Here is a 54,664-nt window from a genome sequence, read left to right as displayed (position 1 = left end):
TGACCTCATCTCCTGGGTACAAGGTGGCGCCGCGCTGGGTTTGCACCTGCCCATTGACCGTGACCTCGCCTTGCGCGATGAGCTCCTTTGCTTCACCGCCGGTACCGACGAGGGAGGCCAGCTTGATGAACTGGCCGAGCTTAATGGAATCGCCCTTGATTGAGACTTCTAACATGCGGCATAGCTTACCGAGAAGGCACCTTGCCGGGATACTCAACCTTAAAGAAGTCCAAAATGGAGTTGGTTGCCCAATCGTGCGGGACAAGCCCGCTGCGATCCGTTACGCCACCGTTCCAGGTGTGCGTGCCGCCCTTAATTTTGTAATTCACGGTGGGCACCGCGCAGGAACCCCACGTAAAGCGGGTGACTGCGTCTTCCCGGTGCTCGGCGGGGAAAGGATCGCAGGCATTGTCCTCGGCGACTTCCGCCATGGTCTCCTCCACACCGCGGTAGTGGCCACCGTGGGCGGTGCCGCCACCATAATTAATAACGACGTCGGCAGTGCCGTGCACCGCAAAATAAGGGGTGGGCTTTCCTTCACAGTTTTCATCCACGGCATCGTAGTTCGCCGCGGAAACCGTGGCGGCGCCGTCCAACTGCCGGTTGCAGGCTAGGGCGCGCACGAAACCGCCGCCATTGGAAAAGCCTGCGGCAAAGACGCGGCCATCGGTGTTGTAATTCTGTTTAACCCAGGCCAAGGTGTCATCGACCAAAGCGAAGTCTTCCCCCAAGGAAGTCTGCGCATAAGGAGCAGGCGCCCAAGCCTCCCCAATACCCGCCGGAAAGAGCGTGATGGCGTTGGCCTCATAGAGCTCAGTGTCCTGGAAGATGGTCGCGGGATCGCTGTTATATCCATGAAAGACCATGACCACCGGCGCGGGCTGCGCTGCGTCATAGTTATCGGGTACGTGCGCGATGAAGCTTCTGCCGCTGGGCAGCTCGATCGTGCGGTAGTGGCCGGTCTGCGTTGCGCCCTGGGAAGGAAGCTCGGCCTTTTCCGAGGCCGTTTCCATGTCCGCGGGATAATCATAAGGGCCGTGCCCCGGCTCATCGACGTGCGAGCACGCGCTCAAGCCTAGGCACAGCGCTATTAAAAGATACTTGCGCACCTATCTAGAGAGCGCGCAGCTTTACTGCTGTGCCGGTGGCGGTGACCATCAGCATGTCGTTGGCCTGGCCCATAGGCGAGTAATCAAAGCTGATGCCCACGACGGCGTCGGCGCCCAGCTCCTGGCCGCGGTTCCACAGCTCGTTAAGCGCTGCCTCGCGGGCCTTGACTGCCTCTTCCTCATAGCCAGCGGAGCGGCCGCCAGTGAAGCTGCGGAAGGAGGCGCCTAAGTCCTTGAGGAAGTTAATACCGGTCACCGTCTCACCCGCAATGACGCGAATGTACTCGGTGATTTCGTGACCATCGACGTTGTTGGTAGTGGTGAAAATCATGAGCCCTAGACTACCTGCGTTCTGGGGGAAGATCAGCGACGCTGAAGTACACGCCCGGTGTGCCGTCGGCGCGGGTGAACTCGACCTTCAAGTCGTCTTTCTTGCCAAAGCCCACGAGGTGGCGGGCCACAACGTGCTCGACGGACTTGATGCTTTCTGAGTCTGCCTCGACGTTGAGGAGGAGGATGTTGGGCTCAACAGCAAGGTCGAGGGTGCCGCGGGTGTTTTCGCGCTCGAAGACGCAGCGGCCGGTTTCGGTTTCTGGGTCCCAGTGGGCGTCAATCTTGGCAGAGAAATGTGATGCCAGCTGCTTGCCGTAGCGTGCCGGGCGATCGGTTGAAACGCGTGCGGTGGAATTGCTCATGCCGGTCACTGTACGTGATTTAGGTTTACCTAACCAGCGCGAGTATTCCCTCATAAATCATCACGCAGCCCAAGGCGCCGAAGATGAGGCCCGAGCCGATATCGAGATGGGCCGAATACTTCGTGAGGAAACGCGCCGCCGCGCGGACGATGAGCGCGAAGGTAGAAAACCACGCCACGGAGACCACAGTCAGGATGATGGCGATGAACACGGTCCATTCAAGCCCCATGTCAGGGCGAATGAACTGGGCAAAGACGGCGCCGAAGAAGACGAGCGCCTTCGGGTTGGAAAGGTTGGTGAGCAGGCCCAGCTTGTAGGCGCGGCCAGCGGTGATGTCCTCGACGTCGCCAGTGCTCACTGCCTGCTCGATGTGCTCCTCGTCGAAGCTTCCCGCGTTTTCTGCCGAGTCCTGTGAAGTACTGCGGGCAGAGCTAAGGGCAGAGCGCCGTTGCGCCAGGCCCGAGCGGATGGAGCCATAGGCCATCCAGAGAAGGAAGCCGCCGCCCACCAGCTGCAGCAAGCCAAGCAGACTGGGGCGAGCGGCGATAAGAGCAGATAGTCCTGCCAGGGAGGCGGTGAGCCAGACGACGATGCCGGTGCAGATGCCCAGCGCACACATGATTCCGGCACGCATGGACCGCGGGGCGACGCGGATGACCTGCACTACATCAGGGCCGGGAGCGACGATCATCGCCACCCACACTCCTAGCAGCGAAACTAATGCAGCTAAAGTCATCCGACCCTTCTCTTGGCTCTTCTAGTAAGCACCCTTTACGGCCTGCTTGTGATCGCGCACTGCCTCGCCTGGGGCGTACAGCGGCATATCCTCGCCAGCCTTGTACCAGGTTACGTCGTTAAGCGGTGCCAAAGGCTTCTTTCCGGCAATCAGATCGGCGGCCTTCTCGCCCACCATCATCGTTGGCGAGTAGATGTTGCCGTTGGTCACGGACGGGAAGACGCCAGCATCAGCGATGTAGAGGCCCTCAATGCCCCAGACCTGCATGGTTTCTGGGTCCACAACCGCCATAGGGTCATCCTTGGAGCCCATCTTGGTGGTGCACGACGGGTGCAGTGCGGTCTCACCGTCGTTACGTACCCATTCGAGGATCTCCTCGTCGGTCTGCACGTCAGGGCCCGGGCTGAACTCGCGGGCGCCCACCTCAGCCATGGCTTCGGTGTCCAGCAGAGAACGCGCAACGCGCACTGCCTCGACCCACTCGCGGCGATCCTGGTCGGTCTTCAGGTAGTTGAAGAGAATCTCCGGCTTTTCGTGGATATCGGCGCTCTTGATGCGGACATGGCCCTTGGTATCGGAGAACATCGGGCCAACGTGCCACTGGAAGCCGTGCTTGACGTCGGCCTTCTGGCCGTCGTAGCGCACTGCCATCGGCAGGAAGTGGAACATCAGGTTCGGGTATTCCTCGTTCTCGTTGGAACGAACGAATCCGCCACCCTCGAAGTGGGAGGTTGCGACCGGGCCCTTCTTGGTGAGAATCCACTGCAGGCCCATAAATGGCCAGCGCCACTTGTCCAGGTAAGGCTGGGAAGAAGCGGTGGACTTGGTGGTCTCGTACTGGATGTAGACCTCGAGGTGATCCTGCAGGTTCTCGCCGACGCCCGGCAGGTGCTTGACGACGTCGATTCCGTGCTTGCGCAGCAGTTCCTCATCACCGACACCGGAGACCTGCAGCAGCTGCGGGGTGTTGATGGCGCCAGCGGAAAGGACGATCTTGTCAGCGAATACGCGGTGAACGCCGCCCTTCCACTCGTATTCCACGCCGATGGCCTTCTGGCCTTCGAAGAGGACCTTGGTGGTAAACGCGCGAGTACGAACCTCGAGGTTCTCGCGGTCTAGGTTCGGATGTAGGTATGCACGCGCGGCGGACCAACGCTTGCCGTGCTTGATGTTGCGGTCGAAAGGAGCAAAGCCTTCCTGGCGGTAACCGTTAACGTCGTTGGTCAGGTGGTAGCCGGCCTGCTGCACGGACTTGAACAGGGCCTGGAAGAGCTCGCTGGTTGCAGGACCGCGGGAAAGGTAGAGCGGGCCGTCGTGGCCGCGGCGCGGATCGTTATCTTCTGCCGCGGCGGCGTTTTCCATGCGGTTGAAATAAGGCAGGCAGTGCGCGAAGTCCCAGTTTTCCATGCCCGGGTTCTTGGCCCACTTCTCGTAGTCCATGGGGTTGCCACGCTGGTAAATCATGCCGTTGACGGAAGAAGAGCCACCCAGCAGCTTGCCACGGGCGTGGTAGATGCGGCGGCCATTCATCTCTGGCTCCGGCTCGGATTCGTACATCCAGTCGTAGTTCTTTGCACCAATCGGGAAAGAGAATGCGGAAGGCATGTGGACGAAGAGATCCCACAGGGAATCGTTGCGTCCGGCCTCAAGGACCAGCACACGAGTGTTCTTGTCTTCGGTCAGGCGTTCGGCGATGACGGAGCCTGCGGAGCCACCGCCAACGACGACTACGTCGCTTACTTCATCGGTGACCTTTTTAGCGGAACGCTTCTTGGTCAGCTTGTCCATAAAACCCATAAATCCCCTTCTTTCTGTGAAATATTTCACACGTCAAGATTGTCCCACCGGAAGTGAAAACATTGTAATTTATACAAAAGTCTGTATTTATTCACATCGCCTCATGTGCGGGCACTACCTTCAGAGTACACATCCTTCTAGAAGTTTGCCCATCTTAATGTATATTTACCTTGTCCGTATGGATGTCTCTGGAGATGAAATCCGAAGTCTTTGCACATAGGTTGCCCGAATATGATTCATTTCACTCACCTTTCTCTCCCTGCGATCTTGTGAGCATTTTGGGGCACCCGTGCGAAAGATTCGGCCCAAACCAACCAACATTAGGAGAAGTAGATGGCTAACTTTGACCCTCACGATCCTGAGGAGTCTCACACTTCAAGTAAAGTCCCCCAAAAAGGGGGTAAAAACACCTCTCTCGCAACCCCCTCTGGAGAGCCCAAGAAGCGCAGCCCACGCTACCAAGTTCGTGCCCTCGTCGGCAGCTACAAGGCTGAAACCGGCGATGCCGTAGGCGCGGATCAGGTCCCTGCTCCCAAGACAAACTGGCCGGTATTTATCATCTCCGGCGTCCTCATTATTGCCATGGCGCTCTATGCCGGGCTCGGCCGCGATTCCGCGGCGGAAACCCTCGCCAGCGTCACCGGCTGGATCGGCCACAACCTCGGCTGGTTCTATGTCCTCACCGCGACCATCGCCGTGGTCTTCGTGCTCTATATTGCCTTTTCCAATGCCGGCAATATCCGCCTCGGCCCGGACCACTCGCGGCCGAAATTCAACACCTTCTCTTGGGCGTCCATGCTCTTTGCCGCCGGCATCGGTGTGGACCTCATGTTCTTCGCTGTCGCAGAACCCGTGACCATGTACGTCACCCCACCGGTCGGGGAAGGCGAAAACATGGAGGCCGCCAAGGAGGCCGTGGTGTGGGCGATGTTCCACTACGGCATCACCGGTTGGGCGCTTTATGCACTGATGGGCATGGCCTTCGGTTACTTTGCCTACCGCCTCAACATGCCACTGGCTATCCGCTCCGCGCTGTATCCGCTCATCGGCAAGCGCGTACACGGCCCAGTTGGTGATGCAGTCGATATCGCTGCCATGCTGGGCACCGTCTTCGGTGTGACCGCCTCCCTGGGCATCGGTGTGGTGCAGCTGTCCTACGGCTTCCACCTCATCTTCGGCATCGAGCAGGGTCTTGGCCTGCAGTCCGCTCTCATCATTATTGCGGTGGCCATTGCCACACTGTCGGCTGTATCCGGTGTGGATAAGGGCATTCGCTTCCTCTCCGAGCTGAACGTCTATTTGGCCATCGCGCTGATGATCTACGTCGTGGTCTTTGGCAAGACCGCCTACCTCTTCGATGCCATCGTGACCAATATCGGTGACTACGTCTCGAAGTTCCCATCCTGGACCATGGAGACCTTCGCCTTCGCCGAAGACCAAGCCAACGTAGACACTTGGATGCAGTCCTGGACCCTCTTCTTCTGGGCATGGTGGATTGCCTGGGCTACCTTCGTCGGCCTGTTCCTCGCCCGTATTTCCCGCGGCCGCACCCTGCGGCAGTTCATCTTCGGCGTGCTGACCTTCCCCTTCCTGTTCATCCTGATGTGGATGTCCTTCTTCGGCAACACCGCTTTGGACATGGTTCGTTCCGGCGAATACCCCGACTTTGCCGAAGCCGCGATCAATACACCGGAGCAAGGCTTCTACGACATGCTGGCCGAGTTCCCCGGCGCATCCATCGTCATCTTCTTGACCACGTTCATCGGTCTGCTGCTCTACATCACCTCAGCCGACTCTGGTGCGCTGGTGATGTCCAACTTCACCTCGAAGATTACGGATAGCCGCCAGGACGGCCCGAAGTGGATGCGCATCTTCTGGTCCGTCACCGTGGGCGCACTAACCTTGGCGCTTTTGCAGATCGATGGCATCACCACAGTCCAGTCCGCCACCGTGGTCATGGGCCTGCCTTTCGCCTTCGTGGTCTACCTCATTATGTTCTCCCTGTGGAAGTCCCTGCGCCTAGAAAACGTGCAGCGCGAAGCCCGCACCACCGCTATGCACGGAGTGATTTCCTCCCGTACCGAGCGCGAACCGGCCAATGCCGACCTCTGGAAGAACCGCCTCGACCGGGCCAATACCTTCCCCTCCAAGCAGGAGATGGATACCTACCTGCGCGAAACCGCTACCTACGCCCTCCAGCAGGTGGCAACGCACATGCGTACCCGCGGCTACGACGCCATCTTGCTCACCAGTGAGCTTCCCGACGTCGAACTGCCCCAGCTCGACCTAGAAGTAAAGCTGCACAATGAGCGCATGTTCCGCTACCAGCTTTTCCCGGTAGCGGCCGAGCGCCCCGATTTCAGCGCGGGCGAAGGCGACGAGTACTACCGCCTCGAGGTCTACGATATGACCGGTTCGCTGGGCTATGACGTCTACGGCTATTCCGAGAACCAAATCATCAATAACGTGCTGGACCTCTACGAGCGCCACCTGGCCTTCCTCTACATGCAGCAGACCCAGCCGGGTGACTCCGATGTCTCTGATGGCGCCGAGCCCGAGCGCACCTGGCGCGAAGATAGCTAAGCTGGCCACTACAACTACCTCTATGAGAGAAAGGTTGCTTTTCACTTGAGCACCCAGAACACTTTGTTCGACCCCACCCAGACCGAGCTGCTAAAGGGCGTGCATGCTGATGGCGCCCCGAAGTCCCTGTTCATCAACGGTAAGTGGGAAGCCGCCCAAAGCGGCGACACCCGCACCATCATTTGCCCGGCCGATGGTTCCACCGTCGGTTTAGTCTCCGAGGCATCCGACGAGGACACCAAGCGCGCCATCAAGGTTGCCCGTGAAAGCTTTGATAACGGCGAGTGGACTAATACCCCGGCCGCCGAGCGCGGCAAGCTGGTCATCCGCGTGGCCGATTTCATCCGCGAGCACAAGGAACTTTTCGCTTCCGCCGAGTCCGCTGATACCGGCAAGCGCTATGAGGAGTCCTTGGGCGATATGGATGACATCGCCAACGCCTTTGAGTACTTCGGCACCCTGGCCCAGCACCAGGCCGGCCGCGTAGTCGACCCGCAGGATCCCAACCTGCGATCGCGCATCGACGCCGAGCCCGTTGGCGTCTGCGGACTGATTACCCCGTGGAACTACCCGCTTCTGCAGGTCTCCTGGAAGGTCGGCCCGGCCCTGGCCGCCGGCAATACCTTCGTCCTCAAGCAGGCGGAACTCACCCCGCACACCGCGATGCTGCTCATGGCCGCCCTCAAGGAATGCGGATTGCCAGACGGTGTGGGCAACCTCATCACCGGCGCCGGTGCCAACTGCGGCAACCCACTGTCCCAGCATCCTGACGTCGATATGGTCTCCTTCACCGGCGGCCTGGTCACCGGCAAGATCATCGCAAAGAACGCTGCGGAGACCGTCAAACGCACCGCGCTCGAGCTCGGCGGCAAGAACCCGAACGTCATCTTCGCCGATGCCGATTTCGACGTCGCCGTGGACAACGCCCTCAATGGCGCCTTCTTCCACTCCGGCCAGGTCTGCTCCGCAGGCTCCCGCATCGTTGTCGAAGAGTCTCTGCACGATAAGTTCGTCGATGCCCTGGTAGAGCGCGCCAATAAGATCAAGATCGGCGGCCCGACCGATGACAAGGCCGAGACCGGCCCGCTCATCTCCGCCGAGCACCGCGAAAAGGTTGCCGCCTACGTGGACAAGGCCCGCGAGCAGGGCGCCAAGATCCTCACCGGCGGCCGCGCCGCCACCAGCGAGGACACCAATGGCCAGCACGGCACAGGCACCACCGACTTGGGCGCTGGTGTCTACTACCTGCCAACCATCATCGATGGCGCAACCCGCGAGATGGACTGTGTCCACGACGAGGCCTTCGGCCCTACCGTGACCATCGAGACCTTCACCACCGAGGAGGAGGCCATCGCCATCGCGAATGACACCGAGTACGGCCTGGCTGGCGCCGTCTATACTTCCGACGCCGGCCGCGCCGAGCGCGTTGCCCGCGCCCTGCGCCATGGCACCATCTGGATCAACGACTTCCACCCGTACCTGCCGCAGGCAGAGTGGGGCGGCTTCAAGCAGTCCGGCAATGGCCGCGAGCTTGGCCCCACCGGCTTGGCCGAGTACCAGGAGCACAAGCACGTCTACCAGAACCTGGCCCCTGCGGCTTGGGACCAGTTCGGCTTGCAGTAATTAACTCTGCGTACGTGGCTTGATGGTCATCGTGTCGATGTAAAGGTGCGCTGGAAGCGAAGCCACCCAGCGCACCGTCGAGCACGCAGACTTCCCGCGAGATAGTGACCTCGGAAGGATCGGTTTCTAGCTCGCGATGGAATCCTCAAGCTCAGCCAACATGTTGTCCACGAGGCCAATCTTGAAGTCAGCTGGCGCGAAGGCGCCCTCGTTCATGTCGGTGATGAGGTTGACCTCTACCTGAGTGCGCAGCTGCTTCATGGAGAAGTTAGCCACTGCTAGGCGCCATGCCTCAACTGCGCGAATGCCGCCGGAGAAGCTGTAACCCACGAAAGCGATGGACTTGTTTACCCACTCGGCGCCCAAGGAATCGAAGGCGTTCTTGAACGGACCCGGCACGGAGTGGTTGTACTCAGGGGTGACAAAGACGTAGCCATCGCAAGAATCGATGGCATCGGACCAAGCCTGAACGTTGGCGTCGTCATAGCTCTTGTTCGCCGCCATCGGGATGACGGAGGTGGTCATGATCGGAACGTTGAATGCCTTGAGATCAATTACTTCGTATTCAACGCCGGTGTTGCGGCCTTTAGCCAAGTCACCAACCCAGTTTGCGATTGCCTCGCCTGCACGATCGTCGCGAGTAGAGCCGAGAACGATGCCAATCTTTGCCATGGGAATAACCCTCTTTCGTTTTGTTGATTAGTCAACAAGAAAGACTAGCACGCGCGTCAACTTGGCGAATAGTGATATTGATTCGCCCTTCCCGCAGACCACATCCTTCTGGCAACGTTGCGTCATTAACCCGCACCACACCGTGATAGGCCAGCCGCTTCGGTCCGCCAAAGACAATCAGATCCCCTGAACCAAGCAGAACGTCATCCCAGGGCTTATTGCGGTTTTCCGTATTGCCCATCCGAAACAGCGCTTCATCACCAATGGATAGAGAAATTACCGGCGCCAAGGATTCCTCAAAATCGTCGACGTGCATGCCCATCCCCGAGCCCGGTGGATAGTAATTCACCAACGCCATCTCAGGAACAAAGCTCTCAGCCCATGGCGCTAACTCGGGCGCGACCTCGGCAGCCGCGCGCAGTGCCGGAGACGCCAGCTCCCGCAACGATTCCAGCATCGGCGGCACTCGAGTCCCCTCAATATTGTCCACGTAACGATAGGTCTCGTAATGCCAGAACCTGCCCAAATGCAGCTGATGCACGCTCATCTGCCCCGACTTCAAACGTGGGCGATACATCGCCATCGGCGTGCCCGCATAAGCCCGCGCCACCTCACGAACAGCAGAAACCAACGCTTCTTGGCTGCTCACGGACAACCATCCTGGCAGATGCGCCACGCCCGGCGCGACCTGGACGGCGGGGCGAGAGACGTCGAAAAGCATGGCCCAAGAGTACATGTCCGTCCGCAGCACACAAGACGTCCCTTTCACGCGACTAGACTAAATCCCCATGAACCTCGAGCAATTCGGCACCTGGGAAAAAATGTCCGGCGGGCACTGGCACCTGCCGGGGCAGACGGAACAAGTACGCGCGGAGCACGCCCGTACTTTCCGCTTGATCAAGCAGTTCAACGAGTTAGGTAGCACCGATCAAGACAAAGCACGGGAAATTCTGCGGGAGCTGCTTCCGGAGGAATCCCATGTGCCGGGCTGGTTCGGGCCGGCCAACGTGGAGTTCGGTTGCAACCTCATCATAGGTGAGCATGTCTTCATCAATTTTAATGCCACCATCTTGGCCCAGGCCAAGGTCACGCTGGGGGATCGCGTGATGATTGGGCCCAATTGCTCCCTTATCACCGTGGGCCATCCGGTCAATGACCACGAGATGCGCGAGGGAGGTTGGGAGATTGCCAAACCGATCACCGTGGGCCGCAACACCTGGTTCGGGGCCAACGTCACCGTCATGCCCGGTGTCACCATTGGCGAGGATTGCGTCATTGGTGCGGGCACGCTCGTCACCCGCGATATCCCGGATAAGTCGCTGGTACTGGGCACTCCCGGCCGCGTGGTGCGCAAGCTCAATGGAGACAACCTCGAGCGCGAAGATCTCGAAGGCCCAGTGGAAGGCTTCGGGCTGACGTAGATGTTCGATCTCGCACGCATCGGCGCGGGCCTGCCCGTTGCCGAAACCATCGATAGCCTGCCCAAGACCGGAAACATAGTGGTGCAGGCCCCGCCTGGCACCGGCAAGACCACGCTAGTTCCGCCGGCCTTGGCAAACATGGATGGCAAAGTCATCGTCACTGCCCCACGCCGCGTCGCAGTCCGCGCGGCAGCCAACCGCCTCCAAGCGCTGTCCGGCCAGCAGATCGGCTACGCGGTGCGCGGTGATTCCCGCAAAGGTCAGGACGTAGAGTTCGTCACCCCGGGCGTGCTGCTGCGCCGCCTCCTTAAAGATCCCGAGCTCACCGGCGTTGCCGCAGTAGCCATCGACGAGGTTCACGAACGCCAGCTCGACACGGACTTGGTCCTTGGCATGTGTCTCGAATTGGCGCAGCTGCGCGACGATTTCCGCGTCGTCGCCATGTCCGCGACCGTTGATGCGCAGCGTTTCTCGCAGCTTATGGACGCCCCGGTTCATGTCACCGAGGCGGTCACTCATCCCCTCGATATTCACTATCGCCCAGCGCCTGGACGTGCTTCCGGCGACCGCGATTTTTATGCTCACGTAGCCCGCCAAGCCATGGGGCATACAGGTTCCACACTGGTCTTTGTCCCCGGCGTGCGCGAGGTGGAGCTGGTCTGCAAGATGCTGCCGGAGGCCTATCCGCTCCACGGTAGGCAGAGCACGGCTGAGCAGGATGCTGCGTTGTACACGGATGCCGATCGCATCGTTGTCGCGACATCCATCGCGGAATCCTCCCTGACGGTGCCCGGCGTGCGCACCGTGGTCGACGCTGGTCTCTCGCGCACCCCGCGCCGCGACGCCCAGCGCGGAATGTCCGGTCTGGTTACCGTATCCACCTCCAAGTCGAGCGCGGATCAGCGCGCCGGACGTGCAGGCCGTGAGGCCCCGGGTACCGTCATCCGCTGCTATTCCCAAGAGGATTACCAGCACTTTGCCCCGCACATCACCCCGGAGATCTTGAGCGCCGACCTCACTCAAGCCACGCTATTCCTGGATTGCTGGGGCGCCGGTCCGGATTTCCCGTTGCTGGATCAGCCACCTGCACGCGCGCTTGCCGACGCCCACCGTACCCTCACCGCGATTGGCGCCACCCCGGAGCTCGCGACCATGCCTACCGACCCACGCCTCGGGGCTGCACTTTTGAAATACGGCTCCCAAGCTGCCCCAGCCGTGGCGGCGCTGAGCGATTCCCCGCGCGGGGATATCACCCGCATCGCTCCGGCCAAACGCGAGGTCCAGCGCCTCGCGCGCCTCGTGCCGGATAAGGGCAGCGTCGATCCCAGCCGCGTTGTGGCCGCCGCATTCCCCGATCAGGTGGCAAAGAGAATGGGCGATGACTACCTTCTGGCCAGCGGTACCCGCGCCCGATTATTAGAGGACAATGGTGCCGCATGGCTGGCCGTAGCGGAAGTGTCTCTTTCTAACGCTGGAAACGCCATCATCCGCGCCTTTACCCGCATCGACGAAGAGGCAGCGCTTGCAGCCATCGGCACCACTGAAGAAGTAACTGCGACCTTAAAGGATGGGAAAATCCGCGGGCGCAAAGTAACCCGCGCCGGCGCGATCGAGCTAAGTTCTACCCCCATCAAGGTCACCGGTGCCGCCGCCGAAGAAGCCCTTGCTGCCGGCATCCGCGAGCAGGGCCTAGGTCTTTTCTCTTTCAGCGAGAAAGCCCAGATCCTGCGCAATCGCCTTCGTCACCTCTACCGCAACTACGGCGCGCCTTGGCCAGACGTGGAGCAGGCGGATCCTGCCGAGTGGCTCGGCCCCGAGCTGCACCAGATTGCAGAAGGCACGCCTGCCTCCGCTATCGACGTCTACCCTGCTCTACAGCGACTTCTGCCCTGGCCGGAGGCAAGCAAACTCGACGAACTCGCACCTGAGCGCCTACCCGTTCCTTCCGGCAGGGATGCAAAGATCGACTGGAGTGGCGAGCGTCCCGTGGTCTCCATCAAGCTGCAAGAGTGCTTTGGCTTGGCCGAATCCCCCGTATATTGCGGCCACCGCGTGCAATTCCACCTGCTCTCGCCTGCCGGCCGGCCGCTTGCCGTCACCGATGATCTGGCCAGCTTCTGGGCTGGGCCCTACCAGGGCGTGCGCGCCGATATGCGCGGGCGCTACCCCAAGCACCCGTGGCCCGAGGACCCGTGGACCGCACCTGCCACCGCCAAGACTAAGAAGCGGATGTAGTCCCCCACTGCTGGATGCCCAGGTAGATGCTCATTACCACCACGAGGGTAAGCAGGGCATAACGAATCAGCTTGGTGCCGCCGCCTAGTACGGTGCGGGCACCGAGCTGCGCGCCAATGACGTTAGCCACGGCCAAGACTAGGGCCAGCGCCCAAATGACGTGCCCTCCCAGGATGAACACGCAGAGCGCGCCGACGTTCGTGCAGGTATTGACCACCTTCGCCATCGCCGCTGACTTGAGGAAGTTCTGGGAGAAGATGCCCGTAAACACCATGATGAGGAACATGCCGGTGCCGGGGCCAAAGATGCCGTCATAGAAAGCGATGCAGGCCACCGCTGCCAACGCAGCCCACCTACGCCATCCGCCACGGATGCCTTCGCTTTCATTCGTGCCAAAGCTAGGGCGAAAGGCCACGAAGGCGCCGGCGCAGACCATCAACACGATAATCAGCGGGCGCATCACGTCCTTATCAATCATCGCCGCAGCGCCCGCGCCGATGCCGGAGCACACCAGCGCTACCAGGCTTAAGCGGACAAGCTCCCCCGCCGGTGGCCGAACCTTGCGCACCATCGTCACTGCAGCCGAGGCCGTGCCCGAGACTGCCGCAACTTTATTCGTGGCCAGCGCCGTCGCCGGCGCCAGTTGCGGTGCCACCGCCATGATGAGCGGAATTAGTACGAGTCCCCCGCCGCCAATGACGGCATCGATCCATCCCGCTACCGCAGCTCCTGACGTCAAAAATGCCCAACCGCTAAACCCCAGGTCCAACAACTCCATGCGTGTTATTAAACTCGACGCCATGTCTGTTCGTGCACAGTGGGCCATCATTGCGCCAGGGTCTGTGGCCCTCGGCACGCTTTTTACTTACCTGCACGTGCCCGCCGCCTGGATCCTGGCAGCCATCGTGGTCTCCGGCGCGATGGCGCTTATCACCGGGCAAGAACTCACCGTCAACAAGCACTTCTACGCCGTGGCCCGCGGCTTCATCGGCATCATGGCAGCCATCCCCCTCACGCTGGTACCGGCCTCGCTACTTCTTGGCTTTCTTCCCGCCGCCATCACGATGTCCCTCATCACCGTCGTCGTCGGCATGGCAGGCGGAATGTTGCTGCACCGCTCGCAGCCCAAAGAGATCTCCTGGGAGACCGGCATATTATCCATGCTGCCCGGCGGCGCCTCCCTTATGCCGGCGCTTGCCAGCGAGCTCGGCGCCGACTACCGCTACGTGGCGCTGACCCAATACCTGCGCCTGCTCGCGGTTTCGGTCTCTCTGCCTTTTATGGTCAGCTTCATGACCACTGAATCCGGTGGCACGGATGCATCCGTCCACGTCGATAGCGCCTGGTGGGTCATTGCGCTGACCGTAGCTATTGCGGTCCTCGGCGAGCGCCTAGGCAAGCTCGCGCACCTGCCCGCCTCAGCCGTCTTGGGCCCGCTCATCCTCACCGTCATCGTCGCGCAATTCCTGCCCGCCGGGCACACACTGGAGCCGCACTCCATCTTCAAGATCATGGCATTCATGTCCATCGGTTGGGTCTGCGGCGGCGGACTGTCCATCCCCGCGCTGCGTTCCTTTGCCAAGCAGCTCCCGGCCACAATCGCCTTCATCATTATCGTCATCGGCGTCTGCGCGCTTACCGCCTGGCCGCTGACGGCCTGGCTGGATATCTCCTATTTCGAGGCCTACCTCGCCACCTCGCCCGGCGCTCTCGAGACAGTTCTTGCGCTATCTTCCGAAGGCGGCGCGGGACCTGCAGTGGTCGCGGTGCAGATCGTCCGCCTCATCATCGTGCTCGTTATCGCAGGCTATTTGCCCCAAATTTTGCGCCTTATAACCAAAAAGTAAGTGACCATCAAGCGCTCCGCTGCTATCAAATGGCTAAGACTGAAAACTCAGGCTTTAGTTCAAGATGGTCTGCCGCAGAATCGACATAGGAACAGATCCTAGCGCCAAGGCCTCGGAGTGGAAGTCCCGTACGCTCATTCCCTGCTCCACGGCCTCCTGCCTGGTCTGCTGCCATAGGCGCTCGCCCAAGGCATAGGAAGGCGCCTGCCCCGGCCAGCCCAGGTAGCGGTTGACCTCAAAGTTGAGGTTCGCGTCATCCATCGCGGTGTTTTCGCGCATGAAGGTCTTCACGTGGGCCTTATCCCACTTGCCAGAGTTGCTGCAGTCCGGCAGCTTCTTGCCCAAGTGCAATCCGATGTCCACCACAACGCGGGCGGCGCGGAAACGCTGGGCGTCGAGAAGCCCCATGCGGAATCCCGGATCCTCCATATAACCCAGCTCCGCCATGAGCGCCTCAGCGTAAAGCGCCCAGCCTTCGCCGTGGCCCGAGTTCCAGGTCACCGCACGGCGCCACAGGTTGAGATCATCTTGGACCAGCGCAGAACCCAGCTGCAGATGATGGCCCGGCACGCCCTCGTGGTGAACCGTGGTCAGCTCTTGCCAGGTGTGGAAACGCTCCTGGCCAGCCGGAACTGACCACCACATGCGGCCGGGACGCGAGAAATCATCTGAAGGCGGGGTATAAAAGATGCCGCCTGTACCGGCAGGATCGATGCAGCATTCGATATCGCGGATCTGCTCCGGAATGTCGAACTCGGTGCCATCCAAATCCTTGATGACTTTCTCCGCCGTGCCCTGCATCCATTCCACGAGCGCATCGGTGCCCTCCAGCACGTAGCGCTCCTCTTGGTTGAGGTTGCGCATCGCGGCCTTCACGGTGCACTCAGAGCCATACAACTCGTGCGCGATCTTTTCTTGCTCAGCGCGGATTTCTTGGACACGCTCCAGGCCCCACTCGTAGGCCTCATCAAGATCGACGGTATCGCCGACGAAAAGCTTGGAAAACCGCTCATAGCGGTCGCGGCCCACCGCATCCTCGGTGGAAGCCTGCGGCTGTAGTTCATTGGAGAGCCAATCAGCGAACTGCCCAAAAGCGCTCTTTGCCGCCTCGACCTCAGTACCCTCGACGCCAAGGCCCTCCAGCATGGAACCGGCGTCGGCAAGCCGCTCACACTGGACGAAGACTTCGTTGATCTGGCGATGCGGCGGAATCAGGCCATGTGCCGCCGACTCCTGCAAGGAATCCTTGTATCCGCTTAGTGCGCCACCGACCTTGGACAGGCGCGAGCGAATGGCATCAAGCTGCTCAGGGGTATCCTGCGGCATCAGCAGCAAAGTATCGCGAATGGTCTGCACCGGGGAGGCGATGTTGTTGAGGCTGCGCATATCCTCGCCGTGGTGGTGCAAGTCCAGCTCTAGGCAAAGGCGATCGCGCAAGACGGCTGCGGTCACGTAATCCACATCGTCGAAGTCATCTTCATCATCGGACTCGTCAGTGGTGTCATCCAGAGCATCGACGTCAGCGACCATGTCACGGGTGCGGTCAGCAATAGCCGCGTAGTACTCCGGCGAGAAATCCTGCAGCTCGCCTTCGAATCCCGGGATGCCCCACGCCGTTGCTTCGGTAGGGCTTAGCTCCGCAAGATCGTGCACAAAGTTATCGCAGGCCGCGTCCAAGAGGGAAGGATGGCGGCTCTGGTTTGGCTCTGAACTCATGAGGGTGAAGTCTATCCTTTACCTGGAGCCTAGGGCCAACCTAGGCGCCAAACGTTGTCAGCTTGTTAGCTACTTGTTATCCCACTTCATCCCGGGATTAGTCCAACCCGCAAAGGCATCCAGAACCTGCGCTGGCGTTGGCTCAAGCACGATCGCATCCACAAAGCGGCGCTGCACGAAGCCCGCCTCTGACATGCCCGCGTACATGTCCACGAAAGGACGCCAGAATCCGGCGACGTCCACCAAGCCAACGGGGCCGTCGACGTGGCCTAGTTGCTGCATGGTCAGCACCTCCGCGAGCTCTTCGAGGGTGCCCACGCCGCCCGGCAGACACACGTAGCCATCTGCCAAGTCCTCCATGCGGGTCTTGCGCTGCGCCATGGTCTCCACCACTTCAAGTGAGGTCAGGCCAGGATGTGAAAGCTCTAGGTCCACCAGCTGTTCGGGGATCACGCCGGTGACCGTTCCGCCTCCTGCCAGACATGCATCCGCTACCACGCCCATGAGCCCCACGTTGCCGCCGCCGTAAACCAAGTTGATTCCACGATCTGCCAGCTGCCCGCCCAGCTGACGGGCTGCTTCGATATATGCTTCCGAGTTACCGGTGGCCGAGCCGCAATAAACCGCAATTGAATCCATGGACACCACACTATAGAAAGAATCCCTTAGACAATGTTGTCTAATCTTGCGGATACCTGCTAGACAATACGGTCTAGAAAATCTATACTTCTACTTATGCTCAAACCTGGTCCCGTGTTCACTCGCCCGCGCACCCCAGCGGCTAAGTGCCTTCACCTCGTGCGTTTAAACCCCATCATCACGCGCAGTGAGCTCGTCGAGGCGACAGGACTTTCCCAGCCCACCATCACCCGCGCCACCGCGGCACTGCTCCAGGCGGGCCTCGTCCAGGAAAGAAACGATCTCACCCGTTCCCGCGGCCGCGGGCGCCCCACGGTTCCGCTCGAAGTTGCCGAAAATGACTGGATCCTGGCCGGAATCGCCGTGGGCACCTCGCAAACCCACATCGGCTTCTACGACACGCTCGGGCGCACCATCCGCGAAGATGACGTACCTACCCCCGTCGCGCAGCTGAGCGAGGAGGACTTCATCGAGCACATCATGGCCGGCGTCCATCGCCTAAGCGCAGGCCTCGACCGCAAACTGGTCTCCGTGGGCATTACCACCTCCGGCACTGTCGACGCCGCGGGCCGCGTCACCGCCGCAAACCTGGGTTGGGTCGACGTCGACATCGCAGAGCGCCTGCACTATCAGTTCAGCGTGCCCGTTGTGGTTTCCTCCGCCGTGCCCGCAATCTTGGGCTCCGAAACCCAAGCCGCGGAACTTGGAAATACCGATCCGGTTCTAGTGCTTTTTGCGGATGACTCGATCGGCGCCGCGCTTTCCACTGGCGACGAAGTCTCCCAGATCATCCCCCTGCCTTCCATCGCAGAGGTGCCCCACCCAGAGGAAACCTTAACTACCGCCGCCGTGCAGAAAAAGCTAGACAACGTCGATACCTCCGCGCACCGCGAAATCCTCGATGAACGCGCTCGCCATCTAGGCCTTGTCGCGGCACAACTCATCAAGGAACATGAGCCCACCACCGTTGTGCTCGCCGGTGGAGCATTCCTTGATGACCCTGCTGCGCCGAAACGTTTCGCGGCAGTCGTACGAGAAAAAGCCGGAAAGTCCGCCCAGCTACGTCTCATCCCCTCGCATCAGGAGATCGTGGGGGCGATTACCCGCGCAATTGCGCTCGATCCCCTGCTGCGCGTGCCGCTCGAGCTAAAGGCTTAGCCGCGGGAGGAAAGCTCTGCGTCGATGCGCAGGAGGCCAGAGCCATCGTTGCCCACGAGCTTGATCTGGTCGACGATCTCGCTGACGGTGGACTCCTCCTCGATCTGCTCCTCCAGGAACCAGTTGATCATGGAGCGGGAATCCAGATCGCCGGCCGCATCAGCGGTGCGCGCGATCTCGCGAATCTGCTCGGAGACCTTCTGCTCGTGCGCGAAAGCCGCCTCGAAAGCATCCAGCGGGGTAGCTGCCTTGATGGAAGGAACTGAGATGTCAGAAAGCTCAACGCGGTAGCCGCGGTCCAGCAGGTGCTGCGCGAACTTCTGCGCGTGCGCGCGCTCCTCTTCTGCCTGCGCGTAGAACCAGTCGCGCATACCTGGGAAGGAGAGGTTATCCATCTCGTATGCCAGCTGGGTGTAAATAAGAGCAGCGCCGTGCTCGTTGTTGACCTGATTGTTCAGGAGGGTTTGCAGCTTCTCGTCCATGTCAGGAACCTTTCTCTAAGACACCCCGGAAAGTACAATTGCCTATCAAACCGGGGCGATTCATTAAGTGCAACACCAACAATACAGATTTATTTCCGTCGCGCTAGGAAGGTTTGCTTTAGCAAACATGCCGGTCAAGGCAACTTTTTGGGTTGGATCTCCTAACTTTGCTCAGGATATCCACCACTGCATTCCCCCTTAGAACAACCGCGACACAACCAAGCCACGCTTGACGACGCCGCCCTTGCCTAGAACAGCTTCGGCAGTTTCAGGCCCGGAATCGCACCAGAGAAGGCAGCACCGACTGCAGCCAGAATCGCAACAATCGCGGCTACAATGCCGCCGATTGCACCCGCGGAAGAACCCGCGTCAGGCTTTGGATCTGGTTTCGACTCTGGCTTCGGCTCTGGCTTCACTTCTGGCTCAGCAGCCGCCTTGCCATAGGTGACAGTGAGGTCAGTGTTTCCGTCCTCTAGCGGTCCCGGCTCGTAGAAGCCCAGCATCGCGTCGGAGCCAACCTTGGTGATGGACGTCTGTGCATCTGTGGTGGTGTAGGTCTTCTCTGCTGCCGGAACAATTGCTTCGCTCAACTTAAAGGTGGAGATTTCTGCGTCATCCAGGTCGGTTTCAATTGCCTCCTTGCTGCCTGGCCCCTTGGCACCGGTGGTCTTCAAGTCCGCCGTGATGGTGGCATCAGTGCCGGAAACCACCACCTTGATGTCGCTGAACGTCATATCGAGGCCATAGCCGCCATCTGGGCCCATGCCCGGGTGTGCTTTGAAGTGCAGCGAGCCATCAGTGTCGATGGTTCCGTTACCCTTTTCGTCAACCGTGGATGCGGAAGCATTCACTGGAAGCTTGAAAGAATTGTCAGCGAAGACGGCACCATCAGTGGTCTTAATCTCACCCTGCGCAAAAGGCTTTTGCAGGTAGGAAATGAAGGACTCCTTGATGGGCCAGCTGAGCTCACCGGAAGCGAGGGCAGGAATTTCCGCAGCGGAAGCAGTGGGTACTGCGAGAGCACCGGCCACGAGAGTGGTGGCGGTGAGTACAGAGATTGGCTTCATTTAGTTCTCCGAATCAGAAAGAGTGTAGATGAGAGTATGCAAACTGAGCTTTGCTATACCTAACAGAGGTTAGGCAAGGCTAAGCTTAAAGTCAAGACCTGTTTTAGTGTCGCCGATCTAACTCAGCAAAGATGCCCGAATTAAACGCAAAGGCCGCCTGGGCCTCAGAGATAAGCGCCGCCCGCTCTGCTTCTGCCAATCGCATCTCATCAATACGCTGTCGGTAACCATTGCGGTAAGGAGGAATCTTCCCGATCGCGGTGAAGTCGTAGAAGTTAAGCGCATCCGGATCAATCCCATACAGTGCACCCAACCGCGCCGCAATAACCTGGCCGCCGGAAATGTCACCGAGGTAGCGCACATAGTGATGCGCCACAACCTCAACTGCATGCTCAGGTGTAGCCAACTGCTCAAGGCGGGCCACATAAGCCGCGGTAGCCGGCAAGATGCGAACCTTATCACGCCAATCCCCTCCCAGCTGCTGAGTCAGATCGACCTCGAGAGCATCGCGGCGCTCCAAACGCGGATCGGCCACAGCGCCCGCGGTGGCCGTTTCCGCCACAGCACGCACTGTTCGCTCCAATGTCTCATACACAAACCACAGCTGACCGGTCAGATCGGCGACAGCTTTGGCATCTAGCTCTCCCGCCATGAGCCGCTGCATAAAGCTCGATCCCTCCGCCGCCTCGTGGGCACGCGCAGTCTCCTCGCGCAAAGCCAGCGATAACGGTCGATCCAGCGCAATGGTCATAAATTCTCCTTAGAAAAGTAATGCTTACCTAACTTACCGAAACCAACTTAAAGTTAGGGTTACCTAAAAATCAATATTTAAGGAGAAAATCAACCAAAAGAACTACCTGTCTAACTTGCCGCTCAGACGCTCCAAGCGCTGCAAGCTCGCACCATCCAAGCCCCGGAATTCCACCTCGACCCCGCGGTCGGCATACTTTTCCTGCACCGAATCCAGCGTCGCCACCGTGGAGGCATCCCAAATTTCGGCGCCATTTAGGTCAATAACCACGTGCTCTTCCGGCAACGTGTAGTCGAAGGCATAAACCAGATCGTTCGAGGACGCGAAGAAAAGCTGCCCACGCACAAAGTAGGTGTTTCCCTCCAAGTCCACCGACACGAAATGCGCCACGCGGCGAGCAAAAGCCACCGACGCCGCCAGCACACCGGCGACCACACCCACTGCCAAGTTGTGGGTAAGCAAGGTGCCCACCACGGTTACCAGCATGACCACTGTTTCCGAAAGCGGCATAAGCCGCAGCGTGCGCGGGTTAATCGAATGCCAATCCACGGTCGTACCAGCGACAATAATCATCACCGCTACCAACGCCGCCATAGGAATGCGGCCGACGGTCTCCCCCAAGACCACGACGAGGATGAGCAGGAAGACGCCGGCGAGGACCGTCGACAAGCGCGTGCGTGCCTGCGCGCCCTTCACATTGATCATGGTCTGGCCAATCATCGCGCACACACCCATTCCACCAATCAGTGCGGACAAGATGTTTCCCACGCCTTGGCCTAAGGACTCGCGCGTCTTATCGGAGTGCGTGTCCGTAATGTCGTCGACGAGCTTCGCCGTCAGCAGCGATTCCATCAGTCCCACCAGAGCCACGCCAACCACGTAAGGAGCGATGAGCTCGAGCGTCTCCAGATTCAGCGGCACGTTCGGAATAAACAATCCCGGCAGGCTCGTAGGCAGCTCACCTTGGTCGGCCACGTCCGGGACCTTCCACCCGAAAGCAATAGCCAACACCGTGACCACCAGGATGGTCACCAAAGGCGCAGGGATCACCGTGGTCAGCCGCGGCAGCACCAGCATGATCACCAGCCCCATTGCCACCAGCACGTATACCATCCACGGCACATGCTTAAGATGCGGCAGCTGCGCGGTAAACATCATGATGCCCAAAGCGTTGACGAATCCGGTCATCACCGAGCGCGGGATGAAACGCATAAGCTTGGCGACGCCCAGCATCGCCAAGATGATCTGCAAGATGCCGGCCAGCATGATGGTGGCCACCACATAGTCAAGGCCGTGACTGTGCGACAACGGCGCAATAACCAAGGCCACCGCGCCCGCCGCCGCAGAAACCATCGCGGGGCGTCCGCCGGTGAACGCGATGGAGATTGCCATGATCACCGAGGCAAACAAACCTACGCGCGGATCGAGCCCCGCTAAGATGGAAAAACTGAGAACCTCAGGAATCAGCGCCAGCGCTACCGCGAGGCCGCCGAAGACCTCCATACGAAAGCGCGCTGGCGAAGAAAATGCATATTTAAAACTGCCGAGAACAGAAGTAGGTGCGGGTTGTTGAGACACCGCACATACTCTAGCGGCCCCTAGGCCCCTTCCCTAAAAGAACCGTCAACAGTGATAACAGGCAGAACCGACCACGCAAAATTGATCCAGGCATCTGTCTTTTTCCACGAGAAATCCGGCTCAAAGATGGTCGTGGGCTTGGTGTAAATAACGGCTGACTTCACCTCAGCGGCCGTTTCCGCCAGCAGGTTGACCACGAGATCGAGGGTCTTTCCAGAATCGGCCACGTCATCGACCACCAGAACCTTCTTGCCCTGCAAGGATTCGATATCCAGCTGCGGGTTAAGCAGAACTGGCTCGGGCAAGGTCGCACCGATGTCGGTGTAGAACTCCACGTTGATTGCGCCCATTTCTTTGACGCCGATTGCATAGCCGATGGCGCCTGCTGGGATGAGGCCGCCACGGGCCACGCCCACGATGAGATCAGGGAACCACCCAGAATCAATGACTTGTTGGGAGAGCGCTCGGCTTGCCTCGCCGAATGTTTCCCACGTGAGGTTCTCGCGTTCTGAGTTAAACCATTCTGGGACGCTCATGCGGCTTGCCTGCTCCTTCGACCGACGAATCTTTTCGTATAGTCTATCGGAAAGGAACCTCGCCCAAAGTTCTTCTGAGCTTTCTTGTGTGCAAACGGGAGGGATTTCCTGCTAGCTGCTCCACTGCGCGCACCGCGCACATCACGTGCGCTTCCTTAGAGTTCGAGTAAAAGGCCTGCGCTTGTGCGGGCAGCTTGGGGACGGCATGCAAAGGCAAATCGGAGACGGACAGAAGCGTGCCATAAGGAACGCGGTAGCGGTAACCGTTTGCCGCCAGCGTGCAGGACTCCATATCCACCGCCACAGCGGTGGAGTGCTGTAGCCACTCCCACAGGTCGCGGGAGGTGCGCCATTCCCAGTTGCGGTCGTCGGTCGAGAGCACCGTGCCGGTACGCATCAAAGGATTATCGTCACCGTAGACCTCCCGCACGGAGGCCTCCAGCATGCGCTGCACTTCAGGTATAGCGGGAATCGGATTCCCCGCGCCCACCTTGCGGTCGAGAATGTGGTCCTCGCGCTGATAGGCGTTACCCAGGATGAGGTCGCCGATACGCATGCGGCCGTCCAGTCCAGCGCAGTGCCCGATCATGATCCACGCCTCGGGGCGCAGGACAGCAAGGCAGTCCGTGATTGTCTTGGCGTTGGATGGACCAACGCCAATGTTGATCATCGTGATTCCGTCCCCGCTGGCCGTGATGAGGTCAAAGCGTGGCATCTGATAGCGGGAGGTTAGGGTGAGCTCGTCGACGTCGAGAAGCACGGCGTCATTCGAGTGGATCGTCTCCCCAGTAGGCAACACCAGCGCCGTGTAGCGGGAATCCTCTTTGGTGAGCTCGCGCAGGCCAAACTTCACAAACTCCGTGGTGTGCATGGCATAGTTGGTGAACAGGATGTACTTCTGCACCGTGTCGACCTCGATGCCGGTGTAGTGCTCGATGCGCGCGCACGCGATGTCGAAGCGCTGCGGGCCAAAGTGGAAGAGCGGTTTTTCCTTACCGTGGAAGGCCTTCCACTCGCCGTCGATGATGGCATCGTTGACCTCGTCCAGAGTGGGGCGCGGTATCTCACCGCGGTTCTCGGGCACTGAGCCGGCGTCACGGATGTACTCCGGTGGAATGAGCTCATTCGACTGGCCTACGTAAATGTCACAGGGATAGTTCTCCGTCAGCCTTGATAGCTGCTCCGTGAGGTAATCACGCAGGAGCTGAGGTTTGGAAATGACGGCAGAAAAGCGGCCAGCTTGGTCCACATATCCAAAGGGTTCGGAACGGTCGATGGGCTGCCATTCGCGCACGTGCACAGTGATTTTGGGATAGACCACGTGCCTATAACGATCGAAATCCCCCGTCGCGAGGGATTTACGCGCGACGGAGCACGAGCTGTCATAGAGCTCGATGAGATGGCATACTGCCTCTTCAACAAAGTGGGCATGCTGCAGGTCAGTCATGCCAGCGAGTGTAATTCGGGTACACCATTTCGGCAGCTTCAACGGTGCCGGGAAACCGTCGAGGGACCGCTAGACTGCCCCAAGGCTATTGAATTAACGAGGGCCCGCCAGCTGCGCACTGGCGGGCCCTCTCCCCATGACTAATCTTCGGCACCTGGTAAAGAAGTGGAGCGCATCTTCCCAAGTAACCGCCCGTGATTAGGCAAGCCTTAGTTTATAAAACTTTTGGATGATGGTCAAGCGTTTTCCAAAATTTTTAAACTGCTTCATAAAACTGCCCATGACGTGCATAAATGGATCAAGGGTACAATTTTGACACATGGCACCAGATCCGATCGTTGAATTGCGAAACTCAATCTCCGCGCAACTCGGGAAGTTTTGGCGCCCCAGTGAAGACTCACCGCGCTATGGAATCGCAACCCCTGCAACCGCAATCGCGTTGCGCGAGGACGTCTCCCAAGAAATCGCCTCGCGCCTCCACGCACGCCCCGACTCCACGCCCGGAGAAAAGATCCTAGAAGCGGACACCGCAGCCACCCTCCCCCTCGGCGCACGCATCAAACCCCGCGGCATCTTCGAGGACGATTGGTCCGCCCACCCAACGCCGGAGCGGCCCTGGCCAGTAATCCTCATTCACGGCACCTGCGACACTAAAGGCATCTGGCAGCTGCTCGGCACCCAACTCCGCGAGGACGGATGGGCAGTTTTTGCCCCTGACTACGGCAACCGAGCAACCCAGCCCATCCCTGAGTCTTCTCAACAACTGGGCTCCTACATTGATGCAGTCCTCAACGTTACCGGCGTAGAAAAAGCTATCCTCGTCGGTCACTCTCAGGGTGGGCTGTTAGCCCGTTACTGGATGCGCATCGATGGCGGCGCCGAAAAGGTCCGCCATCTCATCTGCCTAAGCTCCCCCAACCACGGCACGACGCAGGGCGGAATCGTCAGCCGACTTGTGCGCAGCGGACGCCAAGAAGCGGTGATGCGCTCCATCATTGATGGTTGGTTCGGACCAGCCGGCATGCAGCAAATCGTCGGAAGTAAGATCCTCCTCGATACAAACGTCGACGGCGACCTCGAGCCCGGCGTGACCTACACGTGCATCGCCACGAAGAACGACGCCGTGGTGGTTCCTCCCGAGACGTGCTTCCTAGACGGCAGCAAGGTCAAGGACGGCACCGTGCGCAACATCTACGTTCAGGACTTCGACAAACGCGCCGTCGTCATGCACGAGGACATGCCACTGGACAAGCGTGTGCACGCCATCGTACGCACGCTCCTTAAGCTCATTAACTAGATGCTCGGCAGCGCTGGCATTGCGGGAAGTAGCCCCGATTTCATGATCGCATGACCGATGATGGCAAACATTCCACCGAGCGCGGTCAAACCCAAGATGTAATTCCATGCTTCAGCGAAGCTGGAGGTCTGTTGCGGTGCTGGTTCCGCACAGGTTTGGGTGGGGTCGCATGTTTGCTCGGCGCTCGCCTGCGGTGCCAAGAGAAGGGAGCTGGAGAGCGCGACAACAAGGGCTAGTTTTCGCATGATTTTTCCTTAGACAAAGTGTTGAGATTTGAGTATTGGTCGATTTAAATGTTGGACAATTTGTATGTGGAGATAAGTGAGTCGATGCCCGTGGGCGGACAGCGCTGCGGCAACACGCACAGCCGGCCATCGATCTCAGCTACCGTGATGTCCCATCCATAAACCTCGGACAAGACCGCATCGGCGTAGACCTCCGGCACGGTTCCGTGGGCCACCACCTTCCCGTCCGCCATGCACACGATGTGATCGCAATACGCGGCAGCAGCGTTGAGGTCATGCAGCACCACAAGGACTACAATTCCGCCTTGCTTAGCCAGTGCTTGGGCCAAGGAAAGTACCTGCTCCTGATGGTGGATATCCAGGGCAGCGGTGGGTTCATCGAGCAAGATAACCGGGGTTTGCTGCGCGAGCACACGGGCCAAAGCAACCCGTGCCCGCTCACCGCCCGACAGCGTAACGACGTCACGGCCGGCCAGATGCGCGACGTCGGCAGCAGCTAAGGCCGCGGCGACGATCTCTTCATCCTCAGCCTCAGATGAAGTGCCCGCCCACGGACTTCGGCCCATCGCAACCACGTCGCGCACTAAGAACTCGAAGGACACTCCAACATCCTGCAGCATCACTGCCCGCAGACGGGCCAGTTCGTTTGGGGAAAGCCCCGTGGGGTCAAGCCCAGCCAGCTGTACGCTTCCGGAGTATTCAAGGTCTCCCGCGACCGCGGCCAATACCGTCGATTTGCCGGCGCCATTCGGCCCGATGAGACCCGTAACCTCGCCAGGTTGTGCGTCGAAAGAAACGGCGTCGACAAGCTTGCGGTGCCCAATTTCAACAGTAAGTCCCCGCACCGAAATCATGAGTGCATCCCCTTTCGCATCATCCGCCGCAACAACACAAAGAAACAGGGGCCACCCACTAGCGCGGTGAAGATTCCGATGGGCAAGTCCGCAAAGGGAATCAGCGTACGTGCAGCAACGTCGGCAAACCCGATGAGTACCGCGCCAGCAAGAGCCGAGGCTGGTAACAAGATTTTGTTCGCAGGCCCCACGATGGTGCGCAACAGGTGCGGCACGATGAGTCCCACGAAACCGATGAGGCCAGCAAAGGACACTGCGCCCGCGGTCAGCACCGCAGAAGCAACGATCGCGGCGATACGCAACCTTTGGACGTTGATGCCGATATGCCCCGCCGCGCGTTCGCCCAAGGCTAAGGCGTCGAGCTGCTCACCCAAGCGGAAAGCCACGAACGCTCCTAATGCAGCCACTGGCAGCACCACCCAGACGTGCTTCCACTGCGCGCCGTTGAGGGATCCCATTTGCCAGAAAATGATCTGCTCCCGGTTGGCGGTGGGCGCCAGATAAACCATGAAGGAGATGACCGCATTGCACACTGCGTTAATAGCGATGCCGGTCAGGATCAGGTTGACAACGGCCACGCGTCCGCCATGGCGAGCGAGTTGATAGATCAACGCGGTAACGGCAAGTGCCGTGAGAAAAGCTGCGGCAGGCACGATGAAGGTGCCCAGCAAGGAGACGTTGAAGACGATGACCACGGCAGCGCCCACGCCAGCGCCGGAGGTCACGCCGATGATGGAGGGCTCTGCCAAGGGGTTGGCAAAGACGGCCTGCATCAAGGTGCCAGCCACGCCAAGCGACGCCCCGACCAAAAAGCCCAGTGCGATTCGTGGAAGGCGAATCTCCCACACCACATTGGCGGACAAGGCCTCTTGGTGCGGACCGCCGGCAAGGATTGGAAACAGATCCTGCACAGGCACGTAGTACTGGCCCAACACGATGGAGACCAGCGCAGCGGCACACAGCAGCACCGCCAGGACGATGAAGACCCACGTTCTTTTGCGCTGGCGCTTCTCAAAAACGTCAGGCTGTGCGTTCAGCGTTGTATTAAGCGTCTGGAGCATAAACTGCCTTCGCCAATTTGATGAGCGTCTGCCCCGTCATCGGCCCGAAAGCCAAGGATTGCCCATCCGGGATGGTGACGATTCTCTGCTTCTTTCCGGCAGTGGTCTGTGCGACACCTGGGCGCTGCATGAGGCCGTCGATTCCGCCGGTCGACTCCAAGCCGTTGGTCATCATGATGATCACCTCGGGGTCGATCTTGGCCAAGGCCTCGGCGTTTGCTGGTTCGGCGTAGGACAGATGGTTTTCGGTTCCGAGATCCACACCACCGACTCCCTCGATGAGGTCGCGGGCGCCCGTGCCCTCTCCCATGATGAAGAAGACACCACCGTTGCCACGCGCGTAGAGGAATGCCATGCGCATGGGCTCGTCTGGCACCAGCTCGGCGATGGCGGCCTTCGCCTCATCGATTTCCTTAATTGACCTCTCCCCCAGCTCCTTTGCTTCTTCGGGCAGGCCGACGACCCCGCCAAGCTTCGCAATGTCCTCGCCAACCGAATCGATGGTGCGCTGCGGTTCCATGACCACAGTGGTCACGCCAGCGGCGCGAATCTGATCGATTGCGTCGCGCGGCCCGATGGAGTGATCGACAATCACCAGCGTGGGCTCGAGCGAGAGAACAGCCTCAACATTGATATTGTGTCCGCCTTCGGTAACCACCGGCAGATCCTGCAGGTTGGGTTCGGTTGAGGAAACAGTGCGACCGACGATGTTGTCCGCTAGGCCTAAGCCAGTCAGCGATTTGGTGTAGGTGCCATAGATGTCGAGAGCCAAGATGCGCGAGACGTCATTGACGGTCACATCGTTGCCGTCAGCGTCCGTGAGTTCTACTGGCAGCTGCGGTTCCACGGAATCCGCCACTGGTTCGATGTCTTTGAAGTCGCTGACGTTACTTAGTCCGGTAAAGGAACGAGGGTCGCTCACGCTATCTGCTGCGGGCAGTTCACTCGTTAGGTCCTCATACCCGCCTTGGACGCCACACGCGCCGAGAGTCAGCGCGCACACCAGCGTCAGAAAAATAGCGGAGAGTTTTTTCATGTTTTAGGTCTTTTCTCTTTTTAAGCTGGTTAAGCCGGGTTCTGCATGACCAAGCGGCTGGTAGAGCCGCCCGCGATCACGAGTCCGGCGATGAGCAGCAGCAGGTAGGTGCGGGAGTCGCCCCACTCAAAGCCCTTGTCCTGCGCTGCGGCAGACTTGATCTTGAAGTTGCCAGATCCGTCCTGGTAGCCCTGCGACTCGCCGCCTGTCAGCGATGCTGCGTCTGCGTTCTTGCCTGCCGCGCCAGCACCAGTAGATCCGGATTTAGATCCGCCGGAGGTGCCCCCGGCGCCAGAGCCACCGCCTGTGACGGCAGCGCAATCTGCGCTGCCTCCTAGGTCTGCACTGATGGAGAGCGGATCCAGCTGTGTGCCTGGCTCATAGAAACCAGCAAAAGCCTCGGAGCCGGTCTCGCTCAGGGCCACGCTCGCCTCACCTTGTAGGGAGTTTTCTCCCACGTCGAGGGAGCTGAAGCTGAGATCACCGATTACGGTTCGGCCAAAGTCCTTCTTTTCGCCTTCCATGTTGGAAGAGCTGACGTCACCAATCAGCTGCCCGGAGTTGCCGTTGAAGGTGACCGCGAGATTGGAGATATTAAGATCGAGTTTGCCGTGGTGACCGCTAAAGTGCATCGAGCCGGAGTACTGAATGCTGCCTGCGTTCCCGTTTACAGCGCCGGAGTTGCCGTTAAAGGTGAAGCGCTCATTTTCGTAACCCACTGCGTTAAGGTCCCAGCGGCCCTGCGCAATCGAGCCAGTGATGTAGGACTGGAAGGACTTCTTTACACCCCATGCAGCGCTAGCTTGGGTAACGCCAGTGGCCTCGCACTTCTCGTCCCCGTTGCCAGCGCTTCCTGCAGCCGCAGCTCCTGCAGCCTGCGTTCCCGTTTCGGCCTTGGTTCCTGCGGACTGGCTTCCGTTTCCGGAAGCTGTAGACGCACCCGTACTCTTGGTGTCACCACCTTTTTGCGCTGCGCTGTGCGATGCCCCGTTGGAGCCGCCTGCCGCAGTACCACCGGAATTACCAGCGGAATCGCCATAAAAGGACTTGAGCTGGCTCAAGAATTTCTCGGTGTTACCCATGAACGTGGTGATGCCATTCATGGTGTCGTTAGTCTCGGACAGGATTGCCATGGCCTCTTCGTTGAAGCCGGTAAATTTACCAGTGATCGACGTTGGGACATCGCCGGTGCCTTTGCCTGCCGCGCAACTACCATCAAGGCCCACGGTTCCCGAGGAAGGATCCAAGGCTTCGCCGGGCTCGTAGAAGCCGGTGAAGAGGCGATTTCCGCCCTGCGTCAAAGTGGTGGAGCCGGTGAGGTTGACCGAGCCGCTCTCGGGTTTGACCGGATTCTGCAGGTCAATAATCGCAATGACTTCATTGTCACCCCGGATTTCCTGGCCTCGGGCCATGGCGGATCTATCGAGCTCGTAAGAGACGTAGTCCACCGAGATCTCTGCGCGGTTTCCCGAGGCGTGGACTTGGAAGTCGGACAAGTTCATGTCAAGGACGCCGTTGTGCCCCTTGAAACTGAGGTTTCCGTTGAAGGGGATCACCACCGAGTCCCCTTCCACACTGGCCTTTGTCGGCGTGAAGGTAAACGCACCCTGACCGCGTTCATCACCTGTGAAACCAATGCCATTTGCGCCCCACGAACCATGTGCAATGTTGCCTTTGATGTAGTTGCGGAATGATTGCTTAATTCCCCAGTTCCAGGTGCAGTTTTCTGCCGCATGGGCTGTTTGGGGTGTCAGCGCAGCGGCCGGACCTGCAACCAAGAACGCGGAGGCAAGGCATGCAAGAAGGGTTCTTTTCATGAGAGTGAGTCACCTTAACGAAGAGATTTAGATAGGCTAGGCTTACTTAATGCATGTTATACTTACCTAACTTAAAAGGCAGGCGTCAACCGTGTACCCCTCTTTGACCACAGAAAACACCCCCTCCGTGGACGCTTTCCGCAACATTTACCCCGATGTAGATCCAGCAGTCGGCCTACCGCTCACGGTAGGCGAACGCATCGCCATCGCCGTGGCCGTAGCCACTCTCGTATTCGGCGGAGCAACCGGGAACCTCATCGTTGGGGCCGCTGGGCTCGCATTTGTCCTTTTCTGCGCCGTGGCTCAAACGCACAAACCGCAGCGCCGCATCCGCGCGGAAGCACGCGGGCGCTTCCCCAACCTCAATTGGTATGAAAACACCACCGTGGCATCCGGCTACGTCATCCCCTCCCTGTGGTTGTTGATCATCGCGGGCACGCTGGCGGCGTGGTGGTTCACGCCGGTCAAGTACTTACTTCACGTAGGTGTACTCAGTGCACTCGTTGCGGCACTCATCATTTGGTTTATGCCGGGCCTGAACCCTATATGGACAGCTCGTCGAGCAGCTCGTCAAAAGCCGGACCAACCTGCGTCCGCCACAGCGTATCCACACGATTATCCCCACGCCCCGGACCACCGTTAATCACGGATACCCGCTTACCCGCTTTCTTGGCGTCGAGCACAAAACGGAAACCGCTCATCACGGCCAGCGAGGAGCCCACCACCAGCAGGGAGCGCGATCCAGCCAGAATCTCATAGGCCGCATCCTTCTTCGCGGCCGGAACCGGTTCCCCAAAGTAGACCACGTCCGGCTTGAGGAGCAGTGAGCCGCACACAACGCAGGGCGGCATCACGAACTCATCGACGGCCTCCTGCGAAAGCGCCACGTCACCGTCCGGGTTGACCTGGTCCTCGCTGACCCCCCAGCGCGCTAAGAAGCCCGGGTTGAGGGTCTCCGCGCGGACGTCGAAAAGCTCGCGCTCTTCCACGTTCCCGCAGTTCAGGCAAACCACGTGCTTCATGTCACCGTGCAAGGCAACGACATTTTTCTGCCCCGCCTCCTTGTGGAGGCCATCGACGTTCTGCGTGACAAGCCCACTGAGCAGCCCGGCGCGCTCGAGCTCCACCAAGGCGTAGTGCGTGCGATTCGGGCGCGCAGTATCCATCACGCGCCAGCCCACAAAGGCACGCGCCCAGTAGCGGTGCGAGGCCGCGGGATCGTGCCGAAACTCCTGGTAAGTCATGGGTCGATGCCTGCTCAACGAACCTTTCGGGCCGCGATAATCCGGCACGCCCGACTCCGTGGACACCCCCGCCCCCGTGAGCACCATGACGCCACCTGCACGCAGTTGCTTGGCGACGTCGCTAAGCGCAAGCCCTGGCTGCGTCGGTTCCGCGGTCTCCGTGACGACGCGCTCAATAGAACGCAACGCGGACTTGTGGGCTAATTCAACGGCGGGATCCATGCCTCCAATTTAGGACAACTCGGGCCAAGCTAGGGAAGGGTCTCCACGTAGAGCCAATCCGAATCCAACTCTCCGTGGCGCGAACACTTCGTACTCCAACCGTCCGGGCGGACCTGCGCCACCATGCGCCGCCCGCAGATCTGGCAAAAACGCGGCACGTCCAAGCCGGCTGCCGCCGCTGGATGCAGGTGCGCGTCTTTAAACGGCTCGCCGGTATTCGGATGGAAGATTGGCTCCTTCCCTGCCAATACGGCAGCAGCCAACTCATCCATTACAGAGCCTTGATCGGCAGATCGATGCGGCCCAGCATGTCGACGTCCTTTTCAATCTGACGGCCAAGCGTGGTCAGGTAGTTGCCCGCAATGATCGCGTTGATGCCGCCGAGCAGACCCTTCTCCGTGCCGTCGTCGCCAAGCGAAAGCTCGCGGCCGCCTGCAAAGCGCAAGGTCACAGACGGCATCGCCAAGCGGAAAGCGGCAACGGCGCGCAGCGCTTCACCCAGCGGAACCAGCGGGTAATCCGCAAATGGGGTGCCGGGGCGCGGATCGAGGAAGTTCATTGGGACCTCGCAAGGCTCGATCTGCGCGAGCTGGTACGCGAACTCGGCGCGATCCTCCAAGGACTCACCCATGCCGATGATGCCGCCGGAGCATACTTCCATGCCCACCGCGCGCACGTTCTCCAGGGTCTCCTTGCGTTCATCCCAGGTATGCGTAGTCACCACGTTGGGGAAAAAGGAACGGGAGGTCTCCAAGTTGTGGTTGTAGCGCTGGGCGCCCATGTCCTTCAGGCGCTGCGCCTGCTCGCGCGTGAGCGTGCCGAGCGAGCAAGAAATCTCGATATCGACTTCATCCAAAATCGCCGGGATTGCCTCCGCGACCTGGGAAAGCAAGTTCTCATCCGGCGACTTTACAGCGGCAACGATGCAAAACTCCGTCGCACCAGTCTTGGCGGTCTTCTTGGCGGCCTCCACCAACTCCGGAATGTTCAGGCGGGCCGCACGCACCGGGGACTCAAAAAGACCGGACTGCGAGCAGAAATGGCAATCCTCCGGGCAACCGCCGGTTTTAATCGAGATGATTCCCTCCACGGAAACATCCGGGCCGCACCACTTCAGGCGGGTCTGGTGCGCAATGTCTGCGATTTCCTCGAGCTGCTCATCCGGAACCTGCAGCACTTCCAGCAATTCTTCTTGGCTGAGACCAATTCCCTGGCCTAGGGCTTTATCACGGGCGATATCGATAATGCTCATGGAGAGCAGCGTACTTGAACGTCGTTCAATTTTTGTTAAAAGAACCGAAATTTCACCCGGCGACTACCCTTAAACGCATGACGCTTTACGACGACACCCTGGAACTACTGCAAGAACTCATCCGCAATGCCTGCGTCAATGACCTCACGCCGGACTCCGGCAACGAGGTGCGCAACGCCGACACCTTGGAGAAGTTCTTCGCGGGCACCGACGTCTCCATCGCGCGTTATGAATCCCACCCCTCGCGCGTAAGCATCGTTGTCACCGTCCCAGGCGATCCAGAAAAAGAGCCGCTTACCCTCATGGGACACACGGACGTGGTTCCCGTTGACGAGCCAAAGTGGACCAAGCCGCCTTTCGACGCCCTCATTGAAGACGGCAAGCTCTACGGCCGCGGCGCCGTCGACATGCTCTTTATTACCGCCTCCATGGCGGCGGTCACCCGCAAGATTGCTCAGGAGGGCAACCCGGGCGGCACCCTTGCATTCGTAGGCATGGCCGACGAAGAAGCCCGCGGCGGGCTCGGAGTGAAGTTCATGTCGGAGCAGCACCCGGATGCGTTTTCGTGGAAGAACTGCCTGTCCGAGACCGGCGGTAGCCACCTACCCGACGCAGTGGGCTTTAATGTGGGCGAAAAGGGCGCCGGCCAGCGCCGCATCCACGTGCATGGCGACGCCGGCCACGGATCCACGCCCTATGGCAAGGACTTTGCAATTTTGAAGATCGGCGAGGTCGCACGCCGCATCGCCGCTGCTGAACCGCCGGTTGCTTCGAATGAGATCTGGGAGGGATTCGTCAAGACCTTCAAGTTCGATCCAGAAACAGAGGCGGCACTAATTGCAGGTACCGGCGATTACTCGAAGTTCGGCGATCTTGCCGCGTACGCTCACGCCTTTAGCCACACCACCATCGCCGAGACCGTCCTACGTGCTGGCGGCGCAATCAACGTGCTGCCTTCCCACGCCTACCTGGAGATGGATATCCGCCCCTTCCCAGGCCAGACCCAGGATGAGCTCGATGACTTCCTGCGCGAGGCGCTAGGAGATCTTGCAGACGAGGTTGAAATCGAGCACCTGATTACGGAAGACGCCACGCAATCTTCTACCGATACGAAGCTCTGGCACGCGATTGAGGCAACCTCCAAAGAGTTCTTCCCTGATAAAGATGTGGTTCCAGTCCACGCCACGGGTGGTTCCGATCTGCGTTTCGCGCGCCGTATGGGCGGCAACGCCTATGGCTTTGCCATGCACGCCGAAGCCCGCGATATGGCGAGCGCCAACTCCCAGCTACACAGCCACGACGAACATCTTTATCTCGAGGATTTGGAGCTTACAGTACGCGCTTATGACTCACTTGTAACACGCTTCCTCTCTTCCGAAAAGTAGGTCACTACCTGGGAAAATCGGCGTCGGCAAGCCGTGTCCGGGGCATGTTTTAAAGTGTGATTCGTAAGTTAGTTCGAAACACTTTAACGGTGAGGAACCTCTTGCTATGAAAGTGCCCTACCACTCTCACACCAACCCCGAAGACGAAATAGCCCAAGCCGCCGCACAAATCCGGCATGCAGAGCTGCGCTTCTGGCGCGAGCATCTGCCGGAGTTCGATAACGATATTGAGCTCGCGGTGCAGAGAATGTTTTCTGCCACCGGCGTTAGCCCTACGCGCATATCCAAAATTTTCATGGCTTTAGATCGTCTCGAATCCATGCCAGAACTACATGCTCTCCAAGAGCGCTATCTCCACCTAGATTTAGATCGGCTTATCGCCATCAACGAGTCCTTAGACAAGCTTGGGGAGCCGCTTGCCGGCGCCCTCGCCCGCATCGACGCAGGCATCACCAAGTACCTCACGCCAAAGCGTGCGAACCAAGTCCCGCCCACGCAAGCAAATATCAAGCGCAAACTCAATGAGCTCATTAGCGCCGAAGATGACACGATTGCCCTGCAAGATACGCGCCGCCATGGTCGATACAGCACCGACCCATTCTCCGTAACGCTGGAAGCAGATCCAGAAACCATCGCGAGCGTCGACCAGGCGGTACGCACCTTCGCCGAGGCCGAGCAGATTCCACTCGCTCAGGCCATGACGCGCCTCATCCTCGGCGAGGCCCAGCCAAAGGTTATCCTGCACACCTACCAAGCAACTGACATCCCCGGCGCGCCAACCTTCATCCAAGGCCATGGTTGGTCCCGTACTCCCGTTTCCCCTTCGGAGGTCCACGAGGTCGACCCATACGCCGAGAGCAAGAGCTACACCACTCCGGCGAACATTCGAAAATACGTCGAAGGCCGCGACGGCACCTGCCGCTACCCGGGCTGCAACCATCCGGCCTATAAATGCCAGACGGACCACCGCATCAACTTCGCCGACGGTGGCCCAACAACCCCCGCAAACCTTGCTTGCTTGTGCCAACACCACCACAACACCAAGACGGATGGCACAGCCTTCTACATCATGGATCCATACACCGGGGATATCTTCTGGCTCTTCGAAGATGGGACGTGGAAAGCCACCGAGCCCACCGGGCCCATCGCTGAGAAAAACTGGGCGCAAACTTTCGCGCAGGCCATCGCAAGTAGGCGTCGCCAGGCCCACGAGCAGGCCGTTGCTTTAAAGGAGGAGATAAAGAGCTAGTTACAACCATGCCCCGCACACTGCTCATTAATTCCATCCTCGCCGCCATCATCGGAACCACCATCATGGTATTCCTACACGAATGCGCGCATTTTCTCACCGCGTTGGCATTGGGACATCCCGCCAGCCTCTCTGCGTTCGCGGTGACCCATAGCGAAGATATCCCAACGCACACCGCTTTGATTGCGGCCGCCGGGCCTATCTTTAGCCTGCTCAGCGGTATCATCTGCTCGCTGCTACAACCGAGACGCCTGGTGTGGATCTGGTTCAGCTTTGCTTCCATCATGGAAGGCGTGTGTTATTTCGTCATCACGCCCGCTGGCGCTGGTGACACAGCAACGGTTGTGGATGCACTCGGTTGGCCCGCATGGGTGCAATTAGTCATGTGCGCGGTGGGTGTGGCAGGCATGTTCGCCACCGCTTGGCACTTTGCGCCCTACATCAAGCGCTTTGCCGGCGATGATCGCAAAGCCCAGTGGGCAATGGCATTCTGGCCGTGGCTCATTGGTGCCGCAGCGATGTGTGCTCTGCAGCTACTTTATGTTGCTGTCAGTAACGTATCGCTGAGTATCGGCGAAAAATCCTCGTCGGCATTTCCGACTTCGGCGTGCTCACCTTCGCCCCGATGGGTTTCATCTTCCGCGGCCGGTGGAGCGAGGTTGAACAAGAACCGCTGCGAACAAACCTCATTGGCGGAATCATCGTGCTTGTTGCCTTGATTTCAGTGAATATCTGGATCTCTACTTAAAACAAAAATTCCATTTATAATTTTTGCATGAAAAAGATCTCTTTCATTCTTATCGCCGCACTTCTTTCTGGTTGCTCCCAGCAAGAACCCGCAGCACCAAAGCCGCCAGCTTCCGCCCACGATCACATTCTCTCCGCAGAAGATGCGCCAGAAGGATACGAATACTCAAACATCAACGAGCTAATGAGCACCGAAGACCAAGCTCTCACCGAGGACCTCGTCTCCAGCGACTCCGAAAAGACCACGACCCCCGAGCAATGCGCACCGCTTGCCACCTCAGCGATGGATTTCATCGCCAAGATCTACAAGAATCCGGATACATTCTCCGCCGCCGATTTCAGCGCTGGGGATATCAATGCCACGGTCTCTCTCAGCACGAACCCAGAGACGCTCCCCTTCCCCGCTGACCTCGCTGAATGTGCTTCCTTTTCCAATGACGTCAGCGGAATCGTCAGCGATTACTCCACCACACCGCTCGATTTGCAGATAGAAGGCGCCGAGAACCTGCAGGCCGCAAAGGTAACCATCGAGAACGCTGGGAACCCGCTAGTCGGTGAACCTGGCGAGAGCGAATTCGTGGCGCACGCGCTTGTCGACGGCGCCGTCGTCAGCGTCAGCTCGCACGATGAGCAAGCACTCCGCCAGCTCATGGAAAAGCAAGTAAATAAGGTGGCAAACCGCTAAGACAACGGCGGGAATTCATCCAAGGAAAAAACGGATTCCACCGACACTCCAAAATACTGCGCAATACGCAAAGCAAGATGCAACGACGGTGCAGACTCGCCGCGCTCTAGGTACCCAATCGTCTGATAGTGAATGCCTAGGGCCTCGGCGAGTTCACGCCGGCTGATTCGCCGGTCAGTACGCATCACAGCGATGCGGTTGTGAACTATGTCTTCAGTCATTTCTAAATTCCGATTTGGGCCCGAGTCTTGGATTGGATATTGGCGAGGGAGCCAAAAGTCTCCTTGCGGAAGCTATAGCGTAGCAAGGCAATAACAACTATAAATCCAACGATGATCCAAGTAAGAAGAACCCCCACAGCTAGCACAGGGGTGAATTCTCCGCCGTACTCCCACTGCGCAGGATTATCCGAGATCCACCGCGATAGGTGTCCGGACCAGTAGAAGGGCAGGATGAGCTGCGGAATCTGTATCCAGCGAGGAACGTCAGCCAAGGAGATAAAGCTGCCGCTGGTAGAAAACAGCGCTATGACGATGGCATAACCGACAAGCTGTGAATATGTCCCACGCATGAACGCACCGAGCACCAGCCCCAAAGGTGCTGCGGCTAGATTCGAGAGCAAAGCGATGCCCAGCATGGGAACAATACGACCCCATGAAATTTCTAGGTTCGGCAAGATAAAAAGTGCGGCAAAGAGCAGTACTGCCTGCATGATGAATACGACGCTTACACAAGAGATTGTCTTGCCGATTGCCCACACCCACGAGCCATTAGGCAACATTCGCGCGCGCACTAAGGCGCCGCCTAATCTGTCGCTATAGAACTCGGCAGCAATCTGCATTATCACGAACGTCGAAAAGCTGCCGACCAAACCAGCGAGAATTACCGACGAAGTCGAAGTTTGCTCAATCATCTCCTGCGAGCTTTGGCGAACCATCACCACGATAAACAGAACGGGCGCGAACACCATGAACGCTCCGACGCCTACAAGCTGCGGCCGAATGTCACTTGCCGCCTGGCGGAGGGCTGCTTTGAAGATTTTCATTACTGTTCCCCATTCTTTTTCACGATGGAAAGGTAGGCATCCTCTAGCGTCGGACGCGTCACGGTTAATTCAGAGATGGAACTAAGAGGAAGGCTCTGCAGAAATTTCTCTGGCGTTTCCGTGGCATGAACGTTGCGCACCCCATCTGCAACCCACGAGACCTCCGCAGTTCCCAAATGTGCTGAGCGCAGCTGCATAGGGCTGCCGTTTGCTAAGACTTTTCCCTCACCCAAGATGATGATTCTGCTGGCGAGCTTTTCAGCTTCAGCGAGATCGTGGGTGGTCATAAGGACCGTGGTAGAACGATCCACGTGGTCCATAATCACGTCGTGCATTTGTGTCTTCGAGACCGGATCGAGCCCCGTCGTCGGCTCATCTAGGAGTAACAACTCAGGCCCACCGATGAGCGCTGCCGCAAAATCTAGGCGACGCCGCTCGCCACCGGACAGGCTCGAAATCTTCTGATTTTCCTTATCCCCTAAAGACACCAACTCAAGCGCCTGCTCAACCCCCATTGCTGCCGGTGAGTGGGTTTCATGGATGCCAGCAACCCATGCCAACTGGTCTTTAACGCGCCACTTGGGGTGGTCGGACCAATTCTGCTGAACCAAACCCACACGAGACCAGAACCCGGCCTTTACCCTGCGAGGGTCCTGCCCGAAAACACGAACCCTGCCGGTAGTTGGAGTCAAGGTGCCCACAATGTTTTCCAGCAGCGTGGTCTTTCCCACACCGTTTGGGCCAAGCAAGCACACCACCTCGCCTGGGTCAACATGCAAGTCCACTCCGCCCAGAACTTTCTTCGCACCATAGGAGAAAGCCAGGCTGTCAATCTCAATCACTCGAGTCATTACACTCCCTTCAGTTCAAACCTCACTAAGGAATATAGCACATGTACTACATATTGGAAGGGGGTTACTTCACGTCCTGATAAGCTCGCCTCCATGCCAACACCAGAAATCCACGTAAGCGCTGTCATTTTCCACAACTCAGAAGGCCATGTCCTTTGCGTGCGAAAGAAAAACACCACCGCGTTTCAGTTTCCGGGTGGTAAACCAGACCCCGGCGAATCGCCCCTCCAAGCTGCAGTGCGCGAGGTAGGAGAGGAAATTGGCGTCACGCTTGATGGCGCTCTACTTAGCCCACGTGGCACCTTCCGCGCAGCCGCCGCCAACGAGGAAAATCATGAGGTCATTGCAGATATCTTCAGCTATCCATCCCCTGTCATCCCAAACATTGCAGCGGAGATTGCCGAGTATGCATGGGTAGATTTGACCCAACCTCACGTTGAACTCGCACCGCTTCTGAAAACCCCTGCACTACGCGAGAAGCATTGTTAGATTGCGGTCATGAGCAGCACAGAGCGACATGTTGGAGTTGCTGACTTTGGCCGAGTAAACCTTCCGCTTACTGCACTTTCATGGCACAATGACCTGCATGAGCAAAGTACGTAAGTCCGCACTGTTGACTGCAGCCACCGCAATCACCGTTTCCCTTGCCACCCCAGCCGCCTCCGCCGACATGGTGGATGACTACCTCGCGAAGGTTCCTGCGGGCCAGATCTCCTGCGATCAGGCAAGCCGCTATTACACCAACGCTTCCGACTACAACTCCAAGAAGTCCCAGGCGCTCGCCGCTGCTAATTTCCACCCGCGTGGTGGCGAAATCCGCGATGCCATCGCGCGCGCGGATGAGGCGATCGCGCGTTGTGGTCTAAATGGTGGCGCTCCAGCTCCAAAACCAGCACCTGCCCCAAAACCAGCACCTGCCCCAGCAAACGTGATTTCGGTTGGTGTGGTTCCGGGCCAGCCTACGGTTGATGTGCCGGTTGGCCCGCAGGTCTTCCGTATTCCGGACATCAACAAAATCATCCAGGATCTCTTCTCCCAGGCACAGTCCCAGGTTTCGCAGCTTTCTTCCTTCTAGGAGGGCAGAAAGTACTCGTCCGCGTGCAGGCGAACCACTCGCGGCAGGTAGCGCATTTGTTTGCCACGACGTCGACAAGCGAGTGCCCCATGAATCATTAGCGGGTAAGACCCCACATAACCTGATCGAGCGCGCAAGAATCGTGCGGCAGATCTGGATGCGCTGCTGGGGCCTCACAGACGTCGCCCAAGCTGACGTTTTCAACGTCGGCGCCTGGTACCGCAGTAAGCTTCGAGGTTTCGTTCGGCGTGACGGTGGTATCCGCCGGGCTATAGATCGAGGTGTACTTAACCCCCGGCGCGGTATCGGGCAGTTTGTTCATTTTCTCAATAAAGTCCGAGCCCTGCAGCTGCTGAATGCCGGCCGTAGTGCCCAAGAAGGCAGCCAGCTTCGGCATAACCTTGGCAATATCACTCAACGCAGGTCCCATACCGCTCAGCGTAGTGCCGTGATAGTTGCCACCGATTGCGACAACACGGGAGACCTCCTCTGGGGAACCGTAGAGCTGCGTGAAAGTCTTGGTGTGCAGCCCGCCCTGGGAATGGCCCACGAGGTTGACCTTGTCAGAGCCAGTAGCGGACCGAACATACTCGATTTGCTCTGCAATCTCGCGAGCAGAAGCATCAAGATCCCCAATCGCCTTCATGGCCGGGATTGCATTCTGCAACGTGACATCGTCCGCGCCGTAGTCGAATGCCCACACGCACATGTTTTGCTCCTGCAGCCGCGGAATCAGATCCGTCCAGGCCGAGGAATTATCGCTGGTGCCATGAATGAGAACCACTGGCTCAACATCAGAAACGCAGCTCGGATCGTTGATGCCATAGCTCTCTGGCACTGAGGTCTCAAAAGTGGCAGCTTGAGCAGGTGCGATGGACACGGTAGCGGCTAGAAAAGAAGCCGTGAGGAAGGTGGTAATTCGACGCATGCCCCACAGAATAGACCCTGCTCACGGATTTTATTCAAGATAGGGTAGCCGGGTGTGTACGTTCGGACAATACTCAAAGTGTCAGAAACTCGAGGCACCACCAGCGCCGGAGAACCCCGAGCTAAAGTTGCTGCTCACGTTGGGTGAAGAAGCTACGGAAGCGCTGTTCCATGAGCTGATCGCCATAAAAGGTACGAATCCGTGATAACCCACTCCCGGATAGAAGGAAGGCTCGTCAATACGCGGGCGCGCCGCCAATTCATCCGCTTCGTTTTCCTTTTGTAACTGCGTTTGGATCTGCCCAAAGAGCGTGGCTGCGCGCTCCACTAGCTCGAGGTAACGATCCATAAATTCAGGCGCGGCCGCATCGATCTCCTCGGAAACGGCAATCAGTCGGGATGCTTCTTCCGCGACCCCGCCCGTGGATTCCGTGCGCGCCTCAATCAGGTCCTTGCGTAGCTCATAGAGTTCCTTGCGGCGCGCGTTAACGTCAGCATGCTCGACGGCATACAGACGGTCGATGTTGTGTTCTGCGGTATCTACGCGGCCACAGATGGATTTCGCTTCCTCGATTCCACTCGCCGCTTGTTCGAATTTCTCGTCGGAGGACTGCTCGTTCAGGCTGGCAAAAGCGCTAACTTTATCGTCGAGATTGAGGAACTCGTCGCGCAATTGCTCCCATTCCTCGCGCATCCGGGCGTCGACAAGCGCTGATTGCAAAGAGTGCGCACGCACGTCGATGGCATTCAAGCGTTGAGCGATATCCCCATAAGCCCGTGAAACGTATTTCCAATCCTCACGGGCGGTCGCAATACGCTGCGCTTTCCGACGCCGCGTAGCACCCACCGCAGCAACGATTCCTCCGGCAGCCGCACCCGCGCCGAAACCACCAAAGCCAATACCGAGACCGCGGTTAGCCTTAGCATCGGAATAAAGCTCCTCACTGACCTTGTCTGCATCGGCAGCATAGTCAGCGCCAGCGAAAAGACCTGCCGGGATATTTCCTGCCTTCACGCCCGGTTTGATCTCTTCGATTGCGTCTTCCAAATGACCATCTTCTAGTTCCAGGGACAGGTCCTTCCCCACATCGTTGCCCGCGAAGATAAAGGCTTGACGTGGATCGAGGCCCACGCCAACGAAGAGCTGGCCATCGGTGAAATGGTCATCGCCAATGAGGTCTGGGTGATTATCGCGTAGATACTCTTCGACGGAATCTTCTACCTCGTCCTTGTTCTTTTTGAAGACAAGGTAGTTCAGCTGCTTGACCGGAGCTGCGAAGTGGATTCGCTCAACGTCACGACGCATGCGTGCTTCGTCATCGGGGTTTAAGACATCTTCGGGATCCATGATCTCGACCTTGACGTCTGCGGACCTCTCGACGGAATAATCTGCTTGCTCCGGAGATGCCGCAAGCGTGGCAACACCGAAAGCAGTGCCGCCGCCAACCAAAAGCGCTGCTGCTGCAGATGCCGCCAGAATCTTTTTCATTCCAATCTCCATTCTCGCTTGGTGCGCAGCCATGCCAGGACTGCCTTGACGCGGCGGTTTTCGTCTTCGGGGCTGAACCCGAGCTTCATGAAAACATTCGCCACGTGTTTGCTTACTGCACCGGCAGTGAGCACGAGCTTGCCTTCGATCTCGCGATTGCTGGCGCCTTGTGCCATCAAGGCTAGTACCTCGCGTTCTCGGGGCGTGAGCTTATCGACGCCCATCTTCCGGGAGGAGAGCAAAGTGCTCACGACTTCCGGATCTACCACGGTGCCACCTGCAGAGACCGTATCCAGTGCATGGATGAACTCATCCACATCGGCGATTCTTTCCTTGAGAAGATAGCCGAATCCGCCGTGTTCGATGAGTCCGTCCAGGTAGCTGGCGGCGACGTATTGGCTCAACACCACGACGGGCTGCTCAGGCGTACGTTTGCGAATCTCATTGACTGCTCGCAGGCCGTCGTCCTGCAAAAGCGGCGGCATCCTGACGTCGGTGACAATGATGTCGAATCCTTCCGCCGCAGCACGCAATTGATCAGCATCTTCGACCGTGGTGACCTCATGGTCCAAGGAACGCAGGAGTTGTTCGATTGCCGCACGCAGCAGGGCGGAGTCTTCAGCAAGCAAAATTTTCATGGCAGTCTCATCCTTAACCGTGCGCCCTGATCAGTGTCTTCTAGTTTCACGCTTCCGCCCAGGGCTATGGCGCGCTCTTCCAGGCCGGCGATGCCGGTTCCCTCGCCCGCGGTTAACCCATGTCCGTTATCGGTGATGGAAATTTTTATCCCTTCTCGGTAATCCAGCTTCACAGTCGCTGCGGTGGCCTCACCGTGCTTTACGGCGTTGGTTAGCCCCTCTGCCACGCAGTGATAGGCCAACAAGGCGCTGGTTTCATCAAGGGAGCGTTCTACGCCCTTGCATTCGAGGGTGATCTCCAGCCCGGAATGGACGAGGAGTTCTTCGAGAGCCGCAATCAGGCCATTATCGAAGAGGACCTGCGGTGCGATGCCGCGGACCGTGTCGCGCAAGGCGGAGAGAGCAAGGCTGGCGTTGTGGTCGGCGGCGTCGAGAGCCGCGGTGTCTCCCCTTTTCGCCGCGGCTAGGTTGAGCTTGAGCGCGGTGAGGTACTGCTGCGGGCCGTCGTGTAGCTCTCGTTCGATGCGGCGGCGCTCGCCGGAGAAGGCGTCGATAAGCGTGGCTCGCGCATCGCTCTCCAACGCCAGGCGAGTGGTGCTCACGGAAAGAAAGGTCAAAAACTTCGCGCCGAAGATAAGGACCAGCAAGCACAGGCAGCCAAACGTCCAGCTCACCACGATAGCCAGGGCTCGATTTTCAATGACGAGGCTACCGATGTTGAACCTATCCGTGAAGAAAGGAGCGATGAAGAATACCACCGTCATAGACCCCACGAACAGCCACAACGCCATGCTCAAAATCGAGAGCAAAAGCTGAATCAGAAGGTGATAAAATTGCTGCCAATCAAACCAGCGATGTGGGGTGCGGTAGCGAATCTTCACGCCCAACCACCGTGCGCCGCCGCGGGTAATGACGGCCATGAGGGACGCAACGAGCGGAATCCATGGCAGCATGACAACGGAAACCACAACAGCGGGAATACACAGCAGCGCTAGCACTAGATTCCACGCCACGGATTTGAAAGTTGCCATAGAGTACAACCCTAATCCGCACTTCGGACACACGCAGTGGAGCTAGCTCCCCTAAATTTCTGGGAGTCTCCCCCATCGGAATACTGCGCCTTTCAACGTGAAATCGAAAGCATGACACTCATCGCAAAAAATCTCACGAAGAAATACGGCAAGAATCTGGTGCTAGACCATCTCTCGCTGCGCATTGAACCGGGCGAGTTCGTGGCCATCATGGGCCCTTCCGGCAGCGGCAAGTCAACACTCCTCGGCCTGCTTTCTGGCCTCGACAAACCTACAACCGGCAAGGTCAATGCACCGGGGCGCAAGCACCGCGCTTTCGTGTTCCAAGACTATAACCTCCTGGAATCGCTTAACGCCCAGCAGAACGCGGAACTTACGGCGAAGTTCTCTGGCCGCAAATGCGGCCCGGCGAAGCTGCACCAGACCTTTGAGAGCTTGGGCATCGGCGGGCTGGAAAAGCGCTTACCGGCACAGCTTTCGGGCGGACAGCAGCAACGCGTCGCGGTGGCGCGAGCATTGCTTGCCGACGCCCCCTTCATCTTCGCCGACGAGCCCACCGGTGCGTTGGACGACGACACGGCGGACGTGGTCATGGATCATCTCGTCCGCGTACCCAGCACGGTGGTAATGGTCACCCACTCGCACGCGGCCGCCGCGAAGGCCGATCGCATCTACAAGCTGGAGGAACACCATGTCCGTATGGCTTAAGGATCTACACAGCAATTGGCCTTCCTGGCTGGCGGTGGCGCTGACGTGCTTTTTCTCCGGAATGGGATTCTCGCTCGCCGTAGCGCTCATTAACGCAACCGGTGATGACACAACTTCTCTGGGCGGAACCATCCTCGGGCTGGCTATCTGCTCCAATATTCTCGTCATTTTCTCGCAGATGAAGCTCATCATCGACGAGCACATCCACATCTACCGCAGCTGGCGCATGGTGGGCATGCCCAATTGGCTCATCTTTGTACTCGTGCTGGGTCAGATTGCGGCGGTCTCTACGTGCGGTGCGGTTCCTGGCGCCTTTTGCGCTACATTTCTCACGGACTTCGCACTCGATGCTTTCCACCGCGACAACATTCGAGTGGACGGTATCTCCGTGACGATGGGCGGTGTTGTGCTTGCTAGTGCGGTGTGCGTACTTGCCGCAGTACTGGGTGGATTCTTGTCATTGCGGCGTATCTACCGTTCGGGGATGCCACGGTGGACAGCTGCCAAGTGTGCGCTCGCTTTAATCCTTGGTGCCGGGATCTTGTTTGCCTGCACCTTGATCGAAGATCCGATAGATGCAATGTCCGCGTGTTTGGGCCTTATCCCCTTGTTCGCATTCCTGGTTCCATGGATGTTGCCACTGCTTATGCAGTGGACCCGACCTCTCGGCATCGCTGGCGCGAACGTGCGCGTACGCAGCAACTTCACCGCACCACATATCATACCGTGGATCTTGTTCGGCGGCCTCATCATCGCCGTGGGCTCAGGTCTCCGCGCCATGTTTAGCATGGAGGAGGAGTTTACGATGTCGCCGTGGCAGGTGTTCGTAGTGGTACTCGGGCCGACGATCGCGCCGAGCGTGATGGCGGCGTTTACTACTTCGCTGTTAATGCGCAAGCGGATCGCTCACGACGCAGGGGCGCTAACTTTGGCGGGTGCTGCCAGGAACAGCATTTTCCGGGTACAAATCGGTGAAGCCTTCGCACTGACAGCAACCACGACGGGATTACTGTCCGCACTCACGCTCTTCATCGTCTTGCTCATGAACCACGGGATGGCAGGAGAATACGCGCTCACCGGCTTCTGGTGGCAGGCATTACTTGTGCAAGCTTGCGTGATGTTTATGGGTCTTTCCGGCTTCAAATGCGGGTTGGCCACAAACTTTAGGGATACAGCTGCACACGTCCGTCCGTAAAGGACTTGTACTGCTCAATGTCTCCGCCAACTGGGACTAATTGACCATCTTCAACCTCTAGGCGCACGCGTGCGGTTTCGGTAATTCCCTCTGCGGTAGAACGGCCGCGATTGCCTACGGTGAGCTCGATTTCATCGTCTCCCACCACGGAAGCCTCTTCCACGGAAGAAGCGGTAATACCGTGGCCGCCGACCAATTCACCCTCGGACCAAATGAGGATTCCGCCTGCGATTGATGCACCCGTTCCGGCAGGACCGTTTTCGTCACCGAAGGCGCCATCCAGTACGGCGTAGCTAAGCTCCGCGCACGGATCATAGGCGCCGTCACTGACCGTGTAGTGGAACTTAAAACTATCTTCATTCGTATTGAGAACGCCCTTCGCGCCGTTGGCGAATCGCTTCTGCAAATCAGAGCCGCCGTCCGCGCACTCTTCCTCTTCATTTTCTTTATTTTCCGCAGTTACCGTTTCGGTTACTACCGGCTGCGGATCTGCTTGCTGCTGGGTCTGTTCTGTGGACTCAGTTTTCTCGGTGGACTCGGTTTGTTGTTCGGTAGTCTCACGGAATACCGGCTTCGGAGAATCGCTTTCGGATTCCGATGAACAACCGGCAACGCTCAACGCAACTACAGCACTCGAAACAGCAACGAATTTCCTCATGATTTCAAGATACTTGACTGCCTGCTAGAGAAGTTCCGATAGCCAAGGAAAGAAAGAGCAGCGCGGGAGCTACACCCGGCCTTGAACGTTGTTCAATTGCAGTCATGAAATGAGATATCGCTGTGGTAGAGATAATTCCATGCCTTTTTGAACAGTGTTCAAGTCACTGCGATCGACTCCACCCACATCTGGCACCCCTATGCCGCGCCCGGCGCGCCAGCCTTGCAGGTACTGCGCACCGATGGTGCCTATTTAGAACTCGCAAATGGCCAACGCGTCATCGACGGCATGAGCTCCTGGTGGGCGGCATGCCACGGCCATTCGCACCCGCGGCTGGTGGCGGCGGCGAAGGATCAGATCGATAGGTTCAGCCACGTCATGTTCGGCGGGCTCACTCACGAACCGGCGGCGCGGCTTACCGCAAACCTCCTGGAGTTGACCAAGCACCAGTACGCGCAGGTCTTCTACTCCGATTCCGGATCCGTCGCGGTGGAAGTGGCGGTAAAGATGGCGCTGCAGTGTTCGCCACCCGGCCGCACCAAGCTTTTGACCTGGCGCTCGGGCTATCACGGCGATACCTTCACTGCGATGAGCGTATGTGATCCGGAAGGCGGCATGCACTCTATGTGGAAGGGCATCCTTGCCGAGCAGATCTTTGCCCCAGCTCCGCCCACGGAAGGCGCCTCGTCTAAGCAGCGGGCGGAATACTTGCATAAGTTCGAGTCCTTTATCACCGAAGAAGTCGCCGCGGTCATCATCGAACCCGGCGTGCAGGGCGCAGGCGGAATGCGCTTCCACGACCTAGAGCTAGTCGCAGGCGTGCGGGAGCTATGCGATAAGCACGGAATCTTGCTCATCGCGGATGAAATCGCCACCGGGTTTGGTCGCGCAGGTGAGCTCTTCATGACGCAGGCGGCAGGAATCACGCCCGACATCATGTGCGTGGGCAAGGCGCTAACGGGTGGGTTTGTCTCGTTGGCAGCAACCCTGGCCACGCAAAAGGTGGCGAAGACGATGCAGCCACGCGCATTGATGCATGGGCCGACGTTCATGGCCAATCCCCTGACCTGCGCGGTGGCAGCCGAGTCCACCGCCATGATTGCGGAAGGCACCTGGCGCGCGGACGTCGCACGCATTGAGCAAGGTTTACGCGCAGGGCTTAGCGACGCCCCCGACATCACCCGCGTGCGCGGCGCCATCGGCGTACTGGAAATGGCCCATGACGTGGACATGGAAGCGACCACCGCGGCGGCCCTTGAAGAAGGCGTATGGCTGCGCCCATTCGGCAGGCTCATCTACACAATGCCACCATATATCTGTACCGATGAGGAAGTAGCGCGCATTTGCCGCGCCGTCGTTGCCGCCGGGGAGGTCGCATGATCTATTGCATCACCGGAACCAATACGGATGTGGGAAAGACCATTGCCACAGCGGCCCTGGCCGCGCAGTACCAGGCGGCGGGCAAGCATGTGGTGGTGGCGAAACCGCTGCAAACAGGAGATACGAGCGATTGCGCCACGGTCACACGCCTTACCGGCGTGGACTCCCGGCAATTCAAGCACTATCCGGAGCCTCTAGCGCCGAACCTTTCTGCCCGGCGCGCGGGATTACCGCAGGCCGAAAAAGAGGAGGTGCTGGCGTGGATTCGCAGCATCGATGCAGACGTCGTACTCGTGGAGGGCGCGGGCGGCCTGCTGGTTCGGCTCGCGGATAGCTTCACGCTTGCCGACGTCGCCCGTGACCTCGGCGCCGAACTTTTCATAGTCACCAGCTTGATGTTGGGCAGCCTCAACGCCGCTGAGCTCACCGTGGAAGCTGCCCGCGCCCGCGGCATTCACGTCAAAGGGCTGGTTGGCGGCATGCTGCCACAAGAGCCGGACCTCGCCACTCGCCTCAATATCGCGGAGCTTCCCAAGGTCACCGGCGTGCCACTGCTCGGCTGTATTCCTACCGGCGCAAGCTCGTTAAGCAAGGAGGAATTCTGCGCCCAAGCAGCGCAGTGGGATCTCTTAGGCGGCCTCTAGATCGGCCCACGCAACCGGAAAGGGCCTTTCATGACTCGGCCTCCTCATCCCCTGGAACAATCTTGCCGTCTATGGCACTCAAGATGCAGCCAGCCAAAATGTAACCACTCGCCTGCATATGGGTGGCCCAGTTGCCTCCGCCTCCGGCCACAACCAAAAAGATCATGAAACCCACCGCAATGAGACAATAAACAATGAATCGGCCATGCGCACCGAGCCGATATCTCCGCGCAGAAATGACGCTGATGACCCAGCTGAGCACTAGGAGAATTGCATAGACTAGCCCTCCGGCCAACGCACCCGGAACCATGTACAGCATTCACTATCCCTTCCAGCAATCATCTGCGGGGCCTTGGAAGCACTTTCTAAAAGGTAAAACGAAAAGTCTTGAGACTTCACAAGCGTGTGCAGGTCACAAATGCAGGTCAACATACCTTTCTGAAGATTTCTTCCCGGCCACACTAACAAAATCTCCCAAGGATTATTACCCTCTTGCCCCCCATTAAAAAATCCTAGTTTAACTGCAAAACATCAGGCCTAGATGCCGTTGAGACGAGACACCGTGACCAGTGGGCTACTTTTAACCGTCGTTAACACGATAGCCCGACGGAACAAAAACACTCGACAAGGCCTTGTCGGCAAGAAACACACGTACTTTCTATGTTGCGACACAACCTAGGTAGGTTTACAATCTAGGTTGTGTCCATACATAGATCTTTCCCAAGCCACTGGTTACGAGCCGTACTACCTCTCGCAGTCATGCATGTCTTAGCTAAAGAGGCGACTTATGGCTACGAGATAGCTGCGTCACTCAAGGAGTCAGGGTTTGGCGACATTAAAGGTGGCACTCTTTATCCGCTACTTGCGCGATTAGAGCGAGATGAATTGGTTTCACCACAATGGCGCGCAGGGGAATCAGGACCAGGTCGGAAATATTACGAACTAACCGAACAGGGAAGAGCGCAACTAGACGAACAAACACAGCAGTGGCGCGAGTTTTCACAGATCGTCACAGCTCATTTTGCACACAACAAGGAGAAGCCGGCATGACACAATACGCAACCGAAAAAAGCTTAGCGCCTGACATCGATCCACGTTGGGCGGAAGAATTTATCCTCACCGCACGTCTCGAAGAAATTCCAGGAGACGTCATCGGAGATACATTAGGCGAAGTAAACGATCACTGCCGTTCGGCCAATGAAAGCGCACTTGAAGCCTTCGGCCCTGCACGAGACTACGTAGAACAGATCGCAGCCGACGTGAAAAAAGTTAAAAGCCCAAGCATTTTAATACTTTTAGGGCCTGCTTTTTTACAAATCGTAGGCGTGGTTTTGTGCCTGCAAGGAGTCTACGGCCTTGCCTCAGGAACGTCGCATCCCCTCGATTGGGCGACAATAGCAGTCTTTGGGATTGTAGGAGTACTACTGCTGTGTGCTGAAAAGCCTTTAGCATTCGTACTGCGACTGATAGTCCAAAAGCCAGTACTCGGCGCCGCTACCTTCGGATTACTTGCCCTGCTGTGCTGTGTACTGTTTTCTATTCCAATGTGGTGGTCAACCCCCGCCGTACCGATTCACAGCTCGATTGTGCTGTGCATTGGAATCGCTGCCATACTAATTGGAACCATTCTTGAAATCGGATTCGATAGTTTCGGAGGCTTTGACGATCCCCTCATCGTGGCCGGGCAGAAAGATAAGACGCCCGAAAAGAAGTCAAAACTCTCATGGCTATCCAGCGGGTACGCCATTATTTGCGCGATTATTGGCTCGATAATCATCATGATATTTGCCTAATTTCTGAGTTAGGCATCCGCTGAGAGTGTCTGATGGTTTGTGTGTGGGATTCCATCCCGCATAAGGAGATAAGCCAGAATGACTACTGTGGCACGACGAGACCCGGCTGATAAGGCCAAGATTGACGCGATTGAGAAGAAGCTTCTTGCTAACCCTGAAATCGCGAAGCTAATTGACGAACTAGGCACGTTGAAACCAAGCCCCACACACAAACAAACTTGACACGCTCTCCCAACGCCGCAGAGATGGCAGCATAGCTTCCCCCGTCCAAACACATCGCCATGATGTCTTTGAAGTTGGCCATGAAAGGCCCTCCTTAAGGTCATGAAAGGTGATGACGCGCCGACACAAGTTGTGCCAACACCACCTATACAATGACCAAAAACAAAGAGCCCTACCACCTATCCGGAAAACCCCGACCAACTACGCCGAAACGGCAGCCCAACGAGCGCAGCAAGGCGGGAGTAGTGGTTGGGCTGTGTCAAGGACCCCAATATCGTGTGTCACGCCCGAACCCCCGGCGAACTAATCAATGCACTCTAAAACCGGAAGAGCCATTTTACAGTGATTTTCCCAATCCTGATTGGATCACCGTGATTGCGAGACTGAGTCTTGAGGTTACGCCAAAACATGCGATGAGATGTGAGACGTGCTTTTTTACTGTCGCTTCGGAATACTTCATCGCAGAAGCTATTTCAGCATTGGATAGCCCTTGGCATATATGTTGTAGGACGTGCGTCTCTGCTTCGGTAAGCCTTTCGTACACTGGGGAAAGGTTCGTTTGGGGAGATGCTGGTGTGAGAACTTTCCCCGGTATGTACTCAATGAGTCTGCTTAAGGCCTGCGGGGAAACTGTTGTGCCACCGGTCATCGCCTCTCGGACCGCAGTGATAATTGCCTGTGGCTGTGAGCTTTTAATGATGTAGCCGACACCGCCACCTGCCAACACCTTGAGCATGGTTTCGTCACTGTCAAGCGCGGTGATGGCTACGAATACAGGAGGACTCAGTCGACGTTGGACTTCGTGCAGTAACGTCACCCCGTCCATCTCCGGCATGTGGATGTCAGCTAGAATGATATCGACGTTAACACTGTCGATCGCAGTGAGTGCCTCGATTCCATTGCGTGCTTCCGCTACGACACGGATGTCCTCAGTGGTAGCGAAATATTGTCGAAACGAGTGCAGGACCAGCGGGTCATCATCGACAATAAGGACCCGTTTTTCCATGTCATGCTCGCTCATTGTTGGCAACTTAGTTGCACCACCGAAGGGCTGGATGATGTTCGCAAGAGAAGATATCGGTGATAGAGCCGAGTGTTGTAATAACGTGACTTTCCGTGTGCGGCTCTTGAACTTGGGGAATCTGCGATATCGGGAAGGTCGGTTCAGCCGTTGCGGAAGGGGTGACTGTCAAAGTTAGGAACGTCGCCGCTGTGAGGGGGGCAATAAGTTGAAGGTATCGGAAAGGTGACATTTCCTGTCCTCTTCTATATCTAGGGGCCATCTCAGACATCTTATTGTCTCGTACTCGTTATTTAATCAAGTGATTTTCATTGAGGATTGTAGACGAAAGTGACCACCTCATTGGGGGGTGTTGGCGGACATGAAAAGTTGACCAGTGGCGGACACGGGATTTAGGGGTTTGGGGAGTTTTTATCGGGGGTAGAAAACTAAGGGGGTCTTCATCCAGTGTTCGATAGAAGTGTCTAGCCGGACATATCTATCGAAAGGATGAAGACCCTTTATGCAGTCTTCCAGAAGAAGCCAGAAAATTCTGGCTCGTTACGCCATTTTAAAAAATGCGCGTGCTGTCGCCGACGAACATAACGTCTCGCACAACACGGTTCTACGCGTGGTGCGCGCTCACGCTGACGCACCGCCAGTGCGTGGGCCACGTCCGTCGATTACGGATGCGCACCGTGGATTCATCAAGGAACTGATCATCAACTCGGGCGGAAAGATCCGCGCTGACGTGGTCTATGAGGTTTTGCTGGACCGTGGTTTTGAAGGAAGCCAGCGCACCACGCATCGCATCGTCGCGACGCTCAAACAGGAATACCGCCTCTCGTCATCGCGGCGCGCACACCAGCGGTGGGTAACCGCACCAGGCAAATGGCTCCAGTACGACTTCGGCGACGGCCCAGTAGTCGATGGCAAGAAGACCGTGTTGTTTGTGGCTTGGGTTGCCTACTCGCGATTCCACGTCGTCTTTGCTCTGCGTAACCGAAAGATGACTACCGTACTCGCCGCCTTAGACCGGTGCTTTCGGGCTATCGGCGGAGTACCCGACTTTGTGCTCACGGATAATGAGAAAACCGTAGTTGTAGGCCGTCACGCAGGCCTGCCGGAGTTCAATCCGACAATGGAATCGTTCATGTCGCACTACCGCGTCAGTATCCAAGTCTGTGCACCGGCAGACCCTGCCACGAAAGGCGGAGTCGAATACGCCGTACGCCTAGCCAAAGACGACATTCTTCCCCGCGATACGAATCTCGTGGACGCCTACGAGACCTTCGGCCAGTTCGAAGCAGCATGCCAGGCGTTTATGGACAAGATCAACGCCCGACCACACCGTACAACCGGGCTTGTTCCTGCAGAAGTACTGCGTGAAGTCGAAGCTAAACACCTCGGGCCACTGCCGGTGGACACGCATCCGAGTGTCTTCGGTGAACTGCGGAAAGTGCCGGCGAATACGCCCATGATCACCTACCAGCACGCGGTGTACTCAGTGCCTGAAGAACTCATGGGCCAGCAATTCTACATCACAGAACAATCCAGCCCAGACGTCGATGAGGTCGTAATCTACTTCCACGACATCGACGGGGTGGAAGAAGTCGCACGCCATGTCAAAGGAGCCCGCGGCGACAGCCGCATCGACCCGAACCATTTCTCCTTCCAACGGCCTGAGCCTGGCCACTACAAGGTCAATCCTCGCTCGAAACTAGAAAAAGACTTCCTTGCCATCGGACCTGGTGCCGAAGCGTGGCTGCGCTTTGGGGTTACCCACCACGCACCGCAAATCAAACACACCATGAGTTTGTTCGTCACGCTGGCCGCTACGCGCGGGAAGTGGTTCGCTGATGACATCGCTCGCGCCGCGATCGACGCGGGCCTTATCACCAGCACCGATATCGAAGCCATGGCAGATAACTACCCAGTCAACGCCCTAGCAGCCAAAATCGGCACGGCCTTTGATATCGAGGGCCCAGAACCTGAAACCATCGAACATGCCTCGAACTCCTGGGACGGGTTCTACACACCCACACCACCTAAGACCTCACACCACAAGGCCGACGCGCACGAGGAGGAATGGTTCTAAATGAGCGCACCCAACTACCAGCTTCCCGCAGGGCTTTCCGCACAACTAACCAGGCTTCGAGTACCCGGGCTTAAAAGTGCCGCCATTGACTACTTTCAATCATGTGACAATGACGCTCACCGCCGGCACCTGGAAGATTTTCTAGGCACCATTGTCGAAGCAGAAGCACTCAGCAGGGCCAAGTCAGCTCTAGTCACCAGGCGTAAAAATGCTGGACTTCCTACCGGGGTAAGTTTCGACGCGTGGGACCCAGCCAGGTCTACCATCCCAGTAGAACGCCAAGAACACCTCAAAGCCCTGAACTGGGTGGACCGCCACGACACCCTCGTTTTGTGCGGGCCACAAGGCACTGGCAAATCCATGCTCACCGAAGCACTTGCAGTCGAGCTGATTAAACGCGGCAAGAAGGTCAAGTGGCTCACAATGAAAAACCTCGGCCAACTCATTAACCGGCACGCTGCGGACTTGGACCCGCATAAAGGCTTTTCGAAACTCGCCAAACTGGACTTAGTCATCCTTGACGACGTGGGATACTTCGACGTTACCGTCGCTGAAGCCAACGGATTCCTCGCGCTTATTGAAGCGACCTACCAGCACACCTCGCTGGCGATTACCCCAAACTCGCATCCGTCACGGTTCGCCGACCTCATGCCACAGGTACGCCCCACACAGATCAACGCCGCCATCGACTGAAGTGCCCCAGGTTTTGTTCCGTTTGAGTAGA

57 protein-coding genes (1 of these 57 cut by a window edge) are annotated in these 54,664 nt (G+C 58.2%); 23 read left to right on the top strand and 34 right to left on the bottom strand.

The window, feature by feature from the left end; translation table 11 throughout:
* The 6 genes in view from HMPREF3158_RS04620 to betA are tightly spaced (at most 25 nt apart) and all read right to left on the bottom strand, a layout consistent with a single transcriptional unit that may run on beyond the window.
* Positions 1–175: the 5' portion of an RNA-binding S4 domain-containing protein gene (locus tag HMPREF3158_RS04620; RefSeq protein ID WP_070497491.1), read on the bottom strand. The gene continues 113 nt to the left of window position 1, outside the view; 175 of the gene's 288 nt are visible here — the first part of the coding sequence; it begins with the start codon at positions 173–175; its stop codon lies off the left edge, out of view.
* Between the two features lie 10 nt (positions 176–185).
* Positions 186–1,109, bottom strand: a complete 924-nt coding sequence (locus HMPREF3158_RS04615) for a CE1 family esterase (RefSeq protein ID WP_070497489.1) — start codon at positions 1,107–1,109, stop codon at positions 186–188.
* Between the two features lie 4 nt (positions 1,110–1,113).
* The gene (locus HMPREF3158_RS04610; RefSeq protein WP_062036309.1) at positions 1,114–1,440 is read right to left on the bottom strand and encodes a YbjQ family protein; all 327 of its coding nucleotides are present in this window, start codon (positions 1,438–1,440) and stop codon (positions 1,114–1,116) included.
* A 10-nt stretch (positions 1,441–1,450) separates the two neighbouring features.
* Entirely contained in the window at positions 1,451–1,804 is a 354-nt protein-coding gene (locus HMPREF3158_RS04605; protein WP_062036311.1) for a DUF2218 domain-containing protein, read from the bottom strand.
* 25 nt (positions 1,805–1,829) lie between these two features.
* Complete coding sequence (locus tag HMPREF3158_RS04600) at positions 1,830–2,540, bottom strand: LysE family translocator (RefSeq protein WP_070455692.1); 711 nt, start codon at positions 2,538–2,540, stop codon at positions 1,830–1,832.
* A gap of 21 nt (positions 2,541–2,561) precedes the next feature.
* Entirely contained in the window at positions 2,562–4,337 is a 1,776-nt protein-coding gene (betA, locus tag HMPREF3158_RS04595) for a choline dehydrogenase (protein WP_070497488.1), read from the bottom strand.
* Positions 4,338–4,670: 333 nt separating this feature from the next.
* Between betA and betT the strand changes: the two genes are divergently transcribed.
* Together betT and HMPREF3158_RS04585 are read left to right on the top strand one after the other, a co-directional pair.
* Positions 4,671–6,920: a choline BCCT transporter BetT gene (betT, locus tag HMPREF3158_RS04590; protein WP_070497486.1), complete on the top strand. Its 2,250-nt coding sequence runs from the start codon at positions 4,671–4,673 to the stop codon at positions 6,918–6,920.
* A gap of 45 nt (positions 6,921–6,965) precedes the next feature.
* Positions 6,966–8,543, top strand: a complete 1,578-nt coding sequence (locus HMPREF3158_RS04585; protein WP_070497485.1) for an aldehyde dehydrogenase family protein — start codon at positions 6,966–6,968, stop codon at positions 8,541–8,543.
* Between the two features lie 126 nt (positions 8,544–8,669).
* On the opposite strand, the gene HMPREF3158_RS04580 is transcribed toward HMPREF3158_RS04585, so the two are convergent.
* Positions 8,670–9,215 carry an NADPH-dependent FMN reductase gene (locus tag HMPREF3158_RS04580; protein ID WP_061919953.1) on the bottom strand — a complete coding sequence of 182 codons (546 nt, stop codon included), beginning with the start codon at positions 9,213–9,215 and terminating at the stop codon, positions 8,670–8,672.
* Positions 9,216–9,246: 31 nt separating this feature from the next.
* Entirely contained in the window at positions 9,247–9,936 is a 690-nt protein-coding gene (locus HMPREF3158_RS04575) for an alpha-ketoglutarate-dependent dioxygenase AlkB family protein (RefSeq protein ID WP_062039233.1), read from the bottom strand.
* A gap of 67 nt (positions 9,937–10,003) precedes the next feature.
* Here HMPREF3158_RS04575 and HMPREF3158_RS04570 point away from each other — a divergent pair, with 67 nt between their 5' ends.
* Both HMPREF3158_RS04570 and HMPREF3158_RS04565 read left to right on the top strand, forming a co-directional pair.
* Positions 10,004–10,636: a sugar O-acetyltransferase gene (locus HMPREF3158_RS04570; RefSeq protein ID WP_070497483.1), complete on the top strand. Its 633-nt coding sequence runs from the start codon at positions 10,004–10,006 to the stop codon at positions 10,634–10,636.
* Complete coding sequence (locus tag HMPREF3158_RS04565; protein WP_070497481.1) at positions 10,637–12,871, top strand: ATP-dependent RNA helicase; 2,235 nt, start codon at positions 10,637–10,639, stop codon at positions 12,869–12,871.
* On the opposite strand, the gene HMPREF3158_RS04560 is transcribed toward HMPREF3158_RS04565, so the two are convergent.
* Complete coding sequence (locus tag HMPREF3158_RS04560) at positions 12,855–13,649, bottom strand: TSUP family transporter (RefSeq protein ID WP_083291044.1); 795 nt, start codon at positions 13,647–13,649, stop codon at positions 12,855–12,857. The genes HMPREF3158_RS04565 and HMPREF3158_RS04560 overlap by 17 nt on opposite strands.
* 22 nt (positions 13,650–13,671) lie before the next feature.
* Between HMPREF3158_RS04560 and HMPREF3158_RS04555 the strand changes: the two genes are divergently transcribed.
* A complete protein-coding gene (locus HMPREF3158_RS04555; protein ID WP_246816178.1) occupies positions 13,672–14,718 on the top strand; it encodes an AbrB family transcriptional regulator in 1,047 nt (348 codons plus the stop codon).
* 54 nt (positions 14,719–14,772) lie between these two features.
* Here the strand turns inward: HMPREF3158_RS04555 and HMPREF3158_RS04550 are convergent, their stop codons facing one another.
* A complete protein-coding gene (locus HMPREF3158_RS04550; RefSeq protein WP_062036328.1) occupies positions 14,773–16,434 on the bottom strand; it encodes a DUF885 domain-containing protein in 1,662 nt (553 codons plus the stop codon).
* A 69-nt stretch (positions 16,435–16,503) separates the two neighbouring features.
* On the bottom strand, positions 16,504–17,073 hold the full coding sequence (locus HMPREF3158_RS04545; RefSeq protein ID WP_062039239.1) for an LOG family protein: 570 nt from the start codon (positions 17,071–17,073) through the stop codon (positions 16,504–16,506).
* A 96-nt stretch (positions 17,074–17,169) separates the two neighbouring features.
* Here HMPREF3158_RS04545 and HMPREF3158_RS04540 point away from each other — a divergent pair, with 96 nt between their 5' ends.
* Positions 17,170–18,231, top strand: a complete 1,062-nt coding sequence (locus tag HMPREF3158_RS04540; RefSeq protein ID WP_070455701.1) for an ROK family transcriptional regulator — start codon at positions 17,170–17,172, stop codon at positions 18,229–18,231.
* On the opposite strand, the gene HMPREF3158_RS04535 is transcribed toward HMPREF3158_RS04540, so the two are convergent.
* From HMPREF3158_RS04535 to amn, 6 genes are all read right to left on the bottom strand, one after another.
* Entirely contained in the window at positions 18,228–18,713 is a 486-nt protein-coding gene (locus HMPREF3158_RS04535) for a ferritin (RefSeq protein WP_070433350.1), read from the bottom strand. The two genes, HMPREF3158_RS04540 and HMPREF3158_RS04535, sit on opposite strands and share 4 nt — an antisense overlap.
* 248 nt (positions 18,714–18,961) lie before the next feature.
* Positions 18,962–19,780: an HtaA domain-containing protein gene (locus HMPREF3158_RS04530; RefSeq protein ID WP_062036334.1), complete on the bottom strand. Its 819-nt coding sequence runs from the start codon at positions 19,778–19,780 to the stop codon at positions 18,962–18,964.
* Between the two features lie 103 nt (positions 19,781–19,883).
* On the bottom strand, positions 19,884–20,531 hold the full coding sequence (locus tag HMPREF3158_RS04525; protein ID WP_061919937.1) for a biliverdin-producing heme oxygenase: 648 nt from the start codon (positions 20,529–20,531) through the stop codon (positions 19,884–19,886).
* Positions 20,532–20,633: 102 nt separating this feature from the next.
* Complete coding sequence (locus tag HMPREF3158_RS04520; RefSeq protein WP_061919935.1) at positions 20,634–22,034, bottom strand: SulP family inorganic anion transporter; 1,401 nt, start codon at positions 22,032–22,034, stop codon at positions 20,634–20,636.
* A 95-nt stretch (positions 22,035–22,129) separates the two neighbouring features.
* Entirely contained in the window at positions 22,130–22,645 is a 516-nt protein-coding gene (locus tag HMPREF3158_RS04515) for a phosphoribosyltransferase (RefSeq protein ID WP_061919934.1), read from the bottom strand.
* 43 nt (positions 22,646–22,688) lie between these two features.
* Positions 22,689–24,092 carry an AMP nucleosidase gene (gene amn / locus HMPREF3158_RS04510; protein WP_070497478.1) on the bottom strand — a complete coding sequence of 468 codons (1,404 nt, stop codon included), beginning with the start codon at positions 24,090–24,092 and terminating at the stop codon, positions 22,689–22,691.
* A 319-nt stretch (positions 24,093–24,411) separates the two neighbouring features.
* On the opposite strand from amn, the gene HMPREF3158_RS04505 reads away from it, so the two are divergent.
* Positions 24,412–25,389: an esterase/lipase family protein gene (locus HMPREF3158_RS04505; protein WP_083291043.1), complete on the top strand. Its 978-nt coding sequence runs from the start codon at positions 24,412–24,414 to the stop codon at positions 25,387–25,389.
* Here HMPREF3158_RS04505 and HMPREF3158_RS04500 read toward each other — a convergent pair.
* Genes HMPREF3158_RS04500 through HMPREF3158_RS04480 form a run of 5 tightly spaced genes read right to left on the bottom strand, consistent with a single transcriptional unit; the run spans position 25,386 to position 30,402 of the window.
* On the bottom strand, positions 25,386–25,634 hold the full coding sequence (locus HMPREF3158_RS04500; protein ID WP_070433347.1) for a hypothetical protein: 249 nt from the start codon (positions 25,632–25,634) through the stop codon (positions 25,386–25,388). The two genes, HMPREF3158_RS04505 and HMPREF3158_RS04500, sit on opposite strands and share 4 nt — an antisense overlap.
* A gap of 44 nt (positions 25,635–25,678) precedes the next feature.
* Positions 25,679–26,488, bottom strand: coding sequence for a heme ABC transporter ATP-binding protein (locus tag HMPREF3158_RS04495; protein WP_070497476.1), 810 nt, complete (start codon positions 26,486–26,488; stop codon positions 25,679–25,681).
* Positions 26,485–27,549, bottom strand: a complete 1,065-nt coding sequence (locus tag HMPREF3158_RS04490) for a FecCD family ABC transporter permease (RefSeq protein ID WP_061919926.1) — start codon at positions 27,547–27,549, stop codon at positions 26,485–26,487. Before HMPREF3158_RS04490 ends, HMPREF3158_RS04495 begins: the two co-directional genes overlap by 4 nt.
* Entirely contained in the window at positions 27,533–28,585 is a 1,053-nt protein-coding gene (locus tag HMPREF3158_RS04485; RefSeq protein WP_070497474.1) for a heme/hemin ABC transporter substrate-binding protein, read from the bottom strand. Before HMPREF3158_RS04485 ends, HMPREF3158_RS04490 begins: the two co-directional genes overlap by 17 nt.
* Positions 28,586–28,614: 29 nt before the next feature.
* Positions 28,615–30,402, bottom strand: a complete 1,788-nt coding sequence (locus HMPREF3158_RS04480) for an HtaA domain-containing protein (RefSeq protein WP_070497472.1) — start codon at positions 30,400–30,402, stop codon at positions 28,615–28,617.
* Between the two features lie 91 nt (positions 30,403–30,493).
* Between HMPREF3158_RS04480 and HMPREF3158_RS12720 the strand changes: the two genes are divergently transcribed.
* Positions 30,494–31,045: a hypothetical protein gene (locus tag HMPREF3158_RS12720; protein WP_141740995.1), complete on the top strand. Its 552-nt coding sequence runs from the start codon at positions 30,494–30,496 to the stop codon at positions 31,043–31,045.
* Here HMPREF3158_RS12720 and HMPREF3158_RS04475 read toward each other — a convergent pair.
* From HMPREF3158_RS04475 to bioB, 3 genes are read right to left on the bottom strand one after another with little or no spacing between them, the layout of a single operon-like run.
* Positions 30,945–31,868, bottom strand: a complete 924-nt coding sequence (locus HMPREF3158_RS04475; RefSeq protein WP_062036340.1) for a Sir2 family NAD-dependent protein deacetylase — start codon at positions 31,866–31,868, stop codon at positions 30,945–30,947. The genes HMPREF3158_RS12720 and HMPREF3158_RS04475 overlap by 101 nt on opposite strands.
* Positions 31,869–31,897: 29 nt before the next feature.
* A complete protein-coding gene (locus HMPREF3158_RS04470) occupies positions 31,898–32,140 on the bottom strand; it encodes a biotin synthase auxiliary protein BsaP (protein WP_070497470.1) in 243 nt (80 codons plus the stop codon).
* The gene (gene bioB, locus HMPREF3158_RS04465; protein WP_070497468.1) at positions 32,140–33,120 is read right to left on the bottom strand and encodes a biotin synthase BioB; all 981 of its coding nucleotides are present in this window, start codon (positions 33,118–33,120) and stop codon (positions 32,140–32,142) included. Before bioB ends, HMPREF3158_RS04470 begins: the two co-directional genes overlap by 1 nt.
* A gap of 77 nt (positions 33,121–33,197) precedes the next feature.
* Here bioB and HMPREF3158_RS04460 point away from each other — a divergent pair, with 77 nt between their 5' ends.
* From HMPREF3158_RS04460 to HMPREF3158_RS04445, 4 genes are all read left to right on the top strand, one after another.
* Entirely contained in the window at positions 33,198–34,505 is a 1,308-nt protein-coding gene (locus HMPREF3158_RS04460; RefSeq protein ID WP_062036344.1) for a M20/M25/M40 family metallo-hydrolase, read from the top strand.
* 106 nt (positions 34,506–34,611) lie between these two features.
* A complete protein-coding gene (locus HMPREF3158_RS04455) occupies positions 34,612–35,754 on the top strand; it encodes an HNH endonuclease signature motif containing protein (protein ID WP_070497466.1) in 1,143 nt (380 codons plus the stop codon).
* Positions 35,755–35,762: 8 nt separating this feature from the next.
* Entirely contained in the window at positions 35,763–36,473 is a 711-nt protein-coding gene (locus HMPREF3158_RS04450) for a hypothetical protein (protein WP_070497465.1), read from the top strand.
* 56 nt (positions 36,474–36,529) lie between these two features.
* A complete protein-coding gene (locus HMPREF3158_RS04445) occupies positions 36,530–37,186 on the top strand; it encodes a hypothetical protein (protein WP_070497463.1) in 657 nt (218 codons plus the stop codon).
* Here HMPREF3158_RS04445 and HMPREF3158_RS04440 read toward each other — a convergent pair.
* The 3 genes from HMPREF3158_RS04440 to HMPREF3158_RS04430 are packed head-to-tail and all read right to left on the bottom strand — an operon-like array spanning position 37,183 to position 39,082.
* Positions 37,183–37,407, bottom strand: coding sequence for a helix-turn-helix transcriptional regulator (locus tag HMPREF3158_RS04440; RefSeq protein WP_049062476.1), 225 nt, complete (start codon positions 37,405–37,407; stop codon positions 37,183–37,185). The genes HMPREF3158_RS04445 and HMPREF3158_RS04440 overlap by 4 nt on opposite strands.
* 2 nt (positions 37,408–37,409) lie before the next feature.
* Entirely contained in the window at positions 37,410–38,231 is an 822-nt protein-coding gene (locus HMPREF3158_RS04435; RefSeq protein ID WP_062036348.1) for an ABC transporter permease, read from the bottom strand.
* Positions 38,231–39,082: an ABC transporter ATP-binding protein gene (locus tag HMPREF3158_RS04430; RefSeq protein ID WP_070497461.1), complete on the bottom strand. Its 852-nt coding sequence runs from the start codon at positions 39,080–39,082 to the stop codon at positions 38,231–38,233. The genes HMPREF3158_RS04435 and HMPREF3158_RS04430 overlap by 1 nt, the downstream gene beginning before the upstream one ends.
* Positions 39,083–39,175: 93 nt before the next feature.
* Between HMPREF3158_RS04430 and HMPREF3158_RS04425 the strand changes: the two genes are divergently transcribed.
* Entirely contained in the window at positions 39,176–39,571 is a 396-nt protein-coding gene (locus HMPREF3158_RS04425) for an NUDIX hydrolase (protein WP_070497459.1), read from the top strand.
* Between the two features lie 88 nt (positions 39,572–39,659).
* Positions 39,660–40,157, top strand: coding sequence for a hypothetical protein (locus tag HMPREF3158_RS04420; RefSeq protein WP_070497457.1), 498 nt, complete (start codon positions 39,660–39,662; stop codon positions 40,155–40,157).
* A gap of 97 nt (positions 40,158–40,254) precedes the next feature.
* Here the strand turns inward: HMPREF3158_RS04420 and HMPREF3158_RS04415 are convergent, their stop codons facing one another.
* From HMPREF3158_RS04415 to HMPREF3158_RS04400, 4 genes are all read right to left on the bottom strand, one after another.
* Positions 40,255–41,085 carry an alpha/beta hydrolase gene (locus HMPREF3158_RS04415; RefSeq protein ID WP_061925679.1) on the bottom strand — a complete coding sequence of 277 codons (831 nt, stop codon included), beginning with the start codon at positions 41,083–41,085 and terminating at the stop codon, positions 40,255–40,257.
* 81 nt (positions 41,086–41,166) lie between these two features.
* On the bottom strand, positions 41,167–42,573 hold the full coding sequence (locus HMPREF3158_RS04410; RefSeq protein WP_168161744.1) for a DUF5129 domain-containing protein: 1,407 nt from the start codon (positions 42,571–42,573) through the stop codon (positions 41,167–41,169).
* A complete protein-coding gene (locus tag HMPREF3158_RS04405; protein WP_005530578.1) occupies positions 42,570–43,211 on the bottom strand; it encodes a response regulator transcription factor in 642 nt (213 codons plus the stop codon). Before HMPREF3158_RS04405 ends, HMPREF3158_RS04410 begins: the two co-directional genes overlap by 4 nt.
* Entirely contained in the window at positions 43,208–44,242 is a 1,035-nt protein-coding gene (locus tag HMPREF3158_RS04400; protein ID WP_062036356.1) for a sensor histidine kinase, read from the bottom strand. Before HMPREF3158_RS04400 ends, HMPREF3158_RS04405 begins: the two co-directional genes overlap by 4 nt.
* A gap of 111 nt (positions 44,243–44,353) precedes the next feature.
* Between HMPREF3158_RS04400 and HMPREF3158_RS04395 the strand changes: the two genes are divergently transcribed.
* A complete protein-coding gene (locus tag HMPREF3158_RS04395) occupies positions 44,354–44,950 on the top strand; it encodes an ATP-binding cassette domain-containing protein (protein ID WP_062036358.1) in 597 nt (198 codons plus the stop codon).
* The gene (locus HMPREF3158_RS04390; RefSeq protein WP_070497456.1) at positions 44,934–46,145 is read left to right on the top strand and encodes an FtsX-like permease family protein; all 1,212 of its coding nucleotides are present in this window, start codon (positions 44,934–44,936) and stop codon (positions 46,143–46,145) included. The genes HMPREF3158_RS04395 and HMPREF3158_RS04390 overlap by 17 nt, the downstream gene beginning before the upstream one ends.
* Here the strand turns inward: HMPREF3158_RS04390 and HMPREF3158_RS04385 are convergent.
* Positions 46,114–46,803 (bottom strand): hypothetical protein, encoded by a 690-nt coding sequence (locus HMPREF3158_RS04385; RefSeq protein WP_141740994.1) that lies wholly within the window; start codon positions 46,801–46,803, stop codon positions 46,114–46,116. The genes HMPREF3158_RS04390 and HMPREF3158_RS04385 overlap by 32 nt on opposite strands.
* Before the next feature lie 147 nt (positions 46,804–46,950).
* Here HMPREF3158_RS04385 and HMPREF3158_RS04380 point away from each other — a divergent pair, with 147 nt between their 5' ends.
* The 5 genes from HMPREF3158_RS04380 (at position 46,951) to HMPREF3158_RS12895 (ending at position 50,842) form a co-directional block, all read left to right on the top strand.
* Positions 46,951–48,183, top strand: a complete 1,233-nt coding sequence (locus tag HMPREF3158_RS04380) for an adenosylmethionine--8-amino-7-oxononanoate transaminase (protein ID WP_070497452.1) — start codon at positions 46,951–46,953, stop codon at positions 48,181–48,183.
* Positions 48,180–48,827, top strand: a complete 648-nt coding sequence (gene bioD, locus HMPREF3158_RS04375; protein ID WP_070497450.1) for a dethiobiotin synthase — start codon at positions 48,180–48,182, stop codon at positions 48,825–48,827. Before HMPREF3158_RS04380 ends, bioD begins: the two co-directional genes overlap by 4 nt.
* A gap of 759 nt (positions 48,828–49,586) precedes the next feature.
* On the top strand, positions 49,587–49,877 hold the full coding sequence (locus tag HMPREF3158_RS13370; RefSeq protein WP_083291042.1) for a PadR family transcriptional regulator: 291 nt from the start codon (positions 49,587–49,589) through the stop codon (positions 49,875–49,877).
* Entirely contained in the window at positions 49,874–50,620 is a 747-nt protein-coding gene (locus HMPREF3158_RS04365) for a hypothetical protein (protein WP_061925661.1), read from the top strand. The genes HMPREF3158_RS13370 and HMPREF3158_RS04365 overlap by 4 nt, the downstream gene beginning before the upstream one ends.
* Positions 50,621–50,698: 78 nt before the next feature.
* On the top strand, positions 50,699–50,842 hold the full coding sequence (locus tag HMPREF3158_RS12895) for a hypothetical protein (RefSeq protein WP_158510262.1): 144 nt from the start codon (positions 50,699–50,701) through the stop codon (positions 50,840–50,842).
* Positions 50,843–51,179: 337 nt separating this feature from the next.
* Here the strand turns inward: HMPREF3158_RS12895 and HMPREF3158_RS04355 are convergent, their stop codons facing one another.
* Complete coding sequence (locus tag HMPREF3158_RS04355; RefSeq protein WP_235591335.1) at positions 51,180–51,863, bottom strand: response regulator; 684 nt, start codon at positions 51,861–51,863, stop codon at positions 51,180–51,182.
* Between the two features lie 502 nt (positions 51,864–52,365).
* Here HMPREF3158_RS04355 and istA point away from each other — a divergent pair.
* The gene (istA, locus tag HMPREF3158_RS04350) at positions 52,366–53,940 is read left to right on the top strand and encodes an IS21 family transposase (protein WP_062036375.1); all 1,575 of its coding nucleotides are present in this window, start codon (positions 52,366–52,368) and stop codon (positions 53,938–53,940) included.
* Complete coding sequence (locus HMPREF3158_RS04345; RefSeq protein WP_062036377.1) at positions 53,941–54,633, top strand: ATP-binding protein; 693 nt, start codon at positions 53,941–53,943, stop codon at positions 54,631–54,633.
* Positions 54,634–54,664: the final 31 nt, after the last annotated feature.

Origin of the sequence: Corynebacterium sp. HMSC06G04 (assembly GCF_001807365.1) — a bacterium.
GTDB classification, from domain to species: domain Bacteria; phylum Actinomycetota; class Actinomycetes; order Mycobacteriales; family Mycobacteriaceae; genus Corynebacterium; species Corynebacterium simulans.
The sequence above is the reverse complement of the archived record's forward strand: the minus strand, read 5'-3'. Positions and strand labels throughout refer to the sequence as shown.

Excerpts from the sequence above, each read along its gene's own strand:
- HMPREF3158_RS04610 (WP_062036309.1), bottom strand. The coding sequence starts at position 1,440 with ATGATTTTCACCACTACCAACAACGTCGATGGTCACGAAATCACCGAG.
- HMPREF3158_RS04605 (WP_062036311.1), bottom strand. The coding sequence starts at position 1,804 with ATGAGCAATTCCACCGCACGCGTTTCAACCGATCGCCCGGCACGCTAC.
- HMPREF3158_RS04600 (WP_070455692.1), bottom strand. The coding sequence starts at position 2,540 with ATGACTTTAGCTGCATTAGTTTCGCTGCTAGGAGTGTGGGTGGCGATG.
- betA (WP_070497488.1), bottom strand. The coding sequence starts at position 4,337 with ATGGGTTTTATGGACAAGCTGACCAAGAAGCGTTCCGCTAAAAAGGTC.
- betT (WP_070497486.1), top strand. The coding sequence starts at position 4,671 with ATGGCTAACTTTGACCCTCACGATCCTGAGGAGTCTCACACTTCAAGT.
- HMPREF3158_RS04580 (WP_061919953.1), bottom strand. The coding sequence starts at position 9,215 with ATGGCAAAGATTGGCATCGTTCTCGGCTCTACTCGCGACGATCGTGCA.
- HMPREF3158_RS04575 (WP_062039233.1), bottom strand. The coding sequence starts at position 9,936 with ATGCTTTTCGACGTCTCTCGCCCCGCCGTCCAGGTCGCGCCGGGCGTG.
- HMPREF3158_RS04570 (WP_070497483.1), top strand. The coding sequence starts at position 10,004 with ATGAACCTCGAGCAATTCGGCACCTGGGAAAAAATGTCCGGCGGGCAC.
- HMPREF3158_RS04565 (WP_070497481.1), top strand. The coding sequence starts at position 10,637 with ATGTTCGATCTCGCACGCATCGGCGCGGGCCTGCCCGTTGCCGAAACC.
- HMPREF3158_RS04560 (WP_083291044.1), bottom strand. The coding sequence starts at position 13,649 with ATGGAGTTGTTGGACCTGGGGTTTAGCGGTTGGGCATTTTTGACGTCA.
- HMPREF3158_RS04555 (WP_246816178.1), top strand. The coding sequence starts at position 13,672 with ATGTCTGTTCGTGCACAGTGGGCCATCATTGCGCCAGGGTCTGTGGCC.
- HMPREF3158_RS04550 (WP_062036328.1), bottom strand. The coding sequence starts at position 16,434 with ATGAGTTCAGAGCCAAACCAGAGCCGCCATCCTTCCCTCTTGGACGCG.
- HMPREF3158_RS04545 (WP_062039239.1), bottom strand. The coding sequence starts at position 17,073 with ATGGATTCAATTGCGGTTTATTGCGGCTCGGCCACCGGTAACTCGGAA.
- HMPREF3158_RS04540 (WP_070455701.1), top strand. The coding sequence starts at position 17,170 with ATGCTCAAACCTGGTCCCGTGTTCACTCGCCCGCGCACCCCAGCGGCT.
- HMPREF3158_RS04535 (WP_070433350.1), bottom strand. The coding sequence starts at position 18,713 with ATGGACGAGAAGCTGCAAACCCTCCTGAACAATCAGGTCAACAACGAG.
- HMPREF3158_RS04530 (WP_062036334.1), bottom strand. The coding sequence starts at position 19,780 with ATGAAGCCAATCTCTGTACTCACCGCCACCACTCTCGTGGCCGGTGCT.
- HMPREF3158_RS04525 (WP_061919937.1), bottom strand. The coding sequence starts at position 20,531 with ATGACCATTGCGCTGGATCGACCGTTATCGCTGGCTTTGCGCGAGGAG.
- HMPREF3158_RS04520 (WP_061919935.1), bottom strand. The coding sequence starts at position 22,034 with ATGGAGGTCTTCGGCGGCCTCGCGGTAGCGCTGGCGCTGATTCCTGAG.
- HMPREF3158_RS04515 (WP_061919934.1), bottom strand. The coding sequence starts at position 22,645 with ATGAGCGTCCCAGAATGGTTTAACTCAGAACGCGAGAACCTCACGTGG.
- amn (WP_070497478.1), bottom strand. The coding sequence starts at position 24,092 with ATGACTGACCTGCAGCATGCCCACTTTGTTGAAGAGGCAGTATGCCAT.
- HMPREF3158_RS04505 (WP_083291043.1), top strand. The coding sequence starts at position 24,412 with ATGGCACCAGATCCGATCGTTGAATTGCGAAACTCAATCTCCGCGCAA.
- HMPREF3158_RS04500 (WP_070433347.1), bottom strand. The coding sequence starts at position 25,634 with ATGCGAAAACTAGCCCTTGTTGTCGCGCTCTCCAGCTCCCTTCTCTTG.
- HMPREF3158_RS04495 (WP_070497476.1), bottom strand. The coding sequence starts at position 26,488 with ATGATTTCGGTGCGGGGACTTACTGTTGAAATTGGGCACCGCAAGCTT.
- HMPREF3158_RS04490 (WP_061919926.1), bottom strand. The coding sequence starts at position 27,549 with ATGCTCCAGACGCTTAATACAACGCTGAACGCACAGCCTGACGTTTTT.
- HMPREF3158_RS04485 (WP_070497474.1), bottom strand. The coding sequence starts at position 28,585 with ATGAAAAAACTCTCCGCTATTTTTCTGACGCTGGTGTGCGCGCTGACT.
- HMPREF3158_RS04480 (WP_070497472.1), bottom strand. The coding sequence starts at position 30,402 with ATGAAAAGAACCCTTCTTGCATGCCTTGCCTCCGCGTTCTTGGTTGCA.
- HMPREF3158_RS04475 (WP_062036340.1), bottom strand. The coding sequence starts at position 31,868 with ATGGATCCCGCCGTTGAATTAGCCCACAAGTCCGCGTTGCGTTCTATT.
- HMPREF3158_RS04470 (WP_070497470.1), bottom strand. The coding sequence starts at position 32,140 with ATGGATGAGTTGGCTGCTGCCGTATTGGCAGGGAAGGAGCCAATCTTC.
- bioB (WP_070497468.1), bottom strand. The coding sequence starts at position 33,120 with ATGAGCATTATCGATATCGCCCGTGATAAAGCCCTAGGCCAGGGAATT.
- HMPREF3158_RS04460 (WP_062036344.1), top strand. The coding sequence starts at position 33,198 with ATGACGCTTTACGACGACACCCTGGAACTACTGCAAGAACTCATCCGC.
- HMPREF3158_RS04455 (WP_070497466.1), top strand. The coding sequence starts at position 34,612 with ATGAAAGTGCCCTACCACTCTCACACCAACCCCGAAGACGAAATAGCC.
- HMPREF3158_RS04450 (WP_070497465.1), top strand. The coding sequence starts at position 35,763 with ATGCCCCGCACACTGCTCATTAATTCCATCCTCGCCGCCATCATCGGA.
- HMPREF3158_RS04445 (WP_070497463.1), top strand. The coding sequence starts at position 36,530 with ATGAAAAAGATCTCTTTCATTCTTATCGCCGCACTTCTTTCTGGTTGC.
- HMPREF3158_RS04440 (WP_049062476.1), bottom strand. The coding sequence starts at position 37,407 with ATGACTGAAGACATAGTTCACAACCGCATCGCTGTGATGCGTACTGAC.
- HMPREF3158_RS04435 (WP_062036348.1), bottom strand. The coding sequence starts at position 38,231 with ATGAAAATCTTCAAAGCAGCCCTCCGCCAGGCGGCAAGTGACATTCGG.
- HMPREF3158_RS04430 (WP_070497461.1), bottom strand. The coding sequence starts at position 39,082 with ATGACTCGAGTGATTGAGATTGACAGCCTGGCTTTCTCCTATGGTGCG.
- HMPREF3158_RS04425 (WP_070497459.1), top strand. The coding sequence starts at position 39,176 with ATGCCAACACCAGAAATCCACGTAAGCGCTGTCATTTTCCACAACTCA.
- HMPREF3158_RS04420 (WP_070497457.1), top strand. The coding sequence starts at position 39,660 with ATGACCTGCATGAGCAAAGTACGTAAGTCCGCACTGTTGACTGCAGCC.
- HMPREF3158_RS04415 (WP_061925679.1), bottom strand. The coding sequence starts at position 41,085 with ATGCGTCGAATTACCACCTTCCTCACGGCTTCTTTTCTAGCCGCTACC.
- HMPREF3158_RS04410 (WP_168161744.1), bottom strand. The coding sequence starts at position 42,573 with ATGAAAAAGATTCTGGCGGCATCTGCAGCAGCAGCGCTTTTGGTTGGC.
- HMPREF3158_RS04405 (WP_005530578.1), bottom strand. The coding sequence starts at position 43,211 with ATGAAAATTTTGCTTGCTGAAGACTCCGCCCTGCTGCGTGCGGCAATC.
- HMPREF3158_RS04400 (WP_062036356.1), bottom strand. The coding sequence starts at position 44,242 with ATGGCAACTTTCAAATCCGTGGCGTGGAATCTAGTGCTAGCGCTGCTG.
- HMPREF3158_RS04395 (WP_062036358.1), top strand. The coding sequence starts at position 44,354 with ATGACACTCATCGCAAAAAATCTCACGAAGAAATACGGCAAGAATCTG.
- HMPREF3158_RS04390 (WP_070497456.1), top strand. The coding sequence starts at position 44,934 with ATGTCCGTATGGCTTAAGGATCTACACAGCAATTGGCCTTCCTGGCTG.
- HMPREF3158_RS04385 (WP_141740994.1), bottom strand. The coding sequence starts at position 46,803 with ATGAGGAAATTCGTTGCTGTTTCGAGTGCTGTAGTTGCGTTGAGCGTT.
- bioD (WP_070497450.1), top strand. The coding sequence starts at position 48,180 with ATGATCTATTGCATCACCGGAACCAATACGGATGTGGGAAAGACCATT.
- HMPREF3158_RS13370 (WP_083291042.1), top strand. The coding sequence starts at position 49,587 with ATGCATGTCTTAGCTAAAGAGGCGACTTATGGCTACGAGATAGCTGCG.
- HMPREF3158_RS04365 (WP_061925661.1), top strand. The coding sequence starts at position 49,874 with ATGACACAATACGCAACCGAAAAAAGCTTAGCGCCTGACATCGATCCA.
- HMPREF3158_RS12895 (WP_158510262.1), top strand. The coding sequence starts at position 50,699 with ATGACTACTGTGGCACGACGAGACCCGGCTGATAAGGCCAAGATTGAC.
- HMPREF3158_RS04355 (WP_235591335.1), bottom strand. The coding sequence starts at position 51,863 with ATGAGCGAGCATGACATGGAAAAACGGGTCCTTATTGTCGATGATGAC.
- istA (WP_062036375.1), top strand. The coding sequence starts at position 52,366 with ATGCAGTCTTCCAGAAGAAGCCAGAAAATTCTGGCTCGTTACGCCATT.
- HMPREF3158_RS04345 (WP_062036377.1), top strand. The coding sequence starts at position 53,941 with ATGAGCGCACCCAACTACCAGCTTCCCGCAGGGCTTTCCGCACAACTA.